This window comes from Sphingomonas asaccharolytica NBRC 15499 (genome assembly GCF_001598355.1).
GTDB classification, from domain to species: domain Bacteria; phylum Pseudomonadota; class Alphaproteobacteria; order Sphingomonadales; family Sphingomonadaceae; genus Sphingomonas; species Sphingomonas asaccharolytica.
Genome location: NZ_BCYU01000026.1, coordinates 1 through 55,614 on the forward strand (window position 1 = coordinate 1; position 55,614 = coordinate 55,614).

Annotated in this window: 50 protein-coding genes and 1 pseudogene; 18 read left to right on the forward strand and 33 right to left on the reverse strand. The window is 65.0% G+C overall.

Going from position 1 to position 55,614, the window contains the following annotated elements:
* From SAS01S_RS23045 to SAS01S_RS09170, 5 genes and pseudogenes are all read right to left on the reverse strand, one after another.
* Positions 1-185, reverse strand: a pseudogene (locus tag SAS01S_RS23045) (hypothetical protein); the annotation flags it as partial.
* A gap of 116 nt (positions 186-301) precedes the next feature.
* Entirely contained in the window at positions 302-592 is a 291-nt protein-coding gene (locus tag SAS01S_RS09155; RefSeq protein WP_066807370.1) for a DUF1330 domain-containing protein, read from the reverse strand.
* On the reverse strand, positions 589-999 hold the full coding sequence (locus SAS01S_RS09160) for a GFA family protein (RefSeq protein ID WP_066807371.1): 411 nt from the start codon (positions 997-999) through the stop codon (positions 589-591). Before SAS01S_RS09160 ends, SAS01S_RS09155 begins: the two co-directional genes overlap by 4 nt.
* Positions 996-1,589, reverse strand: a complete 594-nt coding sequence (gene ruvA, locus SAS01S_RS09165) for a Holliday junction branch migration protein RuvA (protein ID WP_066807372.1) — start codon at positions 1,587-1,589, stop codon at positions 996-998. The genes SAS01S_RS09160 and ruvA overlap by 4 nt, the downstream gene beginning before the upstream one ends.
* 43 nt (positions 1,590-1,632) lie before the next feature.
* Positions 1,633-2,571, reverse strand: a complete 939-nt coding sequence (locus SAS01S_RS09170) for a LysR family transcriptional regulator (protein WP_245656821.1) — start codon at positions 2,569-2,571, stop codon at positions 1,633-1,635.
* A 77-nt stretch (positions 2,572-2,648) separates the two neighbouring features.
* Here SAS01S_RS09170 and SAS01S_RS09175 point away from each other — a divergent pair, with 77 nt between their 5' ends.
* On the forward strand, positions 2,649-3,506 hold the full coding sequence (locus SAS01S_RS09175) for an NmrA family NAD(P)-binding protein (protein ID WP_066807373.1): 858 nt from the start codon (positions 2,649-2,651) through the stop codon (positions 3,504-3,506).
* On the opposite strand, the gene ruvC is transcribed toward SAS01S_RS09175, so the two are convergent.
* From ruvC to SAS01S_RS09200, 5 genes are all read right to left on the reverse strand, one after another.
* Positions 3,503-3,988 (reverse strand): crossover junction endodeoxyribonuclease RuvC, encoded by a 486-nt coding sequence (gene ruvC, locus SAS01S_RS09180; RefSeq protein ID WP_066807374.1) that lies wholly within the window; start codon positions 3,986-3,988, stop codon positions 3,503-3,505. The two genes, SAS01S_RS09175 and ruvC, sit on opposite strands and share 4 nt — an antisense overlap.
* Positions 3,989-4,130: 142 nt before the next feature.
* Positions 4,131-4,874, reverse strand: coding sequence for a YebC/PmpR family DNA-binding transcriptional regulator (locus SAS01S_RS09185; protein WP_066807376.1), 744 nt, complete (start codon positions 4,872-4,874; stop codon positions 4,131-4,133).
* Positions 4,875-5,085: 211 nt separating this feature from the next.
* Complete coding sequence (locus SAS01S_RS09190; RefSeq protein WP_066807378.1) at positions 5,086-6,267, reverse strand: BaiN/RdsA family NAD(P)/FAD-dependent oxidoreductase; 1,182 nt, start codon at positions 6,265-6,267, stop codon at positions 5,086-5,088.
* A 103-nt stretch (positions 6,268-6,370) separates the two neighbouring features.
* Complete coding sequence (locus SAS01S_RS09195; protein WP_218016277.1) at positions 6,371-6,613, reverse strand: DUF2312 domain-containing protein; 243 nt, start codon at positions 6,611-6,613, stop codon at positions 6,371-6,373.
* A 174-nt stretch (positions 6,614-6,787) separates the two neighbouring features.
* Positions 6,788-7,144: a DUF1244 domain-containing protein gene (locus SAS01S_RS09200; RefSeq protein WP_066807382.1), complete on the reverse strand. Its 357-nt coding sequence runs from the start codon at positions 7,142-7,144 to the stop codon at positions 6,788-6,790.
* A gap of 74 nt (positions 7,145-7,218) precedes the next feature.
* On the opposite strand from SAS01S_RS09200, the gene pyk reads away from it, so the two are divergent.
* Entirely contained in the window at positions 7,219-8,673 is a 1,455-nt protein-coding gene (gene pyk, locus SAS01S_RS09205) for a pyruvate kinase (RefSeq protein WP_066807384.1), read from the forward strand.
* 239 nt (positions 8,674-8,912) lie between these two features.
* On the opposite strand, the gene ykgO is transcribed toward pyk, so the two are convergent.
* On the reverse strand, positions 8,913-9,038 hold the full coding sequence (gene ykgO / locus SAS01S_RS09210; protein ID WP_003046794.1) for a type B 50S ribosomal protein L36: 126 nt from the start codon (positions 9,036-9,038) through the stop codon (positions 8,913-8,915).
* Positions 9,039-9,184: 146 nt separating this feature from the next.
* On the opposite strand from ykgO, the gene SAS01S_RS09215 reads away from it, so the two are divergent.
* Together SAS01S_RS09215 and SAS01S_RS09220 are read left to right on the forward strand one after the other, a co-directional pair.
* Complete coding sequence (locus tag SAS01S_RS09215) at positions 9,185-9,778, forward strand: DUF4136 domain-containing protein (protein WP_066807386.1); 594 nt, start codon at positions 9,185-9,187, stop codon at positions 9,776-9,778.
* Positions 9,775-10,893 carry a M14 family metallopeptidase gene (locus SAS01S_RS09220; protein ID WP_066807388.1) on the forward strand — a complete coding sequence of 373 codons (1,119 nt, stop codon included), beginning with the start codon at positions 9,775-9,777 and terminating at the stop codon, positions 10,891-10,893. Before SAS01S_RS09215 ends, SAS01S_RS09220 begins: the two co-directional genes overlap by 4 nt.
* A 131-nt stretch (positions 10,894-11,024) precedes the next feature.
* Here SAS01S_RS09220 and SAS01S_RS09225 read toward each other — a convergent pair whose 3' ends face one another.
* The gene (locus SAS01S_RS09225; protein ID WP_066807390.1) at positions 11,025-11,756 is read right to left on the reverse strand and encodes a dienelactone hydrolase family protein; all 732 of its coding nucleotides are present in this window, start codon (positions 11,754-11,756) and stop codon (positions 11,025-11,027) included.
* 74 nt (positions 11,757-11,830) lie between these two features.
* On the opposite strand from SAS01S_RS09225, the gene gpmA reads away from it, so the two are divergent.
* Complete coding sequence (gpmA, locus tag SAS01S_RS09230; RefSeq protein ID WP_066807392.1) at positions 11,831-12,517, forward strand: 2,3-diphosphoglycerate-dependent phosphoglycerate mutase; 687 nt, start codon at positions 11,831-11,833, stop codon at positions 12,515-12,517.
* 76 nt (positions 12,518-12,593) lie between these two features.
* Here the strand turns inward: gpmA and SAS01S_RS09235 are convergent, their stop codons facing one another.
* Together SAS01S_RS09235 and SAS01S_RS09240 are read right to left on the reverse strand one after the other, a co-directional pair.
* Positions 12,594-13,874 carry an RNA polymerase sigma factor gene (locus tag SAS01S_RS09235; protein WP_218016276.1) on the reverse strand — a complete coding sequence of 427 codons (1,281 nt, stop codon included), beginning with the start codon at positions 13,872-13,874 and terminating at the stop codon, positions 12,594-12,596.
* 7 nt (positions 13,875-13,881) lie between these two features.
* Entirely contained in the window at positions 13,882-14,250 is a 369-nt protein-coding gene (locus SAS01S_RS09240; RefSeq protein ID WP_066807423.1) for a YciI family protein, read from the reverse strand.
* 163 nt (positions 14,251-14,413) lie between these two features.
* Here SAS01S_RS09240 and SAS01S_RS09245 point away from each other — a divergent pair, with 163 nt between their 5' ends.
* The 4 genes from SAS01S_RS09245 (at position 14,414) to SAS01S_RS09260 (ending at position 16,946) form a co-directional block, all read left to right on the forward strand.
* Positions 14,414-14,686, forward strand: coding sequence for a DUF4242 domain-containing protein (locus tag SAS01S_RS09245; protein WP_066807394.1), 273 nt, complete (start codon positions 14,414-14,416; stop codon positions 14,684-14,686).
* 89 nt (positions 14,687-14,775) lie between these two features.
* Positions 14,776-15,354 (forward strand): hypothetical protein, encoded by a 579-nt coding sequence (locus SAS01S_RS09250; RefSeq protein ID WP_084238739.1) that lies wholly within the window; start codon positions 14,776-14,778, stop codon positions 15,352-15,354.
* 42 nt (positions 15,355-15,396) lie between these two features.
* Positions 15,397-15,876, forward strand: a complete 480-nt coding sequence (gene purE / locus SAS01S_RS09255) for a 5-(carboxyamino)imidazole ribonucleotide mutase (RefSeq protein WP_066807395.1) — start codon at positions 15,397-15,399, stop codon at positions 15,874-15,876.
* The gene (locus SAS01S_RS09260) at positions 15,873-16,946 is read left to right on the forward strand and encodes a 5-(carboxyamino)imidazole ribonucleotide synthase (RefSeq protein ID WP_066807396.1); all 1,074 of its coding nucleotides are present in this window, start codon (positions 15,873-15,875) and stop codon (positions 16,944-16,946) included. Before purE ends, SAS01S_RS09260 begins: the two co-directional genes overlap by 4 nt.
* Before the next feature lie 39 nt (positions 16,947-16,985).
* Here SAS01S_RS09260 and SAS01S_RS09265 read toward each other — a convergent pair whose 3' ends face one another.
* From SAS01S_RS09265 to SAS01S_RS09275, 3 genes are all read right to left on the reverse strand, one after another.
* The gene (locus SAS01S_RS09265) at positions 16,986-18,779 is read right to left on the reverse strand and encodes a DUF885 domain-containing protein (RefSeq protein ID WP_066807397.1); all 1,794 of its coding nucleotides are present in this window, start codon (positions 18,777-18,779) and stop codon (positions 16,986-16,988) included.
* A gap of 11 nt (positions 18,780-18,790) precedes the next feature.
* Positions 18,791-20,686 (reverse strand): CocE/NonD family hydrolase, encoded by a 1,896-nt coding sequence (locus SAS01S_RS09270; protein WP_066807398.1) that lies wholly within the window; start codon positions 20,684-20,686, stop codon positions 18,791-18,793.
* A gap of 92 nt (positions 20,687-20,778) precedes the next feature.
* Positions 20,779-21,345: a TetR/AcrR family transcriptional regulator gene (locus SAS01S_RS09275; protein WP_066807399.1), complete on the reverse strand. Its 567-nt coding sequence runs from the start codon at positions 21,343-21,345 to the stop codon at positions 20,779-20,781.
* A 90-nt stretch (positions 21,346-21,435) separates the two neighbouring features.
* Here SAS01S_RS09275 and SAS01S_RS09280 point away from each other — a divergent pair, with 90 nt between their 5' ends.
* Together SAS01S_RS09280 and SAS01S_RS09285 are read left to right on the forward strand one after the other, a co-directional pair.
* The gene (locus tag SAS01S_RS09280) at positions 21,436-21,816 is read left to right on the forward strand and encodes a DUF4267 domain-containing protein (protein ID WP_066807400.1); all 381 of its coding nucleotides are present in this window, start codon (positions 21,436-21,438) and stop codon (positions 21,814-21,816) included.
* A gap of 1 nt (position 21,817) precedes the next feature.
* Positions 21,818-22,165 carry a DoxX family protein gene (locus SAS01S_RS09285; protein ID WP_066807401.1) on the forward strand — a complete coding sequence of 116 codons (348 nt, stop codon included), beginning with the start codon at positions 21,818-21,820 and terminating at the stop codon, positions 22,163-22,165.
* Between the two features lie 51 nt (positions 22,166-22,216).
* On the opposite strand, the gene SAS01S_RS09290 is transcribed toward SAS01S_RS09285, so the two are convergent.
* Entirely contained in the window at positions 22,217-22,585 is a 369-nt protein-coding gene (locus SAS01S_RS09290) for a hypothetical protein (RefSeq protein ID WP_066807402.1), read from the reverse strand.
* A 261-nt stretch (positions 22,586-22,846) separates the two neighbouring features.
* Between SAS01S_RS09290 and SAS01S_RS09295 the strand changes: the two genes are divergently transcribed.
* The gene (locus SAS01S_RS09295) at positions 22,847-23,152 is read left to right on the forward strand and encodes a hypothetical protein (protein WP_066807403.1); all 306 of its coding nucleotides are present in this window, start codon (positions 22,847-22,849) and stop codon (positions 23,150-23,152) included.
* Positions 23,153-23,452: 300 nt separating this feature from the next.
* On the opposite strand, the gene SAS01S_RS09300 is transcribed toward SAS01S_RS09295, so the two are convergent.
* From SAS01S_RS09300 to SAS01S_RS09310, 3 genes are all read right to left on the reverse strand, one after another.
* A complete protein-coding gene (locus tag SAS01S_RS09300) occupies positions 23,453-23,752 on the reverse strand; it encodes a hypothetical protein (RefSeq protein ID WP_066807404.1) in 300 nt (99 codons plus the stop codon).
* 22 nt (positions 23,753-23,774) lie between these two features.
* Entirely contained in the window at positions 23,775-26,630 is a 2,856-nt protein-coding gene (locus tag SAS01S_RS09305; RefSeq protein WP_066807405.1) for a M16 family metallopeptidase, read from the reverse strand.
* Between the two features lie 70 nt (positions 26,631-26,700).
* Complete coding sequence (locus tag SAS01S_RS09310) at positions 26,701-28,833, reverse strand: penicillin acylase family protein (protein ID WP_245656822.1); 2,133 nt, start codon at positions 28,831-28,833, stop codon at positions 26,701-26,703.
* Between the two features lie 193 nt (positions 28,834-29,026).
* Between SAS01S_RS09310 and SAS01S_RS09315 the strand changes: the two genes are divergently transcribed.
* Complete coding sequence (locus SAS01S_RS09315) at positions 29,027-30,160, forward strand: serine hydrolase domain-containing protein (RefSeq protein WP_066807406.1); 1,134 nt, start codon at positions 29,027-29,029, stop codon at positions 30,158-30,160.
* 82 nt (positions 30,161-30,242) lie between these two features.
* Here the strand turns inward: SAS01S_RS09315 and SAS01S_RS09320 are convergent, their stop codons facing one another.
* A complete protein-coding gene (locus tag SAS01S_RS09320) occupies positions 30,243-32,567 on the reverse strand; it encodes a TonB-dependent receptor (protein WP_369405731.1) in 2,325 nt (774 codons plus the stop codon).
* 215 nt (positions 32,568-32,782) lie between these two features.
* On the opposite strand from SAS01S_RS09320, the gene clpB reads away from it, so the two are divergent.
* The gene (gene clpB / locus SAS01S_RS09325; protein ID WP_066807407.1) at positions 32,783-35,362 is read left to right on the forward strand and encodes an ATP-dependent chaperone ClpB; all 2,580 of its coding nucleotides are present in this window, start codon (positions 32,783-32,785) and stop codon (positions 35,360-35,362) included.
* A gap of 74 nt (positions 35,363-35,436) precedes the next feature.
* On the opposite strand, the gene SAS01S_RS09330 is transcribed toward clpB, so the two are convergent.
* The 3 genes from SAS01S_RS09330 to SAS01S_RS09340 all read right to left on the reverse strand — a co-directional run bounded on the left by SAS01S_RS09330 (position 35,437) and on the right by SAS01S_RS09340 (position 40,185).
* A complete protein-coding gene (locus SAS01S_RS09330; protein ID WP_245656823.1) occupies positions 35,437-38,391 on the reverse strand; it encodes a TonB-dependent receptor plug domain-containing protein in 2,955 nt (984 codons plus the stop codon).
* A gap of 469 nt (positions 38,392-38,860) precedes the next feature.
* The gene (locus SAS01S_RS09335; protein WP_066807409.1) at positions 38,861-39,151 is read right to left on the reverse strand and encodes a hypothetical protein; all 291 of its coding nucleotides are present in this window, start codon (positions 39,149-39,151) and stop codon (positions 38,861-38,863) included.
* Positions 39,152-39,237: 86 nt separating this feature from the next.
* A complete protein-coding gene (locus SAS01S_RS09340; protein ID WP_169804933.1) occupies positions 39,238-40,185 on the reverse strand; it encodes a TauD/TfdA family dioxygenase in 948 nt (315 codons plus the stop codon).
* A 90-nt stretch (positions 40,186-40,275) separates the two neighbouring features.
* Between SAS01S_RS09340 and SAS01S_RS09345 the strand changes: the two genes are divergently transcribed.
* Positions 40,276-41,244, forward strand: coding sequence for a hypothetical protein (locus SAS01S_RS09345; RefSeq protein WP_066807411.1), 969 nt, complete (start codon positions 40,276-40,278; stop codon positions 41,242-41,244).
* Positions 41,245-41,300: 56 nt separating this feature from the next.
* Here the strand turns inward: SAS01S_RS09345 and SAS01S_RS09350 are convergent, their stop codons facing one another.
* From SAS01S_RS09350 to SAS01S_RS09365, 4 genes are all read right to left on the reverse strand, one after another.
* Positions 41,301-42,764 (reverse strand): putative 2OG-Fe(II) oxygenase, encoded by a 1,464-nt coding sequence (locus SAS01S_RS09350; RefSeq protein ID WP_066807412.1) that lies wholly within the window; start codon positions 42,762-42,764, stop codon positions 41,301-41,303.
* Positions 42,761-43,915, reverse strand: coding sequence for an aspartyl/asparaginyl beta-hydroxylase domain-containing protein (locus tag SAS01S_RS09355; RefSeq protein ID WP_157082746.1), 1,155 nt, complete (start codon positions 43,913-43,915; stop codon positions 42,761-42,763). Before SAS01S_RS09355 ends, SAS01S_RS09350 begins: the two co-directional genes overlap by 4 nt.
* Positions 43,912-45,921, reverse strand: coding sequence for a tetratricopeptide repeat-containing sulfotransferase family protein (locus tag SAS01S_RS09360; RefSeq protein WP_066807414.1), 2,010 nt, complete (start codon positions 45,919-45,921; stop codon positions 43,912-43,914). Before SAS01S_RS09360 ends, SAS01S_RS09355 begins: the two co-directional genes overlap by 4 nt.
* A 118-nt stretch (positions 45,922-46,039) precedes the next feature.
* The gene (locus tag SAS01S_RS09365) at positions 46,040-49,240 is read right to left on the reverse strand and encodes a TonB-dependent receptor domain-containing protein (protein WP_245656824.1); all 3,201 of its coding nucleotides are present in this window, start codon (positions 49,238-49,240) and stop codon (positions 46,040-46,042) included.
* Positions 49,241-49,473: 233 nt separating this feature from the next.
* On the opposite strand from SAS01S_RS09365, the gene SAS01S_RS09370 reads away from it, so the two are divergent.
* Positions 49,474-49,947 carry a hypothetical protein gene (locus SAS01S_RS09370; protein WP_066807416.1) on the forward strand — a complete coding sequence of 158 codons (474 nt, stop codon included), beginning with the start codon at positions 49,474-49,476 and terminating at the stop codon, positions 49,945-49,947.
* A gap of 7 nt (positions 49,948-49,954) precedes the next feature.
* Here the strand turns inward: SAS01S_RS09370 and SAS01S_RS09375 are convergent, their stop codons facing one another.
* The 3 genes from SAS01S_RS09375 to xseA are packed head-to-tail and all read right to left on the reverse strand — an operon-like array spanning position 49,955 to position 52,507.
* Positions 49,955-50,887, reverse strand: a complete 933-nt coding sequence (locus tag SAS01S_RS09375) for a M23 family metallopeptidase (RefSeq protein ID WP_245656825.1) — start codon at positions 50,885-50,887, stop codon at positions 49,955-49,957.
* A complete protein-coding gene (locus SAS01S_RS09380; RefSeq protein WP_066807417.1) occupies positions 50,884-51,084 on the reverse strand; it encodes a DUF2093 domain-containing protein in 201 nt (66 codons plus the stop codon). Before SAS01S_RS09380 ends, SAS01S_RS09375 begins: the two co-directional genes overlap by 4 nt.
* Before the next feature lie 49 nt (positions 51,085-51,133).
* Positions 51,134-52,507 carry an exodeoxyribonuclease VII large subunit gene (gene xseA / locus SAS01S_RS09385; protein ID WP_066807418.1) on the reverse strand — a complete coding sequence of 458 codons (1,374 nt, stop codon included), beginning with the start codon at positions 52,505-52,507 and terminating at the stop codon, positions 51,134-51,136.
* Between xseA and purD the strand changes: the two genes are divergently transcribed.
* A complete protein-coding gene (gene purD / locus SAS01S_RS09390; protein ID WP_066807419.1) occupies positions 52,506-53,768 on the forward strand; it encodes a phosphoribosylamine--glycine ligase in 1,263 nt (420 codons plus the stop codon). The two genes, xseA and purD, sit on opposite strands and share 2 nt — an antisense overlap.
* A gap of 105 nt (positions 53,769-53,873) precedes the next feature.
* Entirely contained in the window at positions 53,874-54,680 is an 807-nt protein-coding gene (locus SAS01S_RS22975) for a helix-hairpin-helix domain-containing protein (protein WP_066807420.1), read from the forward strand.
* A gap of 34 nt (positions 54,681-54,714) precedes the next feature.
* On the opposite strand, the gene SAS01S_RS09400 is transcribed toward SAS01S_RS22975, so the two are convergent.
* Positions 54,715-55,614: hemolysin family protein (locus SAS01S_RS09400; RefSeq protein ID WP_066807421.1), on the reverse strand; the 900-nt coding region annotated here is incomplete at its 5' end.

The following is a 55,614-nucleotide window of genomic DNA, read 5'->3' on the forward strand; positions in this document are numbered from 1 at the left end:
GGGCGAGGCCGTGGAGGCCGTGGCTTGGGAGGCTGTGGCCGGGGCGGCTGGATCTGCGGACCGCCCGGGCGGCCCGGCTTGGTCGTCGCGCCGGGGGGCAGTTTCGGTCCGACCTGAGCGAAGGCGGCACCGATATCGGGTAAAATCAGCAGGAACGCGCTGGTAGCCAACAAAAGTCGCTTCATACGTCCTCCCATCGTTCGGGAGCGACAGCCTAGACCCTGACCAGCCGGCCGAATAATTGTTTCGCTATATCAATAAACTGACCGTCGCACGCCTGGCACGCTCTGCCGCGCAGCGGTCAGGAATCGAACCCCTCGACCATGATCAGATCGCGTTCGACCGCGTCGTCGCGATGCGCCAGCGCTTCGGCATAATCGGGAGAGGCATACCAGGCACGTGCCGCTTCGATGCTGGGGAAAGCCAACAGCACCGCTCCTGCGCGCCACTCGCCTTCGAGCACGGTCATCGCTCCACCGCGCGCAAGATACCGCCCGCCATGCCGCGCGATCGACGCCGCAGCGAGCCGTCGATACGCCTCGAGCGCGGGGCCCGGCTTCATCGTCACCCTGGAAATGACATAGGCAGTCATTCGTAATGCTCGATGCCGTCTCCGACGATCTCGAGCCAGCGGTGCTTGCGCGTCTCGTAGACCGAATAGACCGGCTGCGGAAAATTCGGGTCGCCAAAGCCGCCGACCGCCACGGCGACCACGTCGGGATCGAATTCGACCCGATAGAACAAGGTCGAGCCGCAATCGGGACAGAAATCCATTACGCCCTTGCCGCCCTCATCGCCGACCCGCGTCCATTGTTTCGACTGCCCCGAAATGGTGACGCGATCGTTAGGGAACCGCGCCTGCATCGCGAACGCGCTGCCCGAGCGCCGCTGACAGTCGAGGCAATGGCAGACCGAGACGCGTACCGGTTCGCCGGCGCACTCGATCGCGAGTTGGCCGCAAGCGCAAGTGGCGCGGCGTACCGTCGTCTCGTCCGTCATTTCGCTGCCTTCCGCAACGCCAGCCGCACCAGCGCATCCAGACCGGCGCCGGCACCCAGCTCCTCTTCCGCCGCCCCCACCGCCGCATTAGCCTCGGCGGGGCGGAAGCCGAGGTTGAGCAGCGCCGATACCGCATCCTGCGCCGCGCCCATCGCTGCCGAAACCGGGGTCAGGCTGCCCGGGATCACGCCGCCGACCTTGTCCTTCAACTCGCGGACGATACGCTCGGCCAGTTTGGGTCCGACGCCATTAGCCCGCGCCACCATCGCCTTGTCCTGCGCGGCCACCGCTTTTGCGATCTCGACCGGCTCGAGCACCGACAGAATCGCCAGCGCGACGCGTGCGCCCACGCCCTGGACGCCGGTCAGCAGGCGGAACCAATCGCGTTCGTCGGGACGCGCGAAGCCGACCAGCCGGATCGAATCCTCGGCGACCAGCATCTCGGTGAACAACGTCGCCGCCTCGCCGATCGGGCCGATCGCCGCGAGCGTCTTGGCCGAGGCGCCGACCAGATAGCCGACGCCGCCGACGTCGATCACTGCATGGTCGATGCCGGTCGCTTCGAGGCGGCCGCGGAGGTGTGCGATCATCCGCGGGACATAACCGGAACAACCCGCGCTAGGGAAGCGAAATTCATCCTGCCCGTCGCGCCGCGATAACCTCGACGACGAAATCGATGAAGGCGCGGACACGCGCCGCGCGCTGGTGCCGCGAGGGCATCAGGGCATAGAGCGGAAAGCGTTCGTCCGCCCAATCGGTCAGGATCGGCACCACCGCGCCGCTCGTCACCAGATCCTCGGTCCCCAGTTCGAGAAATTGTGCGATGCCTACGCCGGCGACGCAGGCGCCCGCCATCGTCCCGCTGTCGGAAACCATCAGTCGCGCCGGCGGTGTCACCGGCACCATGTCATCCCCGCGGCGGAATTCCCAGGGATAGGAGCGGCCGTTCGCCGCGTCGTAGAAATCGATACAGGCGTGATCGGCCAGCTCGCGCGGATGCCTCGGCTCGCCATGCGCGGCGAGATAGGCGGGCGCCGCGACGGTGAGCACGCGCGTTTCTGCCAGCTTGCGCGCGATCAGCCGCCCCGCCGGCGGGTCGCCGAACCGGATGGCCAGGTCGAATCCGTCAGCGATCAGGTCGCCGGTGCGGTCGCGCATCACCAAGTCGACGCTCAGCTCGGGATGGCGCGCCAGGAAACCGGCCAGATGCTCGGCCAGCACCGCGCGCGAGAAAAAGGCATCGATATTGACGCGGAGCCGTCCGCGCACGCTAGCGCCGGCACCCGCGACGTCGAGCGCCGCTTCCTCGATCCCCTCAATTAGCGGTCCGGCCTGTTCGTAGAAGCGCCGTCCCTCGTCGGTCAGCGACAGCGCGCGTGTGGTGCGGTCGACCAGCCGCACGCCGATCCGCGTTTCGAGCCGCTGCAGCGCGCGGCTTGCGCCCGACGGCGACAAGCCGAGCGCAGCGGCGGCGCGCGCAATCGATCCAGCTTCCACTACCGCCATCAGCACGGTCGCGCCGGCAATCAGCCGTCCGTCATAGGGCATCGCCCGCTCCTGCTTGTAACGCACGAATGATCTGACATAAGCGCGTTTGAATCACCAGTGCTCTGCGTCCACATCGCGATCCTGCAATCGAGGAGGCGATCATGTTCGCGGTGATGGGAGTGACGGGAAAAGTCGGCGGCTCGGTCGCGCGGCATCTGCTGGCAGCGGGTGCGCCGGTGCGCGCGATCGTGCGCGAGGAGGACAAGGGTGCGGCTTGGTCCGAGGCGAGATGCGAGGTAGCGATCGCGACGCTCGACGACGAGCGGTCGCTGGCGGCGGCGTTCGACGGCGCGCGCGGCGTGTTCGCGATGCTCCCACCGCAATTCGACCCCGCGCCGGGTTTCCCCGCCGCCCGCGCGATGATCGCGACACTCCACGATGCGCTGGTGACGGCGCGGCCCGAGCGACTGGTCGCGTTATCGACCGTCGGGGCAGATGCAACTCAACCGAACCTGCTCAATCAATTGGGACTGCTCGAGGCCGCGCTGGCCGATCTCCCTAGCCGGACGACCTTCCTCCGCGCCGCCTGGTTCATGGACAATGCCGCCGGCGATCTGGCGGACGCGCGGCGCGGCACGTTCCGCAGCCATTTGCAGCCAACCGATCGCGCCATCCCGATGGTCGCATCGAGCGATGTCGGGCAATGCGCCGCCGATCTGCTGCTCGCCGCCTACGCACCCACGATCGTCGAGCTCCAGGCGGTCGACCGCGTATCTCCCGACCAGATCGCTGCCGCCTTTGCCCGCGCCCTCGGCCATGACGTGCGCGCCGAGCCGGTCGCGCGTTACGGCTGGGAAGCTGAGTTCCGCGCCGCCGGCATGGCCAACCCGCTGCCGCGGATGCAGATGATCGATGGCTTTAACCAGGGCTGGATCGATTTCGCCGACGGCGGTGCAGGTGCACTCAAGGCGACGACCACGATCGATCAGGTCATCGCCGACATTGTCGCGAGGAGCTAGCCGATCCGCCGCGCGCTCGCGAGGTGATGCGCATGGCAGATCGCCACCGCCAGCGCGTCGGCCGCATCAGCGCCGGCGATCTTCACGCCGGGCAGCAGCCGCGCGACCATCGCGTGGACCTGCGCCTTTTCGGCATTGCCGACGCCGACCACTGCCTTCTTGACCAGCCGCGCGGCATATTCGCCGGTGTCGATCCCGACCCGCGCGGCACCGAGCAGTACGACGCCGCGCGCCTGGCCGAGCTTGAGCGTCGATTGCGGATTCATGTTGACGAACACTTCCTCGACCGCTGCGGCATCCGGGGCATGATCGGCGATCAGCGCCGCGAGCATGGCGTCGAGATGCGCCAAGCGACGCGGCAAGCTTTCCTTGGCGTCGGTCTTGAGCTGACCGTTGGCGAGGTGGGACAGCCGGTTGCCCTCCGCCCGGATCACGCCCCAGCCGGTCGTGCCGAGGCCGGGATCGAGACCGAGGATGATCAAATTCCCTCTCCCTCTGGGAGAGGGAGGGAGCCGCGAAGCGGCGGAAGGGTGAGGACAGGTGCTGTGGCATAACTGCCCTCACCCTTCCCACTCGCTTCGCGAGCGGGCCCCTTCCCTCTCCCGTCGGGAGAGGGAAATTGGCTCAACCCAGTTTCTCCATCACGTCGTCGGACACTTCGTAATTGCCCCAGACGGTCTGGACGTCGTCATCGTCGTCGAGCGCGTCGATCAGCTTGAACAGCGTCGCGGCGTCGCCCTCGCCGACTTCGACCATCGTCTGCGGACGCCAGGCGAGCTTGGCGCTTTCCGCTTCGCCCAGCACCGGCTCGAGCGCCTTGGCGACTTCGTGGAGCGATTCGTTCGAGGTCCAGATTTCGTGCCCGTCCTCGGACGAGGACACGTCCTCGGCACCCGCCTCGAGCGCCGCCTCGAACACCTTGTCGGCGTCGCCGGCTTTGGCCGGATAGGTGATCAGACCCATGCGGTCGAAACCATGGCTGACCGAGCCCGAGGCGCCGAGATTGCCGCCATTCTTGCTGACCGCGGTGCGCACGTTGGTCGCGGTGCGGTTGCGATTGTCGGTCAGCGCCTCGATGATCAGCGACACGCCGCCCGGGCCGAAGCCCTCGTAGCGGATCTCTTCGTAATTCTCGGCATCGCTGCGGCTCGCTTTATCGATCGAGCGTTGGATATTGTCCTTGGGCACCGACGCCGCCTTGGCCGCGTTGACCGCGGCGCGCAGGCGCGGGTTCATGTCGGGGTCTGGGAGACCCATTTTCGCGGCGACGGTGATTTCGCGGCTGAGCTTGGAAAACATGCCCGAGCGCTTCTTATCCTGCGCGCCCTTGCGATGCATGATGTTCTTGAACTTGGAATGGCCTGCCATTGGGTCCTCTTTGGCGTTTGGCGGGGTCTCTAAACCGCGTGGCGCGAGTGGTCAAAGCGGCGGGGTTGATTTGATTCACGCGGAGGCGCGGAGGCGCGGAGGCGCGGAGGCGCGGAGATATTGGGATCGGCTTAGAGGCCGGGAGACCCATGAAGCGAAATAAGAGCGCTTCGCGCTCCTTCTTCTCCGCGCCTCCGCGTGAATCAATCTTCTATAGCGCTTCGCCGCACGCGACGCCCGAGGCCCAGGCCCATTGGAAATTATAGCCGCCGAGCCAGCCGGTGACATCGACCGCCTCGCCAATGAAATGAAGGCCGGGCACCCCCTTCGCTTCCATCGTCTTTTGCGACAGACCGTCGGTCGCGATGCCGCCGATCGTCACTTCGGCCTTGGCGAATCCCTCGGTGCCATTGGGATGGAAGGCCCAGCCCGCGAGTTGCGCCTCGGCCGCCGCCAGGGCCTTGTCGGGCAGATCGGCGAGGTTGCCGGAAAGCGCGAGCCGCTCGGCCAGCGTTTCGGCCAGGCGGTCAGGCAATGCCTGCCCCAGGGCCGATCGCACCGTCGCGCGCGGCCGCGCGCGTTTCTCGGCGAGCAGCCAGCCGGCATCGCGATCGGGGAGGAAGTCGATCGCCACCGCCTCGCCACTTCGCCAATAAGACGAGACTTGCAGGATCGCCGGGCCCGACAGTCCGCGATGGGTGAACAACGCGGCCTCGCGAAAGCGCCCCTGCCCCGCACTCGCCACGACTTCGGTCGCGACCCCCGACAGATCCCGGAACAGCACATCATCGCCGCCCAGGGTGAGCGGCACCAAAGCCGGGCGTGGCTCGATTATCTTCAGCCCGAATCGCCGCGCGACATCATAGGCGAAGCCGGTCGCGCCCATTTTCGGAATCGATGGCCCGCCGGTCGCGATCACGAGTTTCGGCGCCGATACCGCGCGATTGCCCAGCGCGATGCTGAACATCCCGTCGGCATACCCGACCTCGCCTGCCGCATGCCCGAGGCTCAACTCGACCCCGCCCTGCTCACATTGGTCGAGCAGCATCGCCACGATCTGCTTAGCCGAGCCGTCGCAGAACAATTGGCCCAACGTCTTTTCGTGCCAGGTGATGCCATAGCGATCGACCAGCTCGATGAAGTCGGCCGGCGTGTAGCGCGACAATGCCGAGCGCGCGAAATGTGGGTTGGCCGACAGATAGCGATCGGGCGCGGTGTGGATGTTGGTGAAATTGCACCGCCCGCCGCCCGAGATCAGGATCTTCTTGCCCGGCGCGTCGGCATGATCGGCGAGCAGCACGCGCCGCCCGTTTTGCCCCGCGACCGCGGCCGCCATCATTCCCGCGGCACCGGCGCCGAGGATGATCGCATCATGGGTTGCCGGAGAGTTCATTGCGACGATTCTGCCTCAGGTCGCGGGCGAGCGCCAAATGCACCCATATGAAAAACGGCGACGCAAGCGCCGCCGTCCTCGTCATCCGATCGGATCGGTTCGATCAGAGCATGCCCAGCGCGTGCAGATAGGTTTCGAGGATCGCCTCTTCCTCCTGATATTCCTCACGCTTCTTCTTGCGGATCGCCAGGATCTTGCGGATCGCTTTGACGTCGTAGCCACGGCTCTTCGCCTCGGCCATCACGTCCTTGATATCGTCGGCGATGCCCTTCTTCTCTTCTTCCAGCCGCTCGGCGCGCTCGATCAGCAGCCGAAGCTCGTCCGCCGCGACGCGTCCGCCACCCATGCCTTCGCCACGTTCTTCAGCCACACGTTCTTCAGCCATAAGTCCTCACTGTGAGGCGAGCGTCATGCCCCGCCTGTTCGAATGGATTGCGATATCGCATTGGCGCGGCCAGCGCGCTTGGGCCGCCGTCTAAGCGGTCGAGGCCGGACCCTCAACCGCTATTCGACCGGATACCTATCGATTGGGCTCGGTCATCGCCGGCGGATCGCTCGCCGGGAAGCTGTCCTCGAGCGCCTCGTCGAGCGCGGCGTTCTTTGCCATGCTCTCGTCCATCCGTCGCAACTGTTCTGGCGTCGCCTCTGGCTGGCGCGCCTTCCAGCCGTCATAGGGCTCGCCATAGACGATTTCGCGCGCCTCGGCTTTCGACAGTCCAGCCGCCTCGCCTACCCAGTCGGACAGGCAATTGCGGCAAAAGCCGGCAAGCCCCATCAGGTCGATATTCTGGGCATCCTCGCGATGCCGAAGCAGGCGCACCAGACGGCGAAACGCCGCGGCGGCAGATGCGTCATCGAGTTGATCGAGCTTATCCATTATACGCTCCACGGTTGATCCATCGGAGATAGGCACTAGAGCCACCGCTCGACAAGCAGAGGAACCTCCCCAGGATGACCAAGGCCATCGCTCCTCGCTCGCGCAAGGTCCGCGTTCTCGCGACATTGGGCCCGGCGAGCAATACGCCCGAGATGATCGGCAAGCTGTTCGAGGCGGGCGCAGACGCGTTCCGCGTCAACATGAGCCATGGCGATCAGGCATCGAAGGTCGCCGTGATCGAGGCGATCCGCGGACTCGAGAAGAAATATGGCCGGCCGACCACGATCCTGGCCGATCTTCAGGGACCCAAGCTACGCGTCGGCAAGTTCGCCGAGGGCCGCGTCGAGCTCAAGACCGATTCGATGTTCGTGCTCGACCGCGACAAGACCCCCGGCGACGCCACGCGCGTCGAACTGCCGCACAAGGAAATCTTCGTCGCGATGGAAGCGGGCGCGCGCCTGCTGCTCGACGACGGCAAGCTCGTGCTGCGGGTGATAGAGCATGACGCCAATCGCATCGTCACCAATGTCGAGGTCGGTGGACCGCTCAGCAACAATAAGGGGCTGAACGTCCCCGACGTGGTCGTGCCGATGGCGGCGTTGACGGAGAAGGACCGCAGCGATCTGGCCTTTGCGGTCGAGCAGAATGTCGACTGGATCGCGCTCAGCTTCGTGCAACGGCCCGAGGATCTGATGGAGGCGCGCAAGCTGATCGGCGGCAAGGCGGCATTGCTCGCCAAGATCGAAAAGCCCGCGGCGATCGAGCGGCTCGAGGAGATCATCGAGGCATGCGACGGCGTGATGGTGGCGCGCGGCGACCTTGGCGTCGAATTGCCGCCACAGACCGTGCCGCCGCTGCAGAAGCGGATCGTCGAAGCCGCGCGCCGCCAGGGCAAACCGGTGGTGGTCGCGACCCAGATGCTCGAATCGATGATCGAATCGCCGTCACCGACCCGCGCCGAGGTCTCGGACGTCGCCACCGCCATCTACGACGGCGCCGATGCGATCATGCTGTCGGCCGAATCGGCCGCGGGCAAATGGCCGATCGAATCGGTCGCGATGATGAACGCGATCGGCGAAGCGGTCGAAAGCGATCCGGCGCATGGCGACCGTATCCACTTCACCGTGATACGCTCCGATCCGACCACCGCCGACGCTCTGTCCGAATCGGCCAAGAACATCGCGCGGACGATCGAGGCCAAGGTCATCGTCTGCTTCACCAGTTCGGGATCGACCGCGCGGCGAATCGCGCGCGAGCGCCCCGGCGTGCCGATCATGGTGCTGACGCCCAAGATGGAGACGGCGCGGCGATCGGGCCTGTTATGGGGCGCCTATGCCGTCCACACGCGCGACGTCGATTCGTTCGAGGAAATGGTCGCCAAGGCCAAGCGCATGGTGCTGCGCCATCACCTGGCGGAAGCGGGCGACCGCGTGATCGTGATGGCCGGCGTGCCGTTCAAGACGCCGGGATCGACCAACGTGCTCCACGTCGTGCGGATTATGGGCGACGAGTTGAAGGGGTATAGTTGAGGCGCCTCGCCTCACCCTAAGCGTGGTCACCCCGGGCTTGTCCCGGGGTCCACCGGGAGGCAGGCTGAGGGCTGGAGACTCCAGGCCGACGCCTTGAGGCACGGTGGATGCCGGGACGAGCCCGGCATGACGGATGCAGAAACGCGTCGAGCGCCCGATCGTCACCGATCAGGCGCTCGTCAGGAACTCATGGTTCCGATCGACCAGCACGTTGCCGATAGCGGCAACGGGCAACCGGTTCAGCCCTGGCGGGCCTTGAAGCGGCGGTTGGTCTTGTTGATGACGTAAGTGCGGCCACGGCGGCGGATCACGCGGTTATCGCGGTGCCGGTCCTTGAGCGACTTCAGGGAATTGCGGATCTTCATGATCGATTCGCTTCTTTAAGATTGCAGTGAAACTGGGAAGCGGGCCGCCTATAGTGGGGGTTGCCCGAAGTCAACCCACGGACAGGCAAAACCGGCTACGTCTTACCAGCTATATATCAATGCAACGCGATGGTGGAGAAGAGTGAATGCGTAAAGCGATCCTGCTGACGGCAGCCCTGATGGTGACGGGGTGCGCGACCGCGCCCGCTTCCTTCCCCACCGAAGTGACTCGCTATCGCGCCGATGAGGTCGGCCGCGGCACCATCGCCCTGGTGCCCGATGAGGGCATCGATAACGGTCCCGAATATCAGGCCTATGCCCTGGCGGTCGGCGGTGCCCTGGCCAAGCAAGGCTATACGCTGGTCCCCGACGGGTCGAAGAGCGTCTATGTCGCCAAGATCGGCTTCCATACCGAGGCGCGTCCGGTGCGCGAGCGCTCGCCGTTCAGCATCGGCCTTGGAGGCGGCACCTATAGCGGCAACCGTGACGGCGGTGTCGGACTGGGCGGCGGCATTTCGTTCCCGATCGGTCGCGGGCGCGACCGCGAGGACGCGCTGAGCATGCTGTCGGTCAAGATCAACCAGCGCCAGGGCGATCTCGGCGTGTGGGAAGGCCGCGCCCAGTCGCGCGCGATCGGCGTGGTCGGCAATGCGGTAGCGGACAAGGTCGCCCCCAAATTGGCGGGCGCGTTGTTCACCGGGTTCCCTGGCGAGTCGGGCCGGACTATCGAGGTCAAATGACCGATTCCCTTCCCGCCATCACCGCCGCGTTCGACGGCGGCAATATCCGCGTCGTCGAGATCCAGGGCGACCGCGTCGACCTGGAAATCGCCAAGGACCATCTGTCCGATTTCTATCAATGGTTCTCGTTCCGCGTCGCCAATGCGGCCGGGCGCAAGCTGACTTTCCGCATCCTCAATGCCGGGCAATCGGCCTATCCGTTCGGCTGGCCGGGCTATAAGGCGCGCGCCTCGACCGACCGGGTCCAGTGGCGGATGATCCCGACTCGCTATGACAACGGCGTACTCGAATTCGACTGGGAGTCGGACGCGAAGGTCGCGTGGTTCGCCTATTTCGCGCCCTACACGATGGAGCGGCACGAGGATCTGATCGCGACCTATGCCGCCAAGCCCGGCGTGGCGCATCGCGAGCTCGGCCACACGCTCGACGGCCGCGCGATCGACTTGCTCACGATCGGCACCGGCGACAAGCCGGTCTGGCTCTATGCCCGCCAGCATCCGGGCGAGAGCATGGCCGAATGGTGGATGGAAGGCGCGCTCGAATGGCTGGCGAGCCCGGCCGCCGACGCGATCAAAGCCAAGTGCACCTTTTACGTCGTTCCCAACATGAACCCCGACGGCACCTTCCGCGGGCACCTTCGCACCAACGCCGCGGGCATCAACCTCAACCGCGAATGGCACGAGCCATCGATGGAGAAGAGTCCGGAGGTGAAACTGGTCCGCGACGCGATGGACCGGACCGGGGTCAAGCTCGCGATGGACGTCCATGGCGACGAGGCGATTCCGGCCAATTTCCTGGCCGGCTATGAAGGCATTCCGAGCTGGACCGACGCATTCGGCGAGAAATTCTACGATTTCGGCCGCCGCCTCGCCGCGCGCACGCCCGAATTCCAGACCGCCAAAGGGTATGAGAAGTCGGCTCCGGGCAAGGCCAATCTGACCATGTCGACCAATCAGCTCGCCGAGCGGTTCGGCGCAGTATCGATGACGCTGGAAATGCCGTTCAAGGACCACGATCCCAATCCCGACCCCGAATTCGGCTGGTCGCCGGCGCGCTGCAAGGTGCTGGCGGTAGCGTGCCTGGAAACGATCGCCGAGGTGATCGACGGGATCTGATCGGGGGAAGAGCGGACGGAAATACCCGTGCTCCTGCGAAAGCAGGAGCGCAGGGGCTCAGAACGTTTTCCCTCATTACTCCGAGCTCCTGCTTTCGCAGGAGCTCGGTTCGCCCGTAAGGCGCCTGGCGCCTACCCGAACAGTTCCGCGAGGAAGTCGCTGGCCGCTTTCCAGCTGCGGCGGTCGGCGCGTTCCTCATAGGCGACGCCGGGACGCGTCGGTGGCACGCCCTTGCGGTCGATATCGGTGAAGGCGTGGCCGGCAGTGCCGTAAGCGTGGATCTGCCAATCGGCCTCGCCCTCGCTCAATTCCTTGCCCAGCGCGACCATCGCGTCGGGCGGCGCGATCGGGTCTTCCCAGCCGTGGCAGACCAGGACCTTGGCCTTGATCGGCGTGACGCCGGTATAATCGGGCTTGTCGTAGACGCCGTGAAACGACACGACGCCCAGCACATCGAGCCCGGCGCGCGCCACGTCGAGCGCGCACTTGCCGCCGAAGCAATAGCCATAGACCGCGGTCCTGGCCGGATCGACCAGCTGGAAACCCTTGAGCACGTCGAGCGACGCTTTCAGCCGATCGCGGAGCAGCCCGCGATCGGCATTGAGTTCGTTCATATATTCGGCCGGATTTTCGGAGGTGAAGGTCTTGCGCCGCCCCTGCCCGAACACATCGGCGACGAAGCCGACATAACCGAGCTTGGCGATATTCTCGGCGGTGATGCTGTCCGATTCCTTCTGGCCGAGCACATTGGGGACGACCATCACCCCGGGACGCGCGGTCTCGACCTCATCGTCATAGGCGAACACGCCTTCGAACGGGCCGCCCGGGCCGTCATACACCATGGTTTGCCGCACGATCGCCATGACTTGCTCTCCAGGTTTGCCGTTACCACACGAAGCGCTACAGAGCCGCCCGATCCCTCGCAAGGAGTAGCTTCGTGCCCATGCTCGTCCTGATCCGCCATGGCCAGTCGGCCTGGAACCTCGAAAACCGCTTCACCGGCTGGTGGGACGTCGACGTGACCGAAAAGGGTGCCGAGGAAGCGCGGCTGGCGGGCGAGTTGATGGCGGCCAAGGGCCTCGACTTCGATATGTGCTTCACCTCGCTCCAGACGCGCGCGATCAAGACGCTCGACCTCGGGCTCGAGGCGATGGGGCGGTTGTGGCTGCCGGTCGAGAAGGACTGGCGCTTAAATGAACGCCATTATGGCGGCCTGACCGGCCTCAACAAGGCAGAGACCGCGGCCAAGCATGGCGACGAGCAGGTCCATATCTGGCGCCGCAGCTTCGACATCCCGCCGCCGCCACTGGAAGCGGGCAGCGAATACGATCTGTCGAAGGATCGCCGCTATGCCGGCATCGCCATCCCGAACACCGAGAGCCTGAAGGACACGATCGCGCGCGTACTGCCTTATTGGGACGGGCGCATCGCCCCCGCGCTCAAGGACGGCCAGCGCGTGCTGATCTCCGCGCATGGCAATTCGCTGCGCGCGCTGGTCAAGCATCTGTCGAACATTCCCGATGACGAGATCACCAGCCTGGAAATCCCGACCGGCCAGCCGATCGTCTACCAGTTGGACGACGCGCTCAACGCGACCGATCGTTATTATCTGAACGAACGCTAAGGCCCGGCGCACCAGAGGGTACCGACCCGCGCTCGAATTTGGCCAAGCGGAACTGACATTAAGACGGAGTGGCTAGCTATACCGTTTCCCGGGCGCGCCGCAGCAGCAACTCACGCTCCCGCTTGTTCCCCGCAAGCACCGCCGCCGCTTCGAACGCCGCTCGCGCTTCATCATGTCGCCCGAGCCGACGCAGCATGTCGCCGCGCACGCTCGGCAGCAGATGATAGGTCTTCAATGCCGGCGCATCGGCGATCCGGTCGAGTATGACGAGTGCGGAGGCGGGCCCCTCCGCCATGCCGACGGCAATCGCGCGATTGAGTTCGACGATCGGCGATCGGGTAACGGCGGACAATTCCGCATAGAGCAATGCGATGCGCAGCCAGTCGGTTTCCGCGGCGCGCGCGGCGCGGACATGGCATGCCACGATCGCGGCCTGCAGCGCGTAGAACCCGCCTGCGCCGCCCAATTCCTCGGCACGCGCCAGCGACCGCATCCCGCGCTGAATCTGGAGTTGGTCCCACAAGGCGCGGTCCTGGTCGAGCAGCAGGATCGGCTCGCCCGCCGCGTCGGTTCGCGCCGCGGTGCGCGACGCGTTCAGTTCCATCAGTGCGAGCAATCCGTGCGCCTCCGCCTCGTCCGGCGCGATTGCGATGACGATACGGCCGAGCCGCAATGCCTCGCCGCACAGATCGGGGCGCAGCCAGTCGTCGCCGCGCGCGGCGGTATAGCCTTCGTTGAAGATCAGATAGACGACCTCCAGGACCGATGACAGCCGCGCGGCCAGTTCCCCGCCATGCGGTGTCTCATAGGCCAGACCCGATTCCGAGAGGGTGCGCTTGGCGCGAACGATGCGCTGCGAGACCGTCGCCTCCGGCACCAGGAATGCGCGGGCAATCTCGGCGGTGGTCAGCCCGCAGACCATGCGCAGGGCCAGGGCGGTGCGCGCGTCATAGGGCAGCAGCGGATGGCAAGCGGTGAAGATCAGCCGCAGCATCTCGTCGCCGATATCGTCGTCGAGCATCGCCTCGTAGTCGGGCGGCAGGAACTGTTCCTGCTCAAGCTCGCTGAGGAGCATGGCATGGTTGCGCTCGAGCATCGGCGCCCGCTGCAAATGATTGAGCGCCAGCCGCCGCGCCGTCGTCATCAGCCAGGCACCGGGCCGGTCGGGCACGCCGGCCCGTGGCCAGTGTTCGAGCGCGGCGAGCAAAGCTTCCTGGGTCAATTCCTCGGCCAGCGGCACGTCGCGCAACATCCGCGCCAGGCTGGTGATCAGCCTGGGCTGCTCGATCCGCCACGCGGCGAGCACCGCGCGATGGGTGTCGGCGGCGGTCATTGCCGCCGACAACGTGAAGAGCATGTCCCGATCAAGAATCGGCAAAACCGGCAAAGGCGCGGACTTCGCACGTGCCTTCCCAGCCGGGCATATGATCCTTGTGCAATTGCATGAACTCGATCGCCAGCGCGACGGCTTCTTCCTTGCTCGCCATTTCGGTGATCGAATAGCCGCCAATGACTTCCTTGGCCTCGACGAACGGGCCGTCGAGCACACTCAGTTTGCCGTCGACGATGGTAATGCGAACCGCCTGGTCGATCGGCATCAGCCCGCCATTGTCGATCATCCGCCCGGCCTTGATCTCGCGGTCGGCGAGTTTGCCCATGGCCTCGAGCAGCTCGGGCGTCGGGTGGCCATATTGCTGAGACCGTGGAGCGGTGACGATGGACATGAAACGCATTGGATAATCTCCGGGGCCGAGCCGCGGCGCCATCGCCGCGCGATTGCCTCGCCCATCATAGACGACAAACGGGCGTCGCCCAGATCGACAGTCCGACGACGATTTTTTCCTATCTCCGTCGCCGACAAAGGCGCAGCGCGGCGATGTCGAAGGGAGAATCGTCATGCCACAATTCGTCATCGAACGGGACATGCCCGGAATTGGCGGCGCCAGCGCTGCCGACCTCAAGGGCGCATCGCAGACCTCGTGCAGCGTGTTGCGCGATCTAGGGCCCGAGATCCAATGGGTCCACAGCTACGTCACCGACGACAAGATCTATTGCATCTATCGCGCGCCGTCGGCAGACCTGATCCGCCAGCATGCCGACACCGCCGGCTTTCCGGCCAATTCGATCGCCGAGGTACGCAATGTGATCGACCCGACAACGGCTGATTGAAGGGCGCCGACTGAAGGGATCGAGAGTCGCCGGCGCGCGTTTCTTCTCCTATCGTAACGATCGGGCGATGGCCCGAATGGAGAAAGCGGATGCGCGCGGGTGATGATGGGATGCGGACGAGGTTGATCGCGGGGCTGGCCATGGCCTGCGCCATGGTGCTGCCGCAAGCGGCGATGGCACAGAGCAATGCGCCCGCCGATCCTGCGACGAACACGGCCCCCGCCAACGCCGATCCGGCACCGCAATCGACGCGCGACGAGAAGAGGAAAGAGACGATCGACGATACCAAGGACGTGGTCAGCCAGCCCGCCAAGGACATCGGCATCGCCAAGAACAAGATTCCGCCCTCGCTGGTTGAGGCATCGAATGCCCCCTATTCGCTTGCCGGCCTGAAGACCTGCCGCCAGATCGCCGACGCGGTGCGCGTGCTCGATGCCGCGCTCGGCCCCGATTATTCGGCCGGTGGCCCCAACGACAAGGTCAGCGTGGGCAAGGCGGCGGGCGGCGCGGTAGTCAATTCGCTGATCCCGTTTCGCGGGGTGGTACGCGAAGTATCGGGAGCCGCCGCCGCCGACCGCCGTCTCGCCGCGGCGACCCAGGCCGGCTTTGCCCGGCGTGGCTTCCTGCGCGGCGTGCACCAGACGCGCGGCTGCCGCGACGCGCTATAACAGGCGGTTGCCCTGACTTGCCCCCTTGGCTAGGGGCGGGCGATGCAACCGCTCGTCGGCATCATCATGGGCTCGACTTCCGACTGGGAGACGATGCGTCATGCCGCCGAAAAGCTTGAGGAACTCGGTGTCCCGCACGAGACCAAGGTGGTCAGCGCGCATCGCACACCGCAGCGGCTCTATGATTACGCGACTAGCGCTGCCGAGCGCGGGTTGAAGGTGATCATCGCCGGCGCCGGCGGCGCCGCGCATCTCCCCGGCATGACGGCGTCGATGACGCATTTGCCGGTGCTCGGCGTGCCGGTCGAATCGAAAGCACTGAAAGGTGCCGACAGCCTTTATTCGATCGTCCAGATGCCGGGTGGCGTGCCCGTCGGCACGCTGGCGATCGGCAAGGCCGGGGCGATCAACGCGGGACTGCTCGCCGCGGCGATCCTCGCGACGAGCGATGAGGCGCTGACCGAGAGACTCAAGGCATGGCGCGCCAGGCAGACCGACAGCGTCGCGATCGATCCCGAATGACCCCTCTCCCCCCCGGTTCGACGATCGGCATTCTGGGCGGCGGCCAACTCGGGCGCATGCTGGCGTCGGCCGCCGCCGAACTGGGTTATCACACCCACATCCTCGCACCCGATGCTGAAAGCGTCGCGGCGCAGACCGCCTCGAGCTTCACCCGCGCCGATTATCACAGCCGCATCGTGCTCGATGAGATGGCGGCGCGCTGCAACGTCGTGACCTATGAATTCGAGAATATCGCCATCGAGCCGGTCACCTATCTGTCGACGCGCGTTCCGGTACACCCGGCGCCACAGGCGCTTGCCATCGCGCAGGATCGCGCCAGCGAGAAGGCGTTCGTCGACGCGATCGGCGGCCGCACCGCGCCGTGGCGTCGCATCGCGACCCTGGACGAATTGCAGGCGGCACTGACCGAGATCGGCGCGCCGGCGATCCTGAAGACGCTACGGCTTGGCTATGACGGCAAGGGCCAGGTGCGCATCGCCAACGCCGCCGAGGCAGCCGCAGCGTGGGACGCGATCGGCCAGCGCCCCGCCATCCTGGAAGGGTTCGTCAGCTTCAGCCACGAATTCTCGATCATCCTCGCGCGCGGGCACGACGGATCGATGGTCAGCTATCCGCCGCCGTGGAACGAGCATAAGCAAGGCATCCTGGCGCGGTCGTCGCTGCCGGCACCGGCCGAGATCGCCAATCAATGGGGAGTCGCCGCGGCGCTGACCGGGCGGATCGCCGACCAGCTCGGCTATGTCGGCGTGATCGCCTGCGAGTTCTTCGCCACCGCCGAGGGACCGGTGTTCAACGAAATGGCCCCGCGCGTGCACAATTCGGGGCATTGGACGATCGAGGGCGCGGTCGCCTCGCAATTCGAAAACCATATCCGCGCGATCTGCGGCCTGCCGCTCGGCGACACCGCGCTGACCGCCCCCGCGGTCGAGATGGTCAATCTGATCGGCGCCGAAGCGGACGACTGGGCGACCATCCTGGCCGAGCCCGGCGCGCATCTGCACCTCTACGGCAAGGGCAATGCCCGGCCGGGGAGGAAGATGGGGCACGTGACGCGGTTGAAGCGCGACTGAAAAATTCCTCCCCGTTTACGGGGAGGATTTTGATGGCCGCTAAGCCTTGCCGATCCAGTTCCCGACCAGTTGCTCCAATATTTCCAGCGGCAGGCGGCCATTGGCCAGCACCGCCTCATGGAACTCCTTGATGTCGAACTTGTCGCCTTGCGCCGCCTTGGCCCGGTCGCGCAGTTTGACGATGCTCGAATGCCCGAGCTTGTAGCTGCAGGCTTGCCCTGGGCTCGCGCAATAGCGGTCGATCTCGCGGTCGGCGAACCCCGGCGCTTCGCCCTGCCCGTCGACAAACAGAGCGATCGCCTTTTCGCGGCTCCATTTGAAATGATGCAGCCCGGTATCGATGATGCAGCGGTGCGCGCGGAACAGCGCCTCCTTCAGATAGCCGATCTCTCCGAAAGGATCGCCGTCATACATGCCGAGCTCGGCCGCGACCTGCTCGGCGTAGAGCGCCCAGCCCTCGGCACAGCCCGAAAAGCCGATCGACTTGCGGATCAGCGGCAGGCTGGTGTTCGACAGCGCGAGTCCGCCCTCGAACTGATGCCCGGGTAGGCCTTCGTGATAGACCACCGTCGCCAGCATGAACTTGGGCCATTCCGCCGAATCGTGCAGGTTGAAATAGACCAGCCCCGGTCGCGAGCCGTCGATCGCCGGACCCTGGCTATAAGCGGACGCGGCGCCCGCTTCGATCTCCTTGGGCACGCGCCGCACTTCGAACTTGTACGGCGGCATGCGCTTGAACACCTGCGGCAAGCGGCCGCGGATCGCGTCGAGCCGGCCGTTGCAATAGGCGATCGCCTGCGCCTTGCCGTCATCGGTATTGGGGTAGACCTGCCCCGGCAGCTTGTAGAGGCCCGCCAGCCGCTGCCCGAGCGGCCCCGCGGGCACGCCGGCTTTGTCCATCAATTGCGTGATGCGGTCGCCGATCGCCTTGGCCTGGTCGAGCCCGAATTGATGGACTTCCTCGGGCGACAGCCGCGTCGTGGTCGAGCCTTCGAGCGCCATGCGATAGAAAGCGTCGCCCTGTTTCAGTTTCCACACCCCGGCATGATGCGTCGCCTTGCCCTGCACGGACTTCACCGCGGCGATCTGCCGGTCGATCGCCGGCAGGATGCGCTCATCGTAGATCCGGGCGGCGTCCTTGCCGTAATGCGCGTCGAAGCCTTTGGCGGCGGCACGGCGCTGGATCGAGGTGACCACTGTCGCCTGCGCCGCCGGCACGCGCATCGCGGTCAATTGCGTCAGCGTCTTGCCGATCAGGAAGTCGGGCGGGACCACGCCCGCCGCCACGTCATGCTTCATCTGCGCGGTGTCGTCGTCCAGCTGCTTCCCGAACGCCGCCAGCCGCGAGAGATAGGCGTCGGCATCGGACGCGGTGTCGATCGGATGCTTGGTATCGAGGAAATTGGGCGTCGATTGGTAGGCGCCATCCTGCTGGCTGATCACATAAGGCGAACGCCCGCCGCCGAAATCGAACGCCTGCGCTGCGGCCGCGGCTTTGCGGGTGTAGAGGACGACGTCGTAGCTGACCTTTTCCGCCGGGCTCAGCGCGGCGACGTCGACCGCCGCGAGGCGCTTGAGCTGGCTCTGGGTCAACTCCTTCGCTGCCGCCTGTGCCGCCGGGGATCCGTCGGACAGTTTCGAGCGCAAAGCGGCGTTCGCGCCCTTGTCGAAGCCGAGCAGCGTCGCCGATTCGGGCCGCATTTTGAGGCCCTCGGCAAAGAAGCTGTCGAACAGCGCATTGAGCGCAGGCCCGGCCGGTCGCGCCCATGCCGGCGCGGCGGAGAGCGCGGCCACGGCGGCACCTGCCTTCAGGACCTGACGGCGATCGAACATCGTTTCCCTCCTCACTTCACCACCGGCAGCGCAATGTAGCTTTCGTTCGCGCCGGACACCCACACCCGTTGCGTCGCCTTCCTATAGTCCGCCGGTTTGGTGAGGAAGATATTGGAAACAAAACTCTGCGGGTTGCGGTCGTAGAGCGGGAACCAGCTCGACTGCACCTGCACCATGATCCGATGGCCGGGCAGGAACACATAGTTCGCGGCGGGCAGCGCGAAATTGTACAGGAGCGGCGCATTCGGCGTCAGTGCCTTCGGCTCGGAGAAGCTTTCGCGATAGCGACCGCGAAAGATGTCCATGCCGACCGCGAACTGATAGCCGCCGAACCCGGGACGCCCCGGCACCTGGTCGGGCCAGACGTCGATCAATTTCACCACCCAGTCGCTGTCGGTGCCGCTGGTCGACGCGGTCAGCTTGACCATCGGCCGCCCCGAAATCTTGAGCGGCTGGCTCAGCACTTCACTGGTGAAGGTCAGCACGTCGGGCCGGCTTGACACCGCGCGCTGATCGTCTGCGAGCCAATTAGGCCAGGGATTGTCGTCATAGCCCACCGCCTGGACCGGGCGGTTGCGGAACAGCACCGGATGCGCGGGATCGGAGACATAGTCGGCGGTCTCCTCGCCACTCGCCGCGGCATCCAAACCCAACGTGCCGCCCGGCTTCAGATATAGCCGATCGCCCTCCCCGGTATCCTTCGGCCAGGACTGAAACCGCCGCCATTCATTGGTCCCGCTCTCGAACGCAGTGACCGGCGCGACGTCCATCGGCGCGTCCTTGAGGTAATGCGCGAGGAACGGCGCGAGCACGTTCTTGCGCCACCAGGTCCCGGTGTCCTGCCCCCAGCGCATTTGGCCGAGCGTGTCGGCGTTCTCGATCTCTTGCCCATGGTGCCACGGACCCATCGATAGATAGACCATGTCGTTATTGGCATCCTTGGGTTCGAGCGCGCGATAGGTCGCTAGCGCGCCGTAACTATCCTCCTGATCCCACAGCGAATGGACCAGCATCACCGGCACCTTGAGCGGCAATTTGGCGAGATACGCATCCATCGCGCGGTCCTGCCAGAACTTGTCGTAAGCGGGGTGCGCCAGGATGCTCTTCCAGAAGCCGATCTGGTCGAGCCCCATCCGCTTGCCGAGCTCGCCCGCCGACCCCGCGCGCATGTAGAGATCGTAGACATCGTCGCTCGAACTGACCCAGGGCAGGCTGTTGTCGCGCGTCGCTTCCTGCTCCCAGATATAATCCATGCCCATCTGGCGGAACGCGCCGTTGTGGAACCAGTCGTCGCCCATCCAGCCATCGACCATCGGGTTCATCGGTACCGACACCTTGAGCGCCGGATGCGGGTTCACCAGCGCCGCGAGCGGCTCATAGCCGTCATAGCTGATGCCCAGGATGCCGACCTTGCCGTTCGACTCTTTCAGGTTCTTCACCAGCCAATCGATCGTGTCGTAGCAATCGGTCGCATCATCGACCTTGGTCGGGTTTTCCGCCGTACCGACCAGCGCGCGGTTCATGACGAAGGTACCGCCCGATCCGTATTTGCCGCGAATGTCCTGGATCACACGGATATAGCCACCATCGACTATCACGTCGGTGGCGTTGTCGTAACCGTACAGCGAGGTGCCGAGATCGCCGCTCTTGCGGTTGGTGGTCAGCCCCTCGGCATTATAAGGCGTGCGGGTAAGCAGGATCGGCGCGTCGCTCGCGCCCTTGGGAGTCAGGATGACGGTGTGGAGCTTGGTCCCGTCACGCATCGGGATCTGGACGACGCGGCGCTCGTAATTGAAGCCGTAATTGGGCGCGACCGCCTTTACCGGGCGATCGTCATAAGTTTGCGCCGTTCCGCCCGAAGCGGCGAGCGCCGCCAGCCCCATCGCCACTGCCAGCCGCCAGCGCATGCCTCGCTCCCCTCGCCCGATGTCGGAGCGATCGTGGGCCGGAGTCGTTTCGGGTGCAACTTTGAATCGCGAGTAGGCGTCGATGATCGGGTTCAGCGCTCGAAAAGGTCGCAGAGGAGAGCAATCCGTTCGTCACGTGCGCTCGGCCTGATTCGCCCCGAACGTTCGAGCTCGGCTAGCCCATGAAGGGCTGCCCAGAATGTCTCGGTGGCGATCTCGGCATCGCTGCTTGAAGGCGCGACCGCGACCATCAACGCCGCAAACCCGTCCCTCAATTCCGATTTGGTGTCGGCCTCCGCGAAATGCAGGTTGGTTCGCATCGCGAACATCGCTTCGTAAACGGCCGGATGCTCGCGAGCGAAGGCAAGATAGGCCATCGCTACATCGCGCAAAGCGGTCCCACGGCCGGCCGGTCGTCGCGCCGCTCGTTGAAGCGCTATCGCTATTTCTCGGAAACCCTCGACGGCGACTGCCGACACAATCGCATCCCTGTTCTCGAAATGCGAATAGAGGACCGGTTGGCTGTATTCGACCTCCTCCGCCAGACGGCGGATCGTGACGGCAGCCCATCCTTCGACTTCGGCAATCGAGCGTGCCGACGCGACGATGCGGTGCTCACGTTCGGTCCGCTCCCTGCTCTTTCTCTCCGAGATGCCCAACTCGATCTCCCGCCCGACCCCAGCCAAGTCATAACATGGCTTGATAATCTAGCAACGCTAGATTATCTATCGAAACATAAGGAGACGCAGATGCATTGGTTCTCAAATGGCGTCGCACTGCTGGTCGCGATCGGGATCATCGCGATCGGCATCATGTATCTTACCCGACCGAGGGCCGCGACGGAGAGCTTCGGCCTGCCGCTTCCCGAACAGGGTGCTAACGTCGCATGGTGGCTTCGCCTCAAAGGCTCGCGCGACATGGCTTCGGGGTTGGTCGTGCTGGCCATGATGGCATGGAGCACGCCCCAGACGGTCGGCATCGTCTTGTTGATCGAGGCGATGATCCCGGCAGGCGATATGTCGCTCATCCTTGCTGCGAAAGGCTCTACTAAAAGGGCCCTTGGCATCCACGGCATAACCGCTGCGCTGATGATCCTGGCGGCGATCCCCTTGATCATGGGAGCAGCTTGAGATGTTCTACGCCGTCTCGATCTGGCTAGCCGTCATTGCGTTCTTCGGTGCCGGCTTAGTCAATGCGATCGGCTTGCCGGCGACGCAGGAGACCTTCGTCCGCTGGGGTTACCCGCGATGGTGGTGCCGCGTTACCGGCGGGTCGGAAATGGCGGTCGCGATCCTGATCGCCTTTCCTGCCACTCGAGGGATGGGCCTGATCTTCGGCGCCGTCATCATCGCTGCTGCGGTGTTGACCGCGTTGCGTCATCGCGAATTCGCCCATCTGGCGCCTTTAGCGCTGTTCGCAACCTTGCTTATGCTGACCGAGGCCGCTTCCTCGACGAGTGGTAGTTTCCCGGCCCTCTAACGTTCTGCCATTAGAGGACAGAGTCAGCCACTCACGCCCGGATATCAGATATCAATTGTCGCAGGCGGCGTAGTCGCCCGCATCACACGCTGCCACGGCGCGGCGCCATTCGGCCATCTCCCGCTCGTACCGTGCACGACTGCGGCGGTACTCCGCCATATCGCGTTCATGGTCCTGGGAAGCGGCGGCATAGTCGCCGTCGCCTGCCTCGTCACTGCGGCCGTCACGCACCACCCGCCAGGTCACGCCGCGCTTGAGCACCCTCGAATTTTCCTGGCGGTTGAGCTCGCGGGTCGCCGCGCTGTCACGCACCCGCGCCGCGGCATTGCGCATCGCCGGATCGCGCGGATCGTCGGCCAAGGCGGCCGCCGGTACCGTTGCGGCGACGATGGCCCCGCAGATCAACGCGCTAATCTTCATGACGCTATTCCCTCCCACACGTGGGTTAAGAATATCAGTGGGTCGGGAAACCCGACAAACTAATTGCGATGAAGCGCGCCCCGCTCGTCGCACATGCTGTGCGGCTTGGCGCGCCGATCCCAGCGTCGCGATGACGCGCATCCCGCGTTCATATTTTGCAACCGGTCAAGCAATCTTTGCGATTGGCATTTTGCTGCACTGCAATATCGTTGGTGACGGCGAGGATGCTGACCTGGCTTTCGATAAACGGAAGGAAAGATCATGACCAAGACGTTCTTCGCTTCTGCCGCGCTGCTTCTTGTCACCGCCGCTCCCGCCTTCGCCGGCGAAAAGCCGACCGAGATCACCTTCCAGCACGATGGTGAAACCTATACCTATACGAAGACCGAAAAAGCTGGCCTGATGATCCTCAACGGCCGTTTCCCGACGGGAAACCGCTTCCAGCTGATCGTGCGGGGAAATAAAGTAACCGGCACTGTCGATGGCGTATATGTCTCCTACCCCATCTCCTACAGCATGCCCCTCGCGCCGGCAAAGCCCAGAGCGGCCGAATTGGCTACACGTTGACTATCACCCGGCCCTGCCCGGCGACATCCGCCGGGCAGGGCCGGGAAGCGACGATATCGTCAGATCGACACAAAGCGATTTAAGCGAATTTACGAAAAATTTGGCGGGCCTCGGCAGACGGCTGAATGCGGCCATTCCGTTGCCCACAATCGAGACAGCCCGGTAGCGAAAAGGCCCGCCCCCACACGGGAGACGGGCCTTCTATCCAGGCAGCGGCGCGTTAATTCCGCCCCATCGGTCGCGTCGGAGCCGCGCCGGCCGCCGGCCCGCGTCCGCTACGCGGACCGCGGGCTAACTTCGTCAGCCCACGCGCGTGCCGGTCAGCGGAAAGCTGCCGAACGCGCCGGCCGTCACCGATCCGGTGATCGTGTCGCCGTCGATGGTCGCTTCGTTGGTCAAGGTCATCGGCATCGGCACGGTGATGTTCATCGACCATTTGATCGTGTTGCCGTCGACCACGCCGTCGGTGATCTCGGCGGTGCCCATCGCTCCCACCTGGGTACCGGTCCAGCTGGTGCCGTCCGCCTTCACCGTCAGCGTCGCCTTCTGGTCGCCCATCGGCGATTTCACGACCGTCTCGTACACGCCATCGACTGCCATTTATTCTCTCCCGTGAATTCCGTCAGCGCGCGCCCAGCGACGCCGCAGGCACGACCTCGACAGGCAGCCCGACCTTGTCAAGCTGGGGCCTGACCGTCTTGGCATCGCCGACCACGACCCAGACCACCTTCTTAGGGTCGATCGCCTGGGCGATGACGCTACGGAGTTGGGGCAAAGTCAGCGCGCGATAGCGGTCGGCGATGGTCGCGTAATAATCGTCCGGCCGTTTATAGATAAAGTTCGACACCATCGCGCCCATCACCGCGCGCGAGGTCTCGAAGCTGCCCGACAGCGAGCGAATCGCCCCGGCGATCGCGCGATCATATTCCTCCTGGGTCATCGGCTTGTCGCCGACATAGGAGGCGACGTCGCCCATCGCCGCGACGATCGAGTCGCCGGTGCGATCCGCCTGAACCCCCGCCGATATGATGAAGGGAGTCGCTCCCCGCGCGCGGGAGAAGCGGCCGCTGGCGCCATAGGTCCAGTGCTTGTCCTCTCGCAGGTCCATGTTGATCCGGCCGAGAAAGCCGCCGCCCAACCCGTCATTGGCGGTGTTGACCGGGAGCAACTCGTCGGTCCCGACCAGGCTGGTCGGGATGCCGCCATAGATCACCGATTGCGGCGAGTCCGGGCGATCGACCAGCAGAATCTTCGGCGCGGCGGGCGCGATCCTGACGACGTCGCTTTTGGTCCCGGCCGCGCCGTCCATCGTCCAGTCGCCAAGGACCGCATCGAGCGCCGCCTTGACCTCGCCGAGCGGACGGTCGCTGATCACGAACAGGGTCGCCTTATCGGGGCGCAGCCACGCCTGGCGGAAGGCGATCAGGTCGTCGCGAGTCAGTTTGGCGACCGCATTGGCGTCGCCGCCCCCGAACGCCTTGGCATAAGGCGATTGGGGACCATAGATCAGCCGCCCCATGGCGCGGCCGGCCAGTGCATTGGCGCTGGTCAGTTCCGATGCGATCCCGGCGAGCTGCTGGTTGCGCAGGCGATCGACCTCCGTCGGCGCGAAAGCGGGGTTGCGCAGCACATCGGCGAACAAGGCCACCCCGGGCTTCAGGTTGGGGCTGGGCACGTCGATCGAGAAGGCCGTGCTGTCGCTGTCGATCCCGGCAGTGATGTTGGCGCCCAGCCGCTCCTGCGCTTCGGCGTAATCGAGGGAATCCAGGCTCGTCGTGCCCGAGCTCATTACCGCCAGGGTAAGTTGCTGCGTCCCGAGCGCGGTCGGCGCATCGGCGGCGACGCCGGCGTCGAAATTGACCATGATCCGGGTGACAGGCGTCGCGGTGCGCTGCGCGTAGATCAAGGTCACGCCGTTCGCCAGTTTGGCGCGCTCCACCTTGGGAAAGGTCAGGTTGGCGATCGATCCGACATCCGGCAGCGCGCCGCGCGTGCCCTTGGCGGCGGGTTCATCGGCGGCCTTGACCGCGACGGGCTTGGGCACCGCCGCTTCCTCATAGGCATCGCGCGGGCCCGGCACGATATCGACGCCATAGACCGGGCGGCGGAGCCATTTGCCGGCGACCGCCTTGACCTTGGCCGGAGTCTCGGCGGCGAGTTCGGCCATCTCTTTCTTGTAGTGCGCGGGATCGTTCGAATAGAGCGCGCCTTCCGCCAGGGTGACGGCCTTGCCGCCGAACCCGCCGACCGCTTCCAGCCCCCGCACGCGGCCGCTGATGCTGCGCACCTGATAGCGCTGGACTTCGTCGGCGGTCGGGCCGGTCGCCAGGAAATCCGCGACGATCGCGTCGAGCCGCTTCGCGACCGCCGCGGCATCGACGCCGGGGCGCACATCGACGTTGATCTCGAAGATACCGACTTGGCTGAAGCTCTGGTTGCCCGCGCTGACGCGCACCGCCAGCTTCTCCTTGCGCACCAGCGCGTCATAGAGCCGCGAGCTGCCGCCGCCGCCCAGCACGCCCGCCGCGACGTCGAGCCCAACACTGTCGGGGTCGTTGAGGCCGGGCACTGCCCAGGACCGGGTAATGCGAGTGGCCGCGACGCGATCCTTCATCGTCTCGAACTTCGCCGTCGGCAGGGTCGGTACCGGCGCATCGGGCAGCACTGTTTTGGGGCCCGCCGGGATGCCGCCGAAATATTTCTCGACCAGCGGCCTGGCGGCGGCGGCGTCAATATCGCCGGCCAGCACCAGCACGGCGTTGTTCGGGCCGTAATGCTCCTTGAACCAGGCCTTCACGTCAGCGAGGCTGGCGCTGTCGAGATCGGTCATCGAGCCGATCGTCGAATGCTCATACGGATGCCCCTTTGGAAACAAGCCGCTCAACTGGCGATACTCGAATAGGCCATAGGGCTCGTTGTCGCCCTGGCGCTTCTCGTTCTGGACGACGCCGCGTTGCTCGTCGAGCACAGCCTGGGTAATCGCGCCGGTCAGATAGCCCATGCGATCGCTCTCGAGGAACAAAGCGCGCTCGAGCGCCGGGGTCGGCACCGTTTCGAAATAATTGGTGCGGTCGAAATAGGTCGTGCCGTTGAAATCGGTCGCGCCGACATTCTTCAGGGGTACGAAGAAATCGCCCGGCGCATTCTCGCTGCCGTTGAACATCAGATGCTCGAACAGATGGGCAAAGCCGGTCTTGCCGGCGGGCTCCATCTTCGATCCGACATTGTACCAGACGCTGACCGCGACCACCGGCGCCTTGCGATCGGTGTGGACGATGACGCGCAAGCCGTTCTTGAGCGTGAACTCGGCGAAGGGGATGTCGACCGACTTGGCCAGCACGCTGACCGGCGCGGCTGGCGGCGGGGCGGCGCGCTTGGCGGGTTTAGTCGTGGCAGGCTTCGACTGTGCGGCGACAAGATCGGGAATGGCGATCGCGAGCAACGCGACGCCGGAAAGCGCGAAAAGCTTGATGGTCATGAATGCCCCTGGTCGATCGGGAAGGAAATCGAATGACGCGAGGCTAAATCGGCTTCACGTCACTGGCAAGTCACGGGCGATACAGGCGCTCGATATTTGCTTTGAGATCACGCGGATAGAACCAGACTGGTTTTAATTTGTGCGCGACGAACATGGCCGATTGGTCGGTATAGTGCGGAGAGTCGGGCCGCGTCGTCGCGGCGCCGAACGGCTGGATCGATCGCGACGACACCCGCCCGGTTTTGTCCCATTGGACGAACATTACGAAGCTGTCGCCATGCTTGACCGCGAGCCGGCCGTCGGGCGCCTCGTCCCAATTGGCCGTGGCGCGCAGCACTTCCGGCCCGCCGTCGAGCGGCAGATCGACCTTGCCCTGGCGCAGTCGCAGCATATCGCCGAGCGGCGGGTCGAGCCGGCCGAACACGCGGCGGAGATAGGTGGTTGCCTCGATCAAAGTCGCGCGCGGATCGGACTCGGGCAAGCGCTGATAATGCCACTTCTGCCCTTCCTTCATCATCAGCGCGCCGAGCGCGTCGGCGGGGCCGTTGCCGTCGAGCATCCAATCCCATTGCCGGAGCAGCGCCTGCGCCGCGGCTACCTGTTTGTCGCCTTTCGGATCGGCGGCGATCAGGTCGGCGAACCATTTGCCGGTCCAGCCGCGATGGCTGACCCCGGTATCGAACTTGATCGCCTCGAGATCCGCCTGGCTGATGACGGGATTGGCACTCATCAGTTCGAGCGCGCGGTTGTCACGATTGGTCGTGTCGGTCTCGATCCCGAGGAGCGGTGACCAGTCGGCCGGGTGCATTTCCGACCCGGCGCCCGCCGACAGGAACGGCGTCGAATTGGCGTTGACCAGGAAGCCCGATCGCGGATTCACGTTGCGCGGCACCATCGACCAGGTGACTGTTCCCGGCGCGAAATCGGCCGAGGTGTCGCCCGGCAGCACCTTCGAATAATCGTAGCCCGGCTTCCTCTTCAGGAACGAGGCATTGTAGAAATAGGCGATGTTTCCGGCGGCGTCGGCATAAAGGAAATTGGTCGCCGGCACCCCCTGCATCGCCATCGCGCGCTGCCAATCGTCGAACGTCTTGGCGCGCGTCAGGCGGTAATATTGCTCGACCATCCTGAGCTGGTCGGCGCCGGCATAGTGGATGGCGTAAGCGCCGGATTTGGCCTCGACCACCGGTCCCTGCACCGCGCGATAGACGGTCTTGGGCACCGGCAGCACAAAAGGTCCCCACAATTTGACCGGCAGCCACACCGTCTCTTTTTCAAGCGCGCGCCACTGCCCGTCGAAACGGTAATGCGTGCCGCCGCCGTCGAGCACGAGCTTGTAAGTATCGATCAAGTCCGGACGATTGACCGTATTGGTCCAGCCCAAAGTCTCATTGTGGCCGAGCAGCGGATAGGGCGACCCCGGCAGCATGGCACCGGCGAAGTTCCAGCCGGTCTTCGAATGAACGACAAGCTCGTACCAGGCGACCGCGCCGCGCCATGGCTGGTGCGAATTGGAGACGAGCCGCGTGAACCCGTCCGACGATCTTTTGGGTGCGACGACGAACGCGTTGGATCCGTTTTCGCGACCATCAGGACCGACCGGCGTGACGTCCGGCGCGTCGGGCTGCGGCTCGGCATTTTCCTTCGGCAGCGGTTTGTCGCCAGTCAGCGCGCCCAGCGTCGCATCGAGCCCGAAGAAGAAGGGCGATCGCATCACGAAGCCAGTGGCGATATCCTGTCCGTTGACTGGGAACAACCTGGCCAGCTTCACTTCGCCCGGATGCCGCGCGGCATAAGCGTTGAGGCCTGAGGCATAACCATCGAGCAGCAAGCGAATGTCGGCCGGCTGCTTCAGATAATCGCGGTCGACCGTCTCGCGCGCATGGAGCAGGTGGAGGACGTAATCGGTCTTCGCTCCGTCGGCACCATCGAGCACGCCGAGCCGCCCGCGCGCCATCGCGACGACCTCTTGCAGCGTGCTGAAATCGTCCTCGGCATGGGCATAAGCGATGCCGTAAGCGACATCGGGATCGGTCGCCCCGAAGATGTGCGGCACGCCAAAATGGTCCCGCGCGATCACCGTGTCGTAGTGATGCGCGGGTGGCGCCTCGGCGCGAACGGCGGTCAGCGGCTCCCAGGTCGCCAGGCCGATTGCCGCAAGCACCAGCAGCGCGGCGATACCCATGCCGATCCGTGTCAACATCCTCAAATCCCCGCGCTCCCCACGGTGTTCGCGGCGGGGTGTGCGCGAAGCGCGGAGGTTTGTCACGCGCGACCTAGGCAGCCGGCATCGCCGCAAGGCAGAACGTCCACCGACGCCCCCCACCGGGTCGCGACGCGACTGTCCGTCGCTGATCGTCGAGCTATAACGGCACCCCGGTGGACGGGAGAAACTCATGCGTTTGGCTGCGGCGATATTGGCGGTGACGGCGTTCACGGCGACTCCGGCGGACGCAAAAGGGATGGCGGCCGCGGCGCGACGAGCGATGGCGGAGACGCAGGCCAATGGCCTGGCGATCGCGGTGATCGATCACGGCCGGGTTGTATCGGTCGAGGCATTCGGCAAGCGCAACGCGAAAGGCGATCCGCTGACCGTCGACACGGTGATGTACGGCGCATCGATCACCAAGGCGGTGTTCGGTTATCTGGTCATGCAGCTGGCCGACGAGGGCAAGGCCGATCTCGATCGCCCGATCGCGGCGATGCTGCCGCGGCCCATCCCCGATTATGGCAATCTCGACGCTTATGGGAATTGGGGAGATCTGACCGGGGACGATCGCTGGAGGGCGATCACGCCGCGCATGGCGATGACGCATTCGACGGGCTTCGCGAATTTCTCCTTTCTCGAGCCGGACCGGAAACTGCGCATCCATTTCGATCCCGGCACGCATTTCTCTTATTCGGGCGAAGGGATCATGCTGCTCCAGTTCGGGCTGGAGCAGGGCTTGGGCCTGAATGTGGGTGCGGAATTGCAGCGGCGGTTTTTCGGCCCGTTGGGTATGACACGAACCGGCTTGATGTGGCGGCCGGACTTCGCCGCCAATCTGGCCGATGGCTGGACCAGCGACGGCAAGGTCGAGCCGCATGACGAGCGCAGCAAGGTGCGCGTCGCCGGGTCGATGGACACCACAATCACCGATCTCGCCAAATTCGCAGCCTATATGGTCCGCGGCGGGGGACTCTCCCGCGCGGCCGCGGCCGAGCGCGTGCGCGGCAGCTTGCCGATCACTACCGCGACGCAATTCCCCAACTTCCTGCCCGACGCCCCGGCCGACAAGCGTGTGCCCGGGCTAGCCGCGGGCATCGGCGTGATCGCCTTCACCGGGCCGCAGGGGCCAGGCTGGTTCAAGGGCGGTCACAACGAAGCGACCGGCAACACCCTGGTATGCGTCGAACGCCGCGAGCGTTGCGTGCTGATCCTGGCCAATGACGTCCGGGCGGAACGGGCTTTCCCGATGCTGGTGAAAGCCGCGCTGGGTGAAACCGGCGCGCCCTTCGGTTGGGAATATGGCGACTATGCCGGGCGCTAGTGGGGTCTGAACCGCGCGCGGAAATCCAAAAAAGGGCGCGCCGCAAGGACGCGCCCTTCCCCTTTTCACCCGAAACCAGTCCTCAGAACTTGGTCTTGAGCGTGACGAAAAATTGCTGCGGTGCCCCCACCAGCAGCGTCTGATTGTCGCCGCGATTGCCGAAGCCGTTCGAGCCGATCGTCGCGATATATTTCTTGTCGAACAGGTTGGTGGCGTTGCCCTGGAGTTCGAACTTGCGGCCGCTGATGTCCAGATGCACGCCCACCGTCGCGTCGACCAGCACGCGTCCGGGGACCGACTGATCGTTCTCGTAAGTGAAATAGCGCTTCGACATATAGTTGGCGCCGATCCGTCCGAAGAACAGCTGGCCGTCATAGGTGATTTCGCCCGATGCGATGTGCTTCGGTGAGTCGACCACGGTCTTGTCGGCGGTGTTGGCGATCAGCACGCCCTTAGCGTTGAAGACGTTATCGCGATAGGTCGAGTCGTTATAGGCGTAGGAGGCGAACAGCCCGAAGCCGTAGGGCAGCTTGACCTGGCCGGTCGCCTCGATGCCGTAGGAGCGGACCGATCCGACGTTCTGGAGGATAGCCGGATTGCCGATGATCCCGGCGCCATTGGCGAACGCGATCAGGCGATTCTGGAAATCGATATAATAGCCCGCGATCGATCCGGTGAACGGCCCCGACCGCACGCGCGCGCCGAGTTCGTAGGTATCCGAGCTTTCGGGTTTGAGGTTGCCGAGATTGTTGAATCCCACCTGCGTGGTCGCGAACGGACCGCCGGTGGCCGAGGCGACGAAGGCGCGGGTCACTTCGGTGAAGCCGCCGAACACTTCGGCCTGGCCGCCGAGCTTGTACACGAAGCCGGCATGGGGCTGGAACCAGTCTGTGGTCTTGATCTTGCCCTGCGCCAGCCCGCCGGAAACGATCGGCGTCGCCGTTGCGCGGACGTCATAGCCCTTCCAGCCCAGGTTGACCGTCAAATTGCCGAAGGTGAGCTTGTCCTCGACATAATATTGCACGGTGTCGGTGTGGTATTGGAAATCCCATTGCGTCGCGAACGGGTAATCCTGGAAATCGAGGCTGTCGCGGGTCGAGGCCGTCAGGCTGTCGAGCCCGTAATAGCGGCGCGCCTGGCGGAAATCGTTGCGCTCGTACCAGCCGCCGACGGTCAGCTCGCCGAACATGCCGAGATCGCCGCCGACCGAGCCGAACACGCCCTTGCGGCGGATATCATATTCGGTGGTGCGAACCGAGATCGGCACGCCCGACGGCGACGGCACGTATGGGGTGAACCAGATGCCTTGCCCGTGGTTCGAATGGTAATAGCCCTTGAGGCTCCATTTGATCTTCGAGTCACCCGAACTCTCAGCGCCGAGCGAGGCGAGATAATCGTTCCGTAGGCCCGCCGCGTCGTAATAAGCGTCATCGGCGTTGGCGAAGGGCGCCGGCCAGGTCGTCCCCGCCGCCGGATTGGTCACCGGCGCCCCGGTATAGCCGGTGTTCGCGCCGACTTGCGCGACCTTGACCGCGAGCGGGAAGTTATTGCTGATATTGTCCAAATTCCAGCCGAGCCGCTTGATCATGTCGAGCGACATGTCCTGATAGTCATTCTCGCGCCGTGCCGAGAAGTCGAACGTGCCGACCAAACGCACGTCGGTCGTGACGGGCGCGACGAACTTGGCGTTGACTTGGCTCTGGCGCTGCGAGCCCCAGCCCTTCCACTTGTCGGTGTCGGCAAAGGCATAGGAGACATAGGCCGACGGCCCGTTTTCCCCCAATGTGCCGGTGTCGAGGCGGAAGAAGGCGCGCACCGCGTTGTTGCTGCCATAGGTGCCGTTGGCGGTGACACCGAACGTGTCGGTCGGGTTCGAGGAGAAGAATTCGACCGTGCCGCCGAGATTGTTGGTCGCCTGCGTCCCGATCGATCCGGCGCCCTGCGACACGCGGGTTTCGCCGATATTCTCAGAACTGATCGCGCGACTGATATGGAGGCCGTTGACGTTGCCGTAGCTGCCGTCGCCGAGCGGGATGCCGTCGAGGGTGAAGCCCAATTGGTTCTGGTTGAAGCCGCGGATCGAGACGCGTTCCGACCATTCATAGGCGCCGAACGGGTCGGCTGACTGGAAATTGACGCCGGGTAGTTTGGAGATCGCCTTGAGCGGGCTGGTGCCCGAGGCCAGGATGTCGATGTCCGCGGCGCCGATCCGCTGCACTTGGCGCGATTCACCGCGGCCGATGACGACGATGTCGGTCGTGTCGGTAGCGGCAGGCGCGCTATCGTCGGCCGCCGGGGCCGCGGCCGCGGATTTGTCGTCGGCAGCGGGCTTATCCGCGGCTTGAGCGGCGAGGGGCCAGGACAAAGCGGTGCCGGCGAGCAGACAGGCGGATACGATGCGGATCATAAACATTCCCTTTGGGCTACGTGGATCGTTCCCTCTGGGCTCGCGCCTAGGCATGCTGCGTTGCACAATGGCGGCATTTGGGTTGCAGTCTGGAGAAAGGTCCGTGACGGACCCGTGACGATCGCAACCCAGGGCAGTTACGAATTGTGCCGACAAACCTTGTGTTGCAAAGATGCAACACTAAATTCGTGGCAAGATTCGATCAGGGACCACCAATGAACCTCGAAAAATTTACCGACCGCGCCAAGGGATTCCTGCAATCCGCGCTCACCGTCGCGATCCGCATGAACCATCAGCAGATCGCTCCCGAGCATCTGTTGAAGGCATTGCTGGAGGACGATCAGGGCCTAGCCGCGGGCCTGATCCAGAAAGCCGGCGGCGACGCGAAAAAGGCGACGAGCGAGACCGATCTCGCGCTGGCCAAGATTCCCGCCGTTTCAGGCTCCGGCGCGCAGACCCAGCCGGGGCTCAACAACGATGCGGTGCGCGTGCTCGATCAGGCCGAGCAGATCGCGCAGAAAGCGGGCGACAGCTATGTCACTGTCGAGCGGCTGCTCGTCGCGCTCGCGCTCAGCCTCAACACCGCCGCCGGCAAGGCGATCAAGGCGTCCGGCGCGACACCCGAGGGCATCAACGCGGCGATCAACGAACTGCGCGGCGGGCGCACTGCCGATACTGCAGGCGCCGAGGACCGCTATGACGCGCTCAAGAAATTCGCCCGCGACCTGACGCAAGCGGCGCGCGACGGCAAGCTCGACCCGGTGATCGGTCGCGACGAGGAAATCCGCCGCACGATCCAGATCCTGGCGCGCCGCACCAAGAACAACCCCGCGCTGATCGGCGAGCCCGGCGTCGGCAAGACCGCGATCGCCGAAGGGCTGGCGCTGCGCATCGCCAATGGCGACGTGCCCGATACGCTCAAGGACCGGCGGCTGATGGCGCTCGACCTGGGGTCGCTGATCGCCGGCGCCAAATATCGCGGCGAGTTCGAGGAGCGGCTGAAGGGCGTGCTCGACGAAGTGAAGGGCGCCGAGGGCGACATCATCCTGTTCATCGACGAGATGCACACGCTGATCGGCGCAGGCAAGACCGATGGCGCAATGGACGCGTCGAACCTGTTGAAGCCGGCGCTGGCGCGTGGCGAGCTGCATTGCGTCGGGGCGACCACGCTCGACGAATATCGCAAATATGTCGAGAAGGACCCGGCGCTGCAACGGCGGTTCCAGCCGGTGTTCGTCGGCGAGCCGACGGTCGAGGACACGATCTCGATTCTGCGCGGGCTCAAGGAAAAATATGAGCTGCACCATGGCGTGCGGATCACCGACGCCGCGCTGGTCGCGGCGGCGACGCTCAGCAACCGCTACATCACCGACCGTTTCCTGCCCGACAAGGCGATCGACCTGATGGACGAGGCGGCGAGCCGGATCCGCATGGAAGTCGAGTCCAAGCCGGAGGAGATCGAGACGCTCGATCGCCGTATCATCCAGCTCAAGATCGAGCGTGAGGCGCTCAAGAAGGAGACCGATGCGGCGTCGAAGGATCGCCTCGTCAACCTCGAAGGCGAACTCGCCAATCTCGAGCAGCAGTCGAGCGAGCTGACTCAGCGCTGGCAGGCCGAAAAGGACAAGATCGGCGCCGAGGCCAAGCTGAAGGAACAGCTCGATGCCGCGCGCATCGCGCTCGACCAGGCGCAGCGCTCGGGCGATCTCGCCAAGGCGGGCGAGCTCTCCTACGGCACCATTCCGCAGCTCGAAAAACAGCTTGAGGCGGCCCAGGGCGCCACCGTCGGCGCGATGCTGCGCGAGGAAGTGACGGCCGAGGACATTGCCGGCGTCGTCAGCCGCTGGACCGGCATCCCGGTCGACCGGATGATGGAAGGCGAGCGCGCCAAGCTGCTGCAGATGGAGCAGCAGCTCGGCAAGCGGGTGATCGGCCAGGCCGATGCCGTGCGCGCGGTGTCGACCGCGGTGCGCCGCGCGCGCGCCGGTTTGCAGGATCCCAACCGCCCGCTCGGCAGCTTCCTGTTTCTCGGCCCGACGGGCGTCGGCAAGACCGAGCTGACCAAGGCGCTGGCCGAATTCCTGTTCGACGACAGCGCGGCGATGGTGCGGATCGACATGAGCGAGTTCATGGAGAAACATTCGGTCGCCCGCCTGATCGGCGCGCCTCCAGGCTATGTCGGTTATGAGGAAGGCGGCGTTCTAACCGAAGCGGTTCGCCGGCGGCCCTATCAGGTCGTTCTGTTCGACGAGGTCGAGAAGGCGCATGGCGACGTCTTCAATATCCTGCTGCAGGTGCTCGACGATGGCCGGCTGACCGACGGTCAGGGCCGGACGGTCGATTTCACCAACACGATCATCGTGCTGACCTCCAACCTCGGCAGCCAATATCTGTCGAGTCTGGGTGATGGCGAGAGTGTCGCTTCGGTCGAGCCGCAAGTGATGGAAATCGTCCGCGGGCATTTCCGCCCGGAATTCCTCAACCGGCTCGACGAGATCGTGCTGTTCCACCGGCTCGGGCAAAGCGAGATGGCGCCGATCGTCGACATCCAGGTCGAACGCGTGAGCAAGTTGCTCGCCGACCGCAAGATCACGATCGACCTGACCCAGGCGGCACGCGACTGGCTCGGCCGTGTCGGCTACGACCCGGTCTATGGCGCGCGCCCGCTGAAGCGCGCGGTCCAGCGCTATCTGCAGGACCCGCTCGCCGACCTGATCCTGTCGGGTGAGGTCAAGGACGGGCAGACCGTCAAGGTCGATGAAGGCGATGGGAAGCTGAGGCTGACGGTCGTCTGACCCGCCATCGGCAGACAAAAAAGGGGCCGCTCCATCGCTGGAGCGGCCCCTTTCATTTGCCTCTCTGGCAGGGATCAGAACTTGAAGTTCGCCCCCGCACGGAACATGCGTCCGACGACGCCGGCCTGGGCAAAGGCCGGATTGTAGTTGGTGCCGCCATAAGTGTTGGGATCGAACGGCGCCTTGGCGTCGAACAGGTTCAGCACGTTCACATAGAAGGTGAATTTGTCCGTCACCTTCACCTGCCCCGTCATATCCACGTCGATGAAGCTCTTGACGTGGCACTGCTCCGCCGTCGCGCCGTCTGAGGCGACCCCGATCGCGTTATCGCAATTCGCGGGCACCGCGTAATCGGGCGCATAGCCCTTATATCCGCTGGTGTAATAAGCGGTGCCCGTCAGCGCGAATTTGCCGACCTCAAGCGTCGTCGACCAATTGCCACGCCATTTCGGCGTGCCAGAGTCCGACGTGTTGATATACGGCCCCTCGGTTCCGGCGAACTTCTGCAAAACTCCGCCGCTCGTCAGGTTGAGCTCGAAGACACGCGTCGCCTCGATCGTGCTGGTCAGCTTCACGTCCGACCCCAGCCGCTTCGAGAAGGTCGCCGACATGTCGAGCCCCGACGTCACCAGCGACGCGGCGTTGACGAAACTAGCGGCGACGATGTCGACAGTGCGGACAGCGTTAGGGAAGTTGGGATCAACCGGGTTCGGCGTGATCGTGTAACCCGGAAGCGGCGTCAGATTAGTGCCGCCGCTCGCATAATAGGCCGCGATCGCGTCCGAAGCGTTCGGCCCCTCTACGATGACGTTGTTCTTCTTGATGTGATAATAATCGACCGTGAAGCTGAGCCACCGCGCCGGCTGGATGATCGCACCGCCCGTGAACGACGTCGACGTCTCCGGCTTCAGGTTCGGGTTACCGGTGTTGAACTCGCCGAGCGCGTATTGCTGCACATAGGCGTTGTTGCCGTGCGCGGCGACAACGTCGGCCGGCGGCGTCGTGTTGACGAAGCCGATGACCTGTCCCTCCATCTCGGGAATGCTCGGTGCCCGGAACCCCTTCGAGAAGGTGCCGCGCACGGCAAGCTGCGGAATCGGGGAGAATTTGACGCCGACCTTGGGCGAGAAGTGCGAGAATCCTTCCGAATAATGGTCATATCGGCCCGACACGTTGACATCGAGCTCCTTCACGATCGGCGCGTCGAGCTCGAACGAAGCGGATTCGTTGTAGCGATGACCGGCTGCCGTGAAGAGATTCACGTTGAGGAACTGATAAGGCGAATAGGTGCCGGTCGGATCGAGCGGGTCCTGCACCGGGTTGTTGATCTCCTCGTAGCGGATCTGACCACCGACGCCGAGCTTCAACGCGCCACCGGGCAACTGGAGCAGATCCTTGGTCACGGTGCCCTGGACCTGCCACAACTGCGAACTGGAATTGCCGATCAGCGGATGCGAAATCTGATCGCGCACCGCCTGGCTGTTGGCGGACGGATTGGCGAAATTATATGCGCCCGTCTCGATCGCGTCCTCCAGGCCGGCATAATCGATCAAACCGATCTGGGTCTGCTTCACGTTGCTCTTCATGTAGGTGGCGTCGAGCGCGAAGTTCCAGCCGTCACCGAACGAGCCGTTGAGCCCGCCGGCGATGCGATAGGTCGTCGACAGCACCTTGGTGCTCGAGGGGATGTCGCTGAACTGATAGTTCAACAGCGCCGATTCACGCTGCCCCGAGACCGGGTCGATGATGTTGGCATAGGGATCGTAGGGATTGATCGACCCGTCGCGCAGCAGGGCCGGAAGCGAAAGGAAACGCGCCGTCGTCGGCTGACTGGCGCGCGTACCGTTTGGCGCACCGGTGAAATACACCTGATTCTGATAATAGGTGCCCATCAGATAGGCTTCGACATTGCCGCCGATCTTGACGGTGCCGCGGCCGGTGACGCCGAACCGCGTCTGCTCCGGCTGGAGCACACCGTAGCGGCCGGCATTGTTCTGCTCGCACCAGGAGCCACTGGTGTCGCTATGCTGGATCAGGCCCGTTCCGCAGTTACCCGCCAGGATGACCGACGGAGCACCGCCGCTGATGGCCTGCCCGCTCCAGATATTGCCAGCCTGTGTCAATCTGGCGGGCTGCACGACCGCCGCGTCGGTATTGGCGTGGACATCGATGCCGGTGGCGCCTGAATTGGTGTTGGCGTCAGGGGTTTGGCCGTCATCGGCCAACAGGCTCGACAGATCGTTGGTATTGTAGGGAAAGCCGCGGTCCGAATTCATCAGCATGTCGTCGCGCTGATATTCCCCGTTGATGTAGACGTTGAAACCCTGCGTCTGCAGATCGCCATATCCCGCAGTGAGGCTCAGGCGCTGGTGACCGGCATCGCCACGTTGCGAGATACCGCCTTCGACAGTTCCTTCGATGCCGGTGATCTGCTTCTTCACGATCACGTTGACCACGCCGGCAACCGCGTCCGCGCCATAGGTCGACGACGCGCCGTCCCTGAGCACTTCGACCCGGTCGACGATCGACTGCGGAATGGTGTTCAAATCGACGAAACTGCGAACTCCATCGTCGGCAAGCGGATAGTCTGCGGCGCGTAGGCCGTCGAACAGCACTAGGGTCGAGTCGGTCGTCAGGCCGCGCAGCGACACGGCCGAGGCGCCGGCCGCGAATGCGCCGTTGGCGGAAAAAGCCGTCGGCAGGTTGGAGCCGTTATTCGCGGAAAGCGACTGAATGGCGTCGGTCACGGTGGTGATGCCGCGACGCGCGAGATCCGTGGAGGACAAGACGGTCACCGGTGACGGGGTCTCGGTGTCCGCGCGCCGGAACAACGTGCCCGTGACGACGATGTCGCCCGTAGGAGCCGATTCGTCGGCCTGAGGTGCGGCGGCAGCCGGCGGAGCGGATGTATCCTGAGCAAAAGCGGGAGCGGCGAAGAGGGCAGCCGATGCGCCGGCACCGCACAAGGTCAATGCGCGCAGCGCTGCGCCCCCGCGAAGCGAGCGCGAAACAATGGAATTGGAGATCACGAGATAGGTCCCTTTGCCTGGCTCGTCCGTCCCCATCGCGGCTGAGCGTGCCAAGCCCCTGCGAACCACCCTCCCAGGTACGTTCGAGGCAGGGGGCGGCAGATGCGCCGCCTCGGAAGGACTGTAAAGCCAGTCCATACAGCCACTTGAAGCTTTGCCAAAACCTGTAGCAAAATGGCCACAGACGCTGCCAGGTGGCAGAACGCCGACCTAAAACGAGGGATTTTAAAGAGGTCCGCCTCGATCATTCAGGCAAGCGGCCCTCTCGGACAAAGAACTCGGCACGACGAAAAGAGCAGCCGGCAAGTCCCCGCATTCCCGAACTCCATCTCGGTCGGAGGCGGGGTAGCAAGCCATTTCGAATCTGGGCCCGCGCGGCCGCGGGCGGGTATCAACGTCGGGCCACGCCAGGCGGCGAAAAGATGGAAACCGGCTATCCGCGATCATGCCGATCGCAAAAATCCGGGCACTAGTTACCCCGCGAACACTGACCCCCGCTCGCGACGCAAAGCTGGGTTTGGCTGCGGTCGACCAGCGCACGGTCGTCACGCCGCTTCTCCGCCCATTGCGCGCGGGTCATGCAGACGCGGCGCGTGGCAAGGCGGCTGCCGAGCACGTCTTCCTGCTCGCACACCGTTTCGTTTGGATCGCGCGCTTTCTTCTTCGACTGTTCCTGCTGGTCGCCCGGCCGGGCAAAACCCGGCGAGGTGAAAGCAACCGCGGCCAGCGGCAATAGTGCGACGACGACGGCTATGCGCATTCTCATCTCTCCCGATCTGGCGCTATTCTGCCCCCGATCGGCGGGAAAGCCAACACCGCCATTGCGGTGGCGCGATGTGTCTTGCGCTACGGATGATCCGGCCGCCGCGGAGGAACGAAATTCTCTCGGCGCCAAATAGCATCGACCGGCTCTTCGGGGTCGGGAATGGCAAAACCGAGATAGCCGAAATAGGTCTGGATCAGGCGCTCGCCGGGATCGAGGATCGCCGTTCGGCCATGCATGAAACGCGTATTGTCGAGCATGAGGAGATCGCCCGGTTGCCAGTCGATCGCCACGCTCAGCCGGTCGCCGGTCGCCTTGATATTCTGCAACCACGCCTCGGGCACCAGGCTGCCGTCGTCGAGCACGGGATGATCGGGACGCCCGTGATTGAAGCGCGCGAAGAGCAGGAAATTCCCGAACGCCGGCGCGTCGATAAACATCGGCCGGTGAAGCGCCGGCCGCGAAAAGAATGCGACGATCCCATTCTCCGGCCCATTCTCCGGCCCATTCTCCGGATAGCGGCGAAATTGATAGGGGCATCCCGCCGGCGGTGCCGCGAGCTGCCGATCCGTCGGCGTCGCCGTTCCCAGCCAATATTCCAGCAATGACGGCCATGTCGGCTTGAGGTACAGCAGTCGCCGGTCGGCAAGCGCACGCCGCACCGGCTCGGACATCTCGCGCGCCAGCGCCACGCCGTCGCAGATCGTCGTACGCCCGCCGTAACTTGGTGCCGACAGACATCCGAAAAAAGCGACATCGGGCTTCCACGGCTCGCGCGACAATTCGGGGTGAAGCGAAAACTCGCTAACGCCGCCATCGACCGTATGAATATTGGCGTCGGCGTCGATCGCCTGCCGTCCAGCGCTCTCGTTGGTCACCGAGGTCGTACAGAACTGCCGAACGAAACGGCCGAAATATCCGACATCAACGCCAAAGCCCCGAAACAGGATGGCCCCATGCGATTTGTAGAGATCGACGATCGCCGCAGGATCAAGGTCGGTGATCGCCCGTTCTTCGGCGGCTTCGATCACAACCTGCGGTCGACCTGTGACGGGCAGGTGGATATGGGGCATGACTGCCGGAATAGCCGTCGAACGCGCGCTAGGCTATAGGATGGGCCCGTGCCGCCGACCATCGACGACCTCTTCGCTACCCCGGACCATTATCTCCATTCGTTCGACGGCGATGCCGCGATATTCATGCCGATGGATCGCGCCGCCTATCATCGTTCGATCTTTCTCGACCAACGGATTTCGCCGGCCGCCGCACGGACGATAGCATTCCCCGTCCAGACGCTCTTGCAACACCCGTCGCCGGCCGCGTCGACCGCCTGGATTTTCCATATGGCGCATTGCGGATCGACGCTGCTCGCGCGCGCGCTGGATAATCCGACGGCCAGCCTGGTGCTGCGCGAACCGTTTGCCCTGCGCCAACTCGGACTGAGACCGGACACCGAGCGGTTGAACCTGGTGCTGGCGATGCTCGGCAAGAGATACCGTGCCGATGCGCCGACATTGGTGAAGGCGAACGTGCCGGTCAACTTCCTGTTACCGCAATTGGCAGCAGCCGATCCGGACGCCCGCACAATATTCCTGTACCTCCCGCTCCGGCCTTATCTGCTCGCGATATTGCGGAGCGAAGCGCATCGCATTTGGGTGCGCAACGTAACCGTTCAGCTCAAGCCGTATCTTGGCGACCTGTCCTCGGCGCCCGATGCCGAGCGCGCCGCGACGCTCTGGCTCACCCAGATAGAGGCATTCGCCGGGGCTCTCTCGGCCATGCCCAACGCCGCCGCACTCAATGCCGAGCGGTTGTTCGCAGAGCCGCTCCACGTCCTGGAAGCCGCGACGCGGCATTTCGGCATGCCGATATCGGATGCAGCGCTTGAGGCGACCGTCGCCGGACCGCTCTTCTCCACGCATTCGAAAAACCCGTCGATCGCCTTCGACAATACCGCCAGGATTGCACTTGCCGCCGAGACCGAGTGCAAACTCCAAGCGGAGATCGCTGCCGCTGAAGCATGGATCGCCGAGCGGGGGGCGACACCGTCACCAGATGTCCGGTTCGGGCAGCGCGAGCTCATTCACTGAGGCGAAGAGCGCTTTCCGGTGCGCCGCGCCGGCGTATCGGCAAGAATAGCAATGCGTCATCGCGGCTGCGCGACGTCGAACGCGACGGTCAACCGCTCGCCATGCGCAAACGGCATCGTGCCGTGCCACATGGTCGACGGGAACAAGACGAGTTGGCCCGGCTTGGGCTCGATCGTCCGCACGGGCGCGAGGTCGAGCCCCAACCCCGCTTGCGGCTGCCCAAGCGTTAGCCAGCCCGCTTCACCACCGCCCCGCTCGGCCTCGTCGGGCAACGCGACATAAAAAGCCGAACTCAGCCAGCCTTGCGGATGGACGTGATTGGCATGATGGCCCTGCCCGGCAAGCCGTACCGACCAGGATCCCGCAAAGCGTATGCGCCGGTCGCGTGCCTTGGCCAGCGTCGGGTGACGTGGATCGGGCGCCGGCAGGTGCGCGACATGCCGTTCGACCGCGCGCACGATCGCCGCGCGCAAGGCGCGTAGCTCGGGCTCGGTCCGCGAGAAGAGCGGGCCATCGGTCTGCGTTCCGCCCCGCACCGATTGATCGAGATGTTCCGCCCGGGCGAGATGCAGGCCGCGGAGTATGTCCGCCAGCCGATCAAGCGGCGGCAGGTCGCCGGTCAAATCGGCCACCGAGACAAGTCCCGGCTGGCCATCGAGCCATTCCCAACGCGGATCGCCGGTCAGTCGCCAAGCGATCGCCCCATAGGGCCATAACGCCGGGTCGGCGGGATCGAGTCGCGCGTCGATCAGCGGCAGAACTTCGGTAATCCGATCCGACCGCAGCAGATGCCGCACCCGCCAGACGGTGGCTGCCGGATCGTCGATCGCCGCGAACAACGGTTCGGCCGGTTCGATCTGTCCCTGTTCTGATAACGCGATCGCTTCGTGCAGATCGAACCATGGCGACGCGCCGAATTGCCGGCGCGCGCGGCGGACGACGTCCAGTGCCTCGCGATACAATTCGCCGGCGACCAGCATCGCGATCCAGGCTTCCCACAGCGCGAGTTGATCGGACCTCGCCGTGACGGCCTCGGCGAACGATAACCCCGCCGCCGCCTTGCCCGACAATAAGGCACGGACCTGTGCCAATGCGCGATGTCCGTCGATCCAACCGGGATTGTTCTTCACCACCAGAGCCAGTTGATCGGCTGCGGTATCCCCCTCCCCGGCGGCGAAGCGCGCAGAGGTCAGTCCGGTAAGGATCTCGCCCGAACCGGGATTGAGCCGCCACGCCGTCTCGAACAGCGCCACCGCCGGCAGTCCCGCCTCGAGCGCGACATAAGCGCGGCCATGCGCGATACCGGCATCTCCTGGCGCCAGCCGCGCCGCGCGCGCAAACGCATCGATCGCCGCCTCATGCCGGTCGAGGCTGCGCTGGAGCAATCCGACCCATTGCCATAGGCGCGCAGTACCGATCTCAACCGCCGCCCGTTTCAGCCTGTCGAGCACAGCCTCTTCATTGCCGGTTTCGAGCGCATTGCGCGCCAGATCCTCCAGCGCAGCCGGATCGGCGATCACAAGCTGCCCGGCGTTCCGCCCTCGGCGCCGATCAGCGCGGCGACCGCGGCGCGCTCGATGGCGGTGAGATCGGGATGCCAGAGATCGACAATCAGCACGACGCGGAGCTGCGACGACGGATTGGCCGCCTCATGCTCGATCGTATCATCGAACACGAACGCTTCGCCGCGGCGCCATTCGCGCGTTTCGCCGCCGACGCGAAACCAGCAGCCTGCGGGGACGATCAACGGCAAGTGACAGACAAGCCGCGCGTTGCTGACCCCGACATGCGGCGGGATCGCGACGCCCGGCGCGAGCAGCGAAAACATCGCGTTGGGCGATGCCCCGGCAATGATCGGTTGATCGATCGCCTCGATCGCCGCCATCGTATGGGGGCAGCGATCGGCATTGGTCTCGACCCGCCGCCCGTTCTTCCACAAATGGATCGCGGTCCAGTCGGGATTGCGGTTGAGCGGCTGCCATTGCCGCATCGGCAAGTGATCAGGATATTGGATATAGGGCACCAACTCGCCGCGTTCGCTCGCCAACAGCGCCGCGAACTCGGCGGCGATGGCGTCGGTCTGCGCCTCGAGCCCGGCGAGCCATGGAAAGCGAGCCCGCGGGTGGAATTCGCGCTCGCTCAGCTCTGGAAAGAAGAAGTGGGTCGGCTCACTGTGATAGGCCCGCGTGCGGCGTAACGCATTGCTGCGAAACCGCGCGATGCGGCGGCGCTCATCGGCATCCGCGGCATCTTCGGCGTCCGCCATTGCCGCTTCGAGCCTTGTCGCGCGCTGATCGATCCATGCCGCATGCCGCCTCTCGCCCTCGGCCAGGACCCCTGCGAGTTGCGGGGGCAAGTCGCCAGCAGGCTTTTGCGCGATCGCATGGCCCCAGGCTTCGCCCATGCGTGGATCGCCGGCCGCATCGAGCAGGCTCGCGCGCATCATCAGCGCAGTGAAATCAAGCGGCGCCAGCGCCAGCGCGCGATGTACCGCGTCGAGTGCCGCGTCAGGCTGGCCCGCCGCACGGCTGATACCCGCCAGCCTGAGCAGGATCGCGCTATTGCCGGGATCCGCCGCCGATGCCTCCCGCAACAGCGCCTGTGCTCGGGCGAAATCGCGACCGGCTGCAGCTCGATCCGCTTCGGCGACGAGCTGCGGCGCCTGGTTCAAAGCGTGTACCCGAACTTTTCCACCCACGGTTCGAGCACCGGCAGGATCGGGTCGAGATGCGCGCGATATCGTTGCCACCTTCCGGCGGCGCGCCGGTAGATCGGCTCGGCTACCTGCGAATAGCTTGCGGTGGTGATCAGTCCACGCGCCTTGGCGGTGCGGGTGTGATCGAGCGCTTCCTCGTGCCAATCGAGCCCGAGGAAGTCGAATAGCGGCCGCACCTCACCTTCGACATCCTCGATCAGATGCTCGTAAACGATCGGATGCACGGCCAGCGGCAACAGCGAGCGTGCGGTTTCCCAATGACGAAAGGTGAGGTCGTAGAGATCCGCCGCGTCCTCGACCCGCAAGAAACTGGACGTCGCGGTGTTGAGCTTGAAATTGCTCATGAAGCAACTCAACACGACGTCGCAAGGATGGCGCAACGCGAGGATGAAGCGTGCCCGGGGGAACAGCCGCTGGATCAGCGGCGCCTCGTGGAGGAACAAGGGCGACTTGTCGATTAGCAAGGTGCCGGGATCGAGCGGCTCGATTTTCTCCACTTCCTCGAAATAGCGTGCCCGGGCAGCGAGGATTCCCGTATCGTCGAGCTCCGGAATGGCGGCGAACCCGCCAATCGCCTCATCGACCAGATAGAGCGGCGGCTGCTCTTCGAGCACGGTCGTGCCTGGATGGCCCATCAGGATGGTATCGAGCAACGTCGTGCCCGAGCGCGGGAAGCCGACGAGGAACACCGGATCGGGCCTTGCCGGCGCCGGATCGGCAGGGGACCAGCTCGCGAACCATGCCGGGGTCATTGCGGCGATCTCCTGACTCAGCGCCTGACGATAAGCCTCGGCCTGCTTCAGTGGTTCGTCGGAACTGGCGGCATGGAGACGATTGGCCTCCGTGAACCAGTGAAACGCGGCGTCGGTCCGACCCAGCCGGTCCAGCAATGTCGCGCGGAGATGGGCAGTGCGTTCGGGCTCGACCGAGGCGGGTACCTCGGAGAGGCTGGCCAGCCCTTCCTCGAACCGTTTGGCGCGGCGATGATCGAGCGCACGCAGGAAACCGAGCGCCTCGATGCTCACCCCTTTCGCTTCCGCCTCGGCGATCAACGCGGGGAATTCCTCCTCGCGATTGGTGTGTTCATACTGAATCGCCAGGCCGAGCCACGCATCGTTCAGCGCCGGATCTCCCGCGATCGCGTTGCGATAGGCGGCTTCGGCATCATCGAGACGGTTCAACAGACCATATTCGACCGCCGCCTTGAACTGGAGGTTGGCGTTGACCGGGTCGCGCCCGATCGCCTGTTCGAGCGCGGCGAGCGCGGCGCGATCGTCGCCCTCCTCCTTGAGCAGCACATAGAGATCGTGCAGCGGGCGGGCATCATCGGGAAAGTCGGCGGCCGCCTGGCGCAGCGTATCGGCCGCGTCCGCGCCCCGCCCGGCGGCGCGCAGCGCGGTGGCGAGATTGAGCCGGGTGGGAGCCGCGCGGGGGTCGAGCGCGACTGCGCGCTGCAACGCGTCGACACTGCGCTCGTCAGCCAGTGCCGCACGGGCATTGCCGAGATTGTTCCAGCTCTCGAAATCATCCGGCGCGCGCGCGACGACATAGTCGTACGCCTCGGCGGCTTCGCCGAACCGGTTCAAGGATTGCGCCAGGAAACCGCGATACCGCGCGACGCGCAATGTCGGGTCGGCAAACGCCAAGTCACGCGTCGCCACGTCGAGCGCGCCGGCCAGATCGCCGGTTTCGGTCAGCACCGCGATGAGGTTGCAGGCAATCGTAACGTCGCTCGACCGGGCTTGATGCGCCGCGCGCAAATGCCGAGCCGAGCCCGGAACGTCCCCCGAACGGGCGAGCAGCATGCCAAGAAAGGCATTGAGCGCGACGATATCGCCGCCCTGCACCAGCGCGCCCTCGGCAAGGCGCCGCGCATTGGCGATATCGCCCGCCTGCGCCGCCGCCATCGCCTGCCGGATGACGTCGGCGGTCTGTTGATCAAGTGTATTTACGCTAGCCACCGCGATTGTTGTAACCCTGCTCCGGCGTCTTGCAATCCGGTTTCGGTTTGTTCTCCGTGCACGAAAAAGGCGGCCGATCCGAGGATCAGCCGCCCTTCGTTGCAGGTCGAAACCCGACTTAGAAGTCGAGCGTCACACCGGCGAACAGATACCGCCCCAGCGCGTCATAGACCGCCGGATAGGTGTTGCCGTTGCAAGGACCGGTCGGGCACAGGTTCGAGCCGTCGCGGTTGCCGTTGCCGCTGGTGACGAACGGCGGCTGCTTGTCGAACACATTGTTGACGCCAAGCCGGAAGTTGAAGCTCTTACCCACGTTCGCGGTGATAGCGAGGTCGATATAGCTGTACGGCTTGAGGTGCAGACCCGGGTTGTAATTGAACGCCCCGTGCAGCGCTTGGTAGCTTGTCAGCGTCTCCGCCTTGACTGGGCCGATATAACGCCATTGCGCAGAGAAGCCGAGACCCATCGGAGTCTGCCAGGTCAGGCGAGCCTTGTGCCGCCAGCGCGGCATCGGCGAGCCGGCGTCGGTCGTGCCGCCCTTGCTGCAAGTCGGACCATAGAGGCCGGCGCAGTCATAGGGCTGGGTTACGCCCGAGCTCACCTTGTATGAGTCGAGATAGGTACCGATGAAGGTCGCCGAGAGGCTGCCAAGGCCACCGATCGGCTGGTTGTACGACCCGTTGACCTCGACACCGCGGGTTTCCTGCGTTCCCAGGTTGCTCGGCAAGTCGACGACATAACCGTTCGGGCTAAGCCAGAGCGATCCCGCCGTGTCGCGGTGGACCAGGCTGCACGACACCGGGGTGAAGGTCGCGGTGGCGTTGGTGACGCAGTCCGCCAGCAACGAATCCGGACCCGCCGAGCGGATCGCATTCTTGATCTTGATGTCGAACCAATCGACCGACAGCGCGAAGCGCGGCAGGAAGCGCGGCTGGAGCACGATACCGACCGACTTGGTCGTCGCCTTTTCCGGGGTCAGCGTCGGAACGCCGCCGATCAGGCCGTTATACTGGCCGGCCGGGTTGGACGCCGTCTTCTGATTAACCCGCAGCCCTTGCGCGAGGCAACCGTAATTGGTCGCCGTGATCACCACGCCTGCGCAAGGATCCTTCGAACCGTCGAGCGCGACCGTCTGAGTCGCGAACAGCTCCTGGATGTTCGGCGCACGCGCCGCGCGGTTATACGACCCGCGGAACTTGATGTCGCGGATCGGCGCGAAATCGACGCCGATCTTGTAGGTGTCGGTCTTATAGGTGTTGTCGGACGTCGTCTTGTAGGACGAGTAACGATAACCGGCGCTGAGGGTCAGGTTGTAGAAGAAGCTATCCTGGACCAGCGGAACCTGCGTTTCGCCGAAGAACTCGTAGACGTGGAAGCCGCCCTTGATCGGCAAGGTCGCGCCGCCTTGGCCGGTCAGATCTCCAGTCTGGAATTCCTGGTCGGTCTGCAGGTCGAGCGTCTCGTTACGGTATTCGAAACCAACGTTCACGCCGATGCCGTCAGTTGCCCATGGCGTCTTGAGGCCGTATTCGCCGAGCCGGCCGGTGAACGACACGTCGGCAATCTGCTCCGTGGTCTGACCGCGCTGGAAGCCGGTCGCCGACAGATACTTGACCGACGCCGCACTCGCCGCCCCTGCGCCGCCGAACACGTTATAGGGGACGCAGTTGGGATCGGTTCCATCGCGCACCGACCGGCAGATCGGCGTGCCGCCGGGACCGGCGACAACGTCGAGCGCCCTTTGCAAGCGGGCAACCGAGAATTCATTGGTATAGACCTGCGAATAGACGGTCTTGCCGTATTGGTAATAAGCGTCGTACGACCACGCCTTGCCCAGATCGCCCTTGGTCCCAAGCACGGCGCGATAATTGGTGTGTCGCAGATCGGCGTTACGCGAGCCGCCTTCCACATTGCGCCGCAATAGCTGGAAGAACCCCTTGTTGTAGGTCGCACCGGTGACCGGGTCGATATAGGTAAGGGGCGCTCCGCCCGGGCCGGGAGTGCCGTTCGTACCATCATTGTACGGCGCACCAGCTGCCAGCGGGAAGCCGCCGAGCTCGCCATTGATCAGGTTCTCATCGGCGCAAATGACGCCCGCCTGGGTAGCGGACATCAGCGGGTTGCGGCCTCCACCCGCCGCGTTTCCGGGTGCGCCGCAATTGATCGTCAGCGTATTGCCGAAATCGCCCGATGCCGCGATCTGCGCATTGGTGCGGTCGTCCATGAACATGAATTCGAGATACGGCTTGATCGCGTCGCTGATTTCGTAGTTCGCGAACAGACCGGCCGTGTAGCGCTCGTCGTCGCGCTGATAATAATTGGTCGGCGCGAAATTGTAGAGGCTGGTCGAATTGGCGAAGCCGCCATTCGGCTTGAAGGTGAAGATCGTCGACGTACCGCCGGCGAAGACGACCGCATTACCATTATCCGAGGTCGCCGAGCCGCCGCAACGCGGCACGCCCTTGGTCGTGTTCTGAAGCACGCAGGCGGAATAATCGCGATTGGCCTGAACGACCGGGTTCACCTTGCGATAACCGAAATAGACCACCGCATGACCGCGATCGTCGTCGAAGCCCGAACCGATCGACATCGTGCCGTCAAACTGGCCGCCATCCGCGGACGGGCCGGTCGGATAGCCGTAGCCCGACAGACCCTGCCCCTGACGGTCGTTAAGCAGCGGCGTCAGGAACTTGTCGCGGTTATCGTGCTGGTAGAAGCTGTATTGGCCATCGAACCGGACACCGGTGAAGTTGGTGTCCATGATGAAGTTGACGACGCCCGCAACCGCGTCCGCGCCATAGGTCGACGAGGCGCCGCCGGTCAGCACTTCGACGCGCTTGATCATCGAGGCCGGAAGGATGTTGATGTCGGCCGCCGAACCGCTGGTGGGGCTCGGATCGCCCGGCAGCAGGCGGCGTCCGTTGACCAGCGTCAGGGTACGCGTGGTGCCGAGACCGCGAAGGTCGATCGTCGCCGTGCCGTCCGCGCCATTGGAGAGCGAAGACGCCTGGCTGGCGAACACCGACGGCAAGGTGTTGAGCAGATCCTCGACCCGGCCCGTGCCCTGCAGCTTGAGATCTTCGTTGTTGACGACGGTCACCGGCGCGACCGACGTGATGTTGGCCGACTGCGGAATGCGCGAGCCGGTAATGACGATGTCCCGGTCCGGGGCCGCATCCGTTTGCGGATTCGCCGGCAAGCCAGCCGGTGCATCCGGAGCCGGCGTGGTCTGGGCGAAAGCCGGAGTAGCGAAGAGCGCCACGCCGAGCACGAGCGGAGCTGCGCCGCCACGCAGCGCGTTCTTGGTCCTGTTGGTCAACCCCATTTCCTTCCCGATTCTGACGCTCTGATTTCCCCGCCATTTTTCTTCCCAATGGCTAGGGCACGTCTATCGTTATGTACTTGCAACGACTGCGGCCGCTTGTAAACGCGCAGAAAGCGCCGAAAGATAATCAACTGTCCGAGTGTAGCGCCGTTGCAACACTCGATATCGGGGGGAAGGCGATGCCGAGAAGCCTCAACAAAGCTGCGGTCGTCACAGCCATAGTGCTCATGGCCACTGCAGCCGACGCGCGCGACGAGATCAAGCCGCGCGCCAAACTGCTGCAACAGACGCTCGATTGCATCGCGATCAAGGCCGACGCCGAACGGCTGGCTTGCTACGATCGAACTGTGACCGCGCTCGGCAAAGGCGAGGAGACGCACGAGATCGTCGTCAGCGATCGCGAACAGATGCGTGAGACGCGACGTTCGCTGTTCGGTTTCCGCCTGCCCTCGCTGTTCGGCGGCAAGGATGACGGCGAACTCGATCGGATCGAGACGACGATCTCCAGCGTATCGCGGTCTTATGACGGCGGCCTGGTCCTGGCCGTCGACGGCGGAGCACAATGGGTGCAAGTCGACTCCCGCGCGATCGTCGGCAAGATTCGTCCAGGCGACAAAGTGACGATCAGCCGCGGCACGATGGGCGCCTATTTCGCGACGCTTGCGGGCCGGCCATCGTTCAAGGTGCAACGTCGCGAGTAAGTGCTGGTCACGGCTCGGCGCGTAATACCCCCGGCATCGGCCCCGCAACCAGCAGCGGATCGATCTTCGCATTGCGCCAGCGCAGGCTCCAATGGAGATGCGCCCCGGTCACGCGCCCGGTCGCGCCGGAAAACGCGACGATCTGCCCTCGCTTCACCGCCTGGCCAGGTGTCACGACAATCCGGGACAGGTGCATCAACGCGCTGTTGAGGCCCATGCCATGGTCGATCATCAACAGATTGCCTTCGAGCAGGAAGGGATGATCGGAGGCCAGGATGACGACGCCGTCGGCCGGCGCCAGCACTGGGGTTCCCGCCGGCACCGCGACATCGGTGCCCGAATGGTACGATCCCGCCTCGCCGTTGCGATAGATACGCTGCGATCCGAACAGGGTCGAAATACGCCCGGTCGCCGGCCACATGAACGGCTGGCGCCACCCCACCGACCCCGTATCCTGCCGCCGCGCTGCGTTGATCTGGGCGATTTCGGCCGGACGCAATTTCTCGAATTGCGGCATCGGCACGGGATATTTGGGCAAGGTCGACAGGCGCGATATGTCCCACGCCCGTGGATTGATCGTCAGCGTGCGCGAGAGCGAGCGGCCATCGTCCAGCGTCGCGGTCACGGTCGCCGCCGGCCCGGCATCGCGGTCGAACGCGATCACGAAGCTGCCGTCGGGCGCCACCGGCACGTCATCGCCATTGAAACTGACCCGCCGGGCCCCGGCCGGCGCGGTGCCGATCAGCAGGCCGCCCTGGATCATGCTGCCCTTGAAGCTGAAATCGCCGAGCGGGACCGTCGGCATGCGTGACGCGGGCGGCGGCGGTGTGGTGACGACCACAGGCGTGGGACGCGTGGCGGGCGGCGAGCCCGGCTCGACGCAGCTACCCAGCACGGTCAACGCGGCGAGGCCGAGGACCCAGCGCCGCGCGCGCCTCACTTCCGTCCTTCAGCCTCTAGCGCGAGGTCGGCGCTGGCATAGGCTTCCTGTCGCGCGACACTCCAATAACGCAGATCGTCGAGCGCGATCGGCACGCCCGATATTGCGCAGGTAACATGGCCGCCCGGCACCAGCACGCGAAAGCCATTGGCCATATAGTGGAGGCGCGCCGGCCGATCGGTATTGGACATCAGCATTGCAGCGATCCTCTAAATCTCAAAAAAGTCAGGCCGGCCCCGCCTATTGTTACAGCAAAGTCGGCTGTTCCGGCTTGTCCTTTACATATGCTTTGCCGCCCGCACCCTCAACCCGCGCTGCAACGTCACCATCACCAAAATGGAGCACCAATGCGCCGGCCTTGCGCGCCGCCGCCGCGCTGGTCAGCACGCCACCCGTCTTCGCCTCGACCCAGGCATAGCCGCGGTCGAGCACGTGGCTGGGATTGAGCGCCTCAACCAGTTTCCAGGCGCCCGCCAACCGATCGCGCGCCGCCGACAGACGTTGCGCCAGCATCGCCGGCCGCAACGCCCCGGCGCTACGGTCGAGCTGGCCGCGCGCCAGCGTGATGCGCCGTTCGAGCGCGCGGTCGAGCCGCTGCGCATTGTCGTCGGCACGCTGGCGCTGCGGCCCCAGTAACGCGTCGCGTTTGGGCAGCAACCGCGCTAACCCGTCGCTCTGCTCGCGCCCACGCTCGACATAGCGCCAGGCGCACCGCTCGGCGCGTTGCGCGTACGAATCGAGCCCCAGCCGCAAGTCGGCGAGCACCGGCACCGCGATTTCGGCCGCCGCGGTCGGCGTCGGCGCGCGCAGATCGGCGGCGTGGTCGGATAGGCTGGTATCGGTTTCGTGCCCCACGGCCGAGATCAGCGGGATCGAGCAAGCGGCGATCGCCCGGACCACCACTTCCTCGTTGAATGCCCATAAATCCTCGACCGACCCGCCACCACGCGCGACGATGATAAGGTCGGGACGCGGTACCGGCCCGCCCGGCGCGATGGCGTCGAACCCGGCGATCGCCGCGGCGACGTCGCGCGCTGCGCCGTCGCCCTGCACCTTGACCGGCCACACCAGGACATGCGTCGGGCAGCGATCGGCGAGGCGGTGCAGGATGTCGCGGATCACGGCGCCCGTCGGCGAGGTCACGACGCCGATCACCTTCGGCATGAAGGGCAGCGGCTTCTTGCGGCTCTGGTCGAACAGCCCTTCCGCGCCCAATTGCGCCTTGAGCTTTTCAAGCAGCGCCATCAGCGCGCCCTCGCCCGCCAGCTCCATGCGGTCGACGACGATCTGGTATTTGGACCGGCCGGGATAAGTGGTCAGCTTGCCGCTGACGATCACTTCGATCCCGTCCTGTGGGCTGAACGGGATCAATGCCGCCTGCCCTTTCCACATCACGCCGTCGATGACGGCCTGGTCGTCCTTGAGGCTCAGATAGCAATGGCCCGAAGCAGCGCGCTTCCATCCGGAAATCTCGCCGCGCAAGCGCACGCGGCCGAATTCGCCCTCGACCATCCGCTTCAACCGTCCCGATAGTTCGGACACGCTTTCGGCGGCGGAATTGTCGCCGGGCATGGCCTCGGCTACCAGCCGCGGCGAATCTTCTGGAAAAGGGTCGGGCATGAACGTCCTGCTGATCGGGTCGGGTGGACGCGAACATGGCCTCGCGTGGAAGCTCGCGCAATCGCCGCTGCTCACCAAACTCTACGCCGCACCCGGCAATCCGGGGATAGCGGAAAGCGCCGAGCTCGTCGCGATCGACGTCACCGACCATGATGCGGTGATCGATTTCTGCCGCGCGAACCATGTCGAGTTCGTCGTGGTCGGCCCTGAGGCGCCGTTGGTCGCTGGGATCGCCGACAATCTGCGCACCGCCGGCTTCGCGGTGTTCGGCCCCGACAAGGCGCCGGCCCAGCTCGAAGGATCCAAGGCCTTCACCAAGGCTTTGTGCGACCGCGCCAACATCCCGACCGCAGGCTATCGGGCCGTTCACTCGCTCGACGAGGCTCGCGCCGCGCTCGCCGCATTCGGCGCGCCGGTCGTGGTCAAAGCCGATGGCCTGGCGGCCGGCAAAGGTGTCGTCGTCGCGATGACCACCGCCGAAGCCGAGGACGCGGTCGAAACATTGTTCGCCGAGCCGGGCGCTAGCGCGGTGATCGAGGAATTCCTCGAGGGCGAGGAAGTCAGCCTGTTCGTGCTGACCGACGGCCGAGCGATGGTCGCATTCGGATCGGCGCAGGACCACAAGCGTGTCGGCGACGGCGACACCGGCCCCAATACCGGCGGCATGGGCGCGTATAGTCCCGCCCGCGTACTGACGTCTGAGCTCGAGGCGCAGGCGCTTCGTGAGATCGTCGCGCCTACCATTGCCACGCTGGCGGCGGAAGGCATGCCCTATTCGGGCGTCCTTTATGCCGGGCTGATGCTCACTAACGATGGTCCCAAGCTGATCGAATATAACGCGCGCTTCGGCGATCCCGAATGCCAGGTGCTGATGATGCGGCTCGACAGCGACCTGCTGCCGCTGCTGCTGGCGATCGCGCAAGGCCGGCTGGCAGAGGCGCCCGCGCCGGTCTTCGGCAACGATGTCGCGCTGACCGTGGTGATGGCGGCGGCCGGCTATCCCGGCACGCCCGAAACCGGCGGCACTATCGACGGGATCCAGGCTGCTGAGACGGCCGGAGCGAAGATATTCCAGGCCGGCACCAGGATCGCCGAGGGCCAGTTGGTCGCATCTGGCGGCCGCGTGCTCGCGGTGACTGCGCGCGGCGCCGACGTCCGCGCGGCGCAGGCTGCCGCCTATCGCGCCGTCGATGCGATCGACTTCCCGAGCGGCTTTTGCCGCCGCGACATCGGCTGGCGCGAGATTGCACGCGAGGGCTGATCGGCGGCGGCGCGCCGAGCGGCGGCCGCCCTGATCCCGATCACTGGCGAAACGGCCGCTCCGCCTCTAGGATAGAGGGCGTTTCGTCGTTCAGGAAAACTGTTCATGGCCTCCGCCTCTTCCTCGCCACCAGTCGGTGCCGCCTCCTATATCTTTCACGACTGGACGGTGATCGTGCTGATCCTCATCGCGGTGTTCGCGGTGCTGGTGATCGCCGGCATGATCTGGGGCCAGAAGAAAGCCCGCGAGCGCCACCGTGTCGAGGAAGCCGCGGAGGAACGCGCGGAGGAAGCGGGCACGACCTTGCCTCCCGCACCCGCGCCACCACCGGCGGCTGCCGATACCGGCTTGCCGCCCGATGAACCGCGCCTAAAGCCGGAGCCGGAAACGCTGCCGAGCTCGCCGTCTGCTCCGCCAGCAACCCGCAACGTCGAACCGGAGCCCCTGGCGGCGCGCGAACTTGCGCCGGAACCGATCGCGGCGTCGGCAGCCGAGCCCGAACCGGTCGTGGAGCCGGTAGCAGAGCCTGCCCCGGCACCAGCCGCCGACGCTCCGACCGAACCGCCAGCCCCACCGCCGCCGGAACCCGCGCCGGTGCCAGAGCCCGTCGTCACACCGCCGGAACCTTCGCCGCCACCCGCGCCCGCCGCACCTGCACCGGATGTCGCCGGCGCGCTCGCGCTGACCGCGATCAAGGGCCTGGGACCCAAGGTCGCGGCGATGCTCGCCGAGCGCGGCATCACCCGGGCCGATCAACTCGCGGCGCTATCGCCCGACGAGGCGTCCGCGCTTGACGTGCAATTGGGCGCGTTCACCGGGCGGATGGGACGCGATCGCTGGGTCGAACAGGCCAAACTGCTCGCGGCCGGCGACACCGCTGCTTATGAGGCGGAGTTCGGAAAGCTGGGTTAGCCTTGCGCTAATCGGATAAGTGCGGTGACGTGAATCACTCCCCGCGCGCCCTCGATACCAGCAATTTGTCGATCCGGCGGCCGTCGAGGTCGACCACTTCGAACCGCCAGCCCTGTTGCACGACGCTCTCACCTTCCTCGGGCAGCCGCTTGAGCGCTGCCAGCACCAGACCCGCGGCGGTCGCGTAATCGCGATCGTCGGGCAGGTTGAGGTCGAGTTTCTCGGCGACCAGGTCGGCCGACGCCGAACCGGCGACCAGATAGCTGCCATCCTCGCGCTGGACGAAATCGGGGCTTTCGTGCGGATCGGTGTCCGACGCGAATGCCCCCGCAATCGCCGCGAGCAGATCGGCCGGGGTCACGATGCCTTCGAAATGTCCGTATTCGTCGTGGATCAGCGCCATCGGCACTTCCGCACGCCGCAGCCGCACCAGCGCGTCCATCGCGTCGAGCTGATCGATCACGATCGGCGCCGAGCGCATCAGCACCTTGAGATCGAGCCGATCGCCACGGATCGCCGCCGCAACGATGTCGCGCGCCTGGACCACGCCGACCACCGAATCGACCGACCCCTGAGCCACCGGCAACCGCGTGTGCACCGTCGTTGCGAGCTTCTCGCGAATGCCGGCATCGTCCAGCCCGATATCGAGCCAATCGACTTCCGTCCGCGGTGTCATCACCTCGCGCACCGGCCGGTCGGCGAGGCGGACCACCCCCGAGATGATCGAGCGTTCATGCTCCTCGATCACGCCCGATTTGGACGCCTCGGCGACGATCAAATGGAGTTCCTCGGCGGTGACCGGGTCCTCGCTGTCATGGCTCAGGCCGATCAGCCGGAACAGCATCGAGCTGGTCGAATCGAGCAGCCAGACGACCGGCGCCGCGACCCGCGCGAGCCAGGTCATCGGCAGCGCCATCACCGCCGCGATCGGCTC

Excerpts from the sequence above, each read along its gene's own strand:
- clpB (WP_066807407.1), top strand. The coding sequence starts at position 32,783 with ATGAACCTCGAAAAATTTACCGACCGCGCCAAGGGATTCCTGCAATCC.
- SAS01S_RS09370 (WP_066807416.1), top strand. The coding sequence starts at position 49,474 with ATGGCCACTGCAGCCGACGCGCGCGACGAGATCAAGCCGCGCGCCAAA.
- ykgO (WP_003046794.1), bottom strand. The coding sequence starts at position 9,038 with ATGAAGATCCGCAATTCCCTGAAGTCGCTCAAGGACCGGCACCGCGAT.
- SAS01S_RS09245 (WP_066807394.1), top strand. The coding sequence starts at position 14,414 with ATGCCACAATTCGTCATCGAACGGGACATGCCCGGAATTGGCGGCGCC.
- ruvA (WP_066807372.1), bottom strand. The coding sequence starts at position 1,589 with ATGATCGCACACCTCCGCGGCCGCCTCGAAGCGACCGGCATCGACCAT.
- SAS01S_RS09270 (WP_066807398.1), bottom strand. The coding sequence starts at position 20,686 with ATGCGCTGGCGGCTGGCAGTGGCGATGGGGCTGGCGGCGCTCGCCGCT.
- SAS01S_RS09380 (WP_066807417.1), bottom strand. The coding sequence starts at position 51,084 with ATGCTGATGTCCAATACCGATCGGCCGGCGCGCCTCCACTATATGGCC.
- SAS01S_RS09235 (WP_218016276.1), bottom strand. The coding sequence starts at position 13,874 with ATGCTCTTCACGTTGTCGGCGGCAATGACCGCCGCCGACACCCATCGC.
- SAS01S_RS09335 (WP_066807409.1), bottom strand. The coding sequence starts at position 39,151 with ATGCGCATAGCCGTCGTCGTCGCACTATTGCCGCTGGCCGCGGTTGCT.
- purD (WP_066807419.1), top strand. The coding sequence starts at position 52,506 with ATGAACGTCCTGCTGATCGGGTCGGGTGGACGCGAACATGGCCTCGCG.
- SAS01S_RS09200 (WP_066807382.1), bottom strand. The coding sequence starts at position 7,144 with ATGGATAAGCTCGATCAACTCGATGACGCATCTGCCGCCGCGGCGTTT.
- SAS01S_RS09190 (WP_066807378.1), bottom strand. The coding sequence starts at position 6,267 with ATGAACTCTCCGGCAACCCATGATGCGATCATCCTCGGCGCCGGTGCC.
- SAS01S_RS09250 (WP_084238739.1), top strand. The coding sequence starts at position 14,776 with ATGCGCGCGGGTGATGATGGGATGCGGACGAGGTTGATCGCGGGGCTG.
- SAS01S_RS09320 (WP_369405731.1), bottom strand. The coding sequence starts at position 32,567 with ATGATCCGCATCGTATCCGCCTGTCTGCTCGCCGGCACCGCTTTGTCC.
- SAS01S_RS09185 (WP_066807376.1), bottom strand. The coding sequence starts at position 4,874 with ATGGCAGGCCATTCCAAGTTCAAGAACATCATGCATCGCAAGGGCGCG.
- SAS01S_RS09280 (WP_066807400.1), top strand. The coding sequence starts at position 21,436 with ATGCATTGGTTCTCAAATGGCGTCGCACTGCTGGTCGCGATCGGGATC.
- SAS01S_RS09155 (WP_066807370.1), bottom strand. The coding sequence starts at position 592 with ATGACTGCCTATGTCATTTCCAGGGTGACGATGAAGCCGGGCCCCGCG.
- SAS01S_RS09260 (WP_066807396.1), top strand. The coding sequence starts at position 15,873 with ATGACCCCTCTCCCCCCCGGTTCGACGATCGGCATTCTGGGCGGCGGC.
- pyk (WP_066807384.1), top strand. The coding sequence starts at position 7,219 with ATGACCAAGGCCATCGCTCCTCGCTCGCGCAAGGTCCGCGTTCTCGCG.
- purE (WP_066807395.1), top strand. The coding sequence starts at position 15,397 with ATGCAACCGCTCGTCGGCATCATCATGGGCTCGACTTCCGACTGGGAG.
- SAS01S_RS09215 (WP_066807386.1), top strand. The coding sequence starts at position 9,185 with ATGCGTAAAGCGATCCTGCTGACGGCAGCCCTGATGGTGACGGGGTGC.
- SAS01S_RS09160 (WP_066807371.1), bottom strand. The coding sequence starts at position 999 with ATGACGGACGAGACGACGGTACGCCGCGCCACTTGCGCTTGCGGCCAA.
- SAS01S_RS09195 (WP_218016277.1), bottom strand. The coding sequence starts at position 6,613 with ATGGGTGGCGGACGCGTCGCGGCGGACGAGCTTCGGCTGCTGATCGAG.
- SAS01S_RS22975 (WP_066807420.1), top strand. The coding sequence starts at position 53,874 with ATGGCCTCCGCCTCTTCCTCGCCACCAGTCGGTGCCGCCTCCTATATC.
- SAS01S_RS09290 (WP_066807402.1), bottom strand. The coding sequence starts at position 22,585 with ATGAAGATTAGCGCGTTGATCTGCGGGGCCATCGTCGCCGCAACGGTA.
- SAS01S_RS09285 (WP_066807401.1), top strand. The coding sequence starts at position 21,818 with ATGTTCTACGCCGTCTCGATCTGGCTAGCCGTCATTGCGTTCTTCGGT.
- SAS01S_RS09300 (WP_066807404.1), bottom strand. The coding sequence starts at position 23,752 with ATGGCAGTCGATGGCGTGTACGAGACGGTCGTGAAATCGCCGATGGGC.
- SAS01S_RS09175 (WP_066807373.1), top strand. The coding sequence starts at position 2,649 with ATGTTCGCGGTGATGGGAGTGACGGGAAAAGTCGGCGGCTCGGTCGCG.
- SAS01S_RS09240 (WP_066807423.1), bottom strand. The coding sequence starts at position 14,250 with ATGCGTTTCATGTCCATCGTCACCGCTCCACGGTCTCAGCAATATGGC.
- xseA (WP_066807418.1), bottom strand. The coding sequence starts at position 52,507 with ATGCCCGACCCTTTTCCAGAAGATTCGCCGCGGCTGGTAGCCGAGGCC.
- SAS01S_RS09295 (WP_066807403.1), top strand. The coding sequence starts at position 22,847 with ATGACCAAGACGTTCTTCGCTTCTGCCGCGCTGCTTCTTGTCACCGCC.
- SAS01S_RS09305 (WP_066807405.1), bottom strand. The coding sequence starts at position 26,630 with ATGACCATCAAGCTTTTCGCGCTTTCCGGCGTCGCGTTGCTCGCGATC.
- SAS01S_RS09220 (WP_066807388.1), top strand. The coding sequence starts at position 9,775 with ATGACCGATTCCCTTCCCGCCATCACCGCCGCGTTCGACGGCGGCAAT.
- SAS01S_RS09310 (WP_245656822.1), bottom strand. The coding sequence starts at position 28,833 with ATGTTGACACGGATCGGCATGGGTATCGCCGCGCTGCTGGTGCTTGCG.
- SAS01S_RS09265 (WP_066807397.1), bottom strand. The coding sequence starts at position 18,779 with ATGTTCGATCGCCGTCAGGTCCTGAAGGCAGGTGCCGCCGTGGCCGCG.
- SAS01S_RS09315 (WP_066807406.1), top strand. The coding sequence starts at position 29,027 with ATGCGTTTGGCTGCGGCGATATTGGCGGTGACGGCGTTCACGGCGACT.
- SAS01S_RS09225 (WP_066807390.1), bottom strand. The coding sequence starts at position 11,756 with ATGGCGATCGTGCGGCAAACCATGGTGTATGACGGCCCGGGCGGCCCG.